The sequence below is a fragment of the Halobacillus dabanensis genome (genome assembly GCF_900114165.1).
GTDB classification, from domain to species: Bacteria; Bacillota; Bacilli; order Bacillales; family Halobacillaceae; genus Halobacillus; species Halobacillus dabanensis.
Window position 1 is genome coordinate 1 of sequence record NZ_FOSB01000015.1, and the last position, 57,671, is coordinate 57,671.

Sequence of the window (57,671 nt, forward strand, 5' to 3'; positions counted from 1 at the left end):
GAAGCCCCCCTTGAGATGAGATTTCCCTTTGCTTTAAGCAAATAAGATCCCTCAGAGACGATGAGGTTGATAGGTCCGAAGTGGAAGCGTGGTGACACGTGGAGCTGACGGATACTAATGGATCGATGACTTATCTATCCTATAGATAGCTTTCGTGAAAAGATAGTTACTTTTTCATCATAGAATGTTTCCTTATCCAGTTTTGAGGGTTCACCTCAAACTTTATAATGATGTGGTGGTGAAGGCGAAGAGGTCACACCTGTTCCCATGCCGAACACAGCAGTTAAGCTCTTCAGCGCCGATGGTAGTCGGGTTTACCCCCGTGAGAGTAGGACGCCGCCACATTGTTTAAAATTTTTCATAATGGGTAGAATAATAGTATCTATTTATATTATGGGAGCAAAATTACATTTTCCCACACTATCGCGGGGTAGAGCAGTCTGGTAGCTCGTCGGGCTCATAACCCGGAGGTCACAGGTTCAAATCCTGTCCCCGCAACCAATTATTATCTATAAACATCCATAATAAATCAAAACAGTAGTACTACTGAAATGGTCCGGTAGTTCAGTTGGTTAGAATGCCTGCCTGTCACGCAGGAGGTCGCGGGTTCGAGTCCCGTCCGGACCGCCATTACTTAAAATTATACTTACAGCCTTAGGATGCTTTCCTAAGGCTTTTATTATGGAATTTTTTATTCTCTCTCTAGATTGGTATAATAGAGATAAGAGCTTTATATAGAGAGGGATAACAAATGGATGAGTTTTCATTTATAAAATCGATCAAACCTGGTTTTTATAGACAGTCGTCATTAATCAAAGGGATCAATGATGATGCTGCAGTTATTCGGCCTACAGGCGAAGATATAGTTACCGCAGTCGATACGATGGTGGAGGGTGTTCATTTTTCTAAAGAAACGATGCAGCCTTATCATGTAGGTCATCGTGTGTTGGCAGCTAATATTAGTGATTTAGCTGCAATGGGCAGTACACCTGCTTTTTTTATGGTGAGCCTGACTATTCCTTCCTCATGGAATCAAGAGGAGTTAGAAGAGTTGTATGAAGGAATGAAACAGCTGGCTCATTTGTATAAAATGGATCTTATCGGAGGGGATACGGTTTCTGGAAGTGAGCTTTCCGTTACGGTTACCGTTATTGGTACTGTACCAAAAGGAAAGGCTAGATATCGTTCTGCTGCGAAGCCTGATGATGTTCTATTTGTGACTGGGACGTTAGGTGATGCCCGTGCCGGTCTTGAATGGTTATTAAATGGAGAGCCAAAAGTAGATGAAGATGTGGCATATCTTGTGAAGAGACACCGGACGCCTTCCCCTAGAGTGGAGTTCGCTCAAAGTCTTGTTTCTCTTTCTCGATTGACTCTTAATGATGTGAGCGATGGGATAGCTAATGAAGCGAATGAAATTGCGGAAGCATCTGACGTCGATTTACTAATAGATGCTGGTAAACTCCCTTTTTCAAAAGCGGTTTTTCGGAAGCATCCGGAAAGATTTGAGGAATGGATGTTTTCAGGAGGAGAAGATTTTGAACTGTTGGGGACTGTTTCTGAGGAAGATTGGCCCTTGGTTGAGAAAGCGGCTAGAAATATAGGTTTGCCTGTAACTAGGATTGGTGAAGTAGCAATAAAAAGGGAAGTATCTCCGAAAGTATGGATTCGTAGGGATGAACACATGGAAGTATTGGGTCCATCGGGTTATACGCACTTGAAGGAAAAGGGTGAGTGAATGGCTACATTTGAATGGAGAAGTTTTTCCACGGATGAAACGCAGGCGTTTGCTGAAAAACTTGGCCAACGTTTACAATCCGGCGATCTCCTGACATTGGAAGGGGACCTGGGGGCAGGAAAAACAACGTTCACGAAAGGGCTTGGGAAAGGTCTGGGAGTCAAACGGACGATTAACAGCCCGACATTTACAATTATGAAAGAATATAAGGGAAGGGTTCCTTTTTATCATATGGATGTTTATCGGCTCGAGGAAAGTGATGAAGATCTCGGGTTTGATGAATATTTTGAGGGCGATGGAGTAACAGTCGTGGAATGGGCGCAATTCATCGAAGATTTCTTACCAGAGGAGCGTCTGGAAATTACGATTCGCTACATCGATGACTCGACCCGCTTATTTGTGTTGGAGGCGACCTCTATATATTTTGAGGAGCTATGTAAGGAGATTTTAGGATGAATATACTGGCTATTGATACATCGAATTATGTGATGGGAGTGGCGGTTCTGAAAGAGGGAGCTGTCGCAGGGGAGTATGTGACGAATATTAAAAAAAATCATTCCATACGCTTGATGCCTGCGATTGATCAAGTGATGAAAGAAACAGGGACAAAACCTGAAGATTTAGATCGGATTGCAGTGGCCCACGGGCCTGGCTCCTATACAGGGGTACGAATCGGTTTGACCACAGCCAAGACGATGGCATGGTCGCTCGGAATTCCGGTTGTTGGGGTGTCAAGTCTGGAAGCTGTAGCGAGACAAGGTGCATTTTTCCCCGGGTATGTGTGTCCTTTTTTCGATGCGAGGCGAGGACTCGTCTATACTGGCCTCTACCGAGCAGATATGACGATCGAAAAAGCAGAGCAGAACATTTTGATGAAAGACTGGTTGAATCAATTAAAAGACCTTGGTGAACCAATTCTTTTTTTGAGTCAAGATCTTAAGGTGCATGAAGAACAAATCAAGGATATTCTCGGTGAGCAGGCTGTGTTACCAAATGCTCCATACCAATACGCGCGGCCGTCCATTATCGCTTCCTCAGCACAAGAACTCGAACCCGGTCCTCTTCATGAACTCGTACCAAACTACTTGCGCCTTCCTGAAGCAGAAGCCAAGTGGTTGGAGCAACAGGAGAAAAAGTAAGATGGCTACAATCAGAAGAATGACATCAGAGGACGTCCAGGCTGTGGTGGGCGTGGAAAAGGCCTCCTTTGCTGTTCCATGGACAGAGGAGACGTTCCAAAAGGAAATGGATGATAACCCTTATGCTTATTATTATGTTGTAGAAAAAGAAGGGGAAATCATCGGATATTGTGGTTTATGGTTGATTATTGATGAAGCGCATGTAACGAATATAGCGATTCATCCAAATCATCGTGGTAACAAGTATGGCGAAAGGTTGTTCCGCCATACATGCCAGGAAGCGATCGCCCATGGTGCAATTCAGCTATCGCTTGAAGTGAGAGTTTCAAATACAGCCGCGCAGCATATGTACCGGAAGTTCGGGCTGATACCTGGAGGCATTCGAAAAAGGTATTATACGGACAATGGTGAAGATGCGTTAGTGATGTGGGTGGGATTAAAATGAAGGAAAATCAGTATGTTTTGGCAATTGAAACGAGCTGTGATGAAACAGCTGTAGCGATCGTGAAAAATGAGACAGAGCTTGTGACAAATATCGTCGCATCACAAATAGAAAGCCATAAAAGATTCGGGGGTGTCGTCCCAGAGATTGCATCAAGACATCACATTGAACAAATGACGATTACTTTAGAAGAGGCTTTAAGTGATGCAGGTATGACGCTCGACGATATGGATGCGATCACTGTAACAGAAGGTCCAGGTCTTGTAGGTGCTTTGCTTGTCGGTGTGAACGCAGCAAAATCGATTGCATTTTCAAAGGATAAGCCACTCGTCGGTGTTCATCATATTGCAGGACACATTTATGCGAACCGACTAGAAAAGGAATTTGAATTTCCATTGCTTTCTCTTGTGGTATCTGGTGGGCATACAGAACTTGTCCTCATGCGGGAACACGGTTCTTTTGAAATAATCGGGGAAACGAGAGATGATGCAGCAGGGGAAGCTTATGATAAAGTAGCACGTACCTTGAAGCTTCCGTATCCAGGGGGCCCTCAAATCGACCGTTTAGCCCAAGAAGGAGAAGAGACGATTGATTTTCCTCGAGCTTGGTTGGAAGACGGTTCCTATGATTTCAGCTTCAGCGGGTTGAAATCAGCGGTCATTAACCGACTTCATAAAGCGAAACAAAGAGACGAATATTTGAAACCAGAAGATGTCGCTGCAAGTTTCCAGGCAAGTGTCGTGGATGTGTTATCGACAAAAGCCTATCGGGCTGCAGAAGAGTATGGAGTGAAGCAGATGATTGTCGCAGGAGGGGTAGCTGCGAATAAAGGTCTCAGAGCTGCTTTGAAGGAAAAATTTAAAGACAGTGAGACAGAACTGCTCATTCCTCCGCTACACCTGTGTACAGATAATGCAGCAATGATAGCAGCTGCAGGTGCAGTAGCTTTTAATCAAGGTCATCGAGCTGGTTGGGATTTGAATGCGAATCCAGGTTTGGATTTAGAGCTTTATGGCAGTAGAAAACATAATAGTAAATGAGCTCTCCTATAGGAAGGAGAGCTTTTTTCCTGTTGAAGAGCTTGTGTATAGAGAATAGGGAATATAGAGTGAGCAGTATTTATCCACATGTGTATAATCATACAGGGGATAAAAATTCCGTGGATAAGTAAAAATAGTAAAGAAAACGGTACCAAAAATGTGGATAAAATAGATTTTTAATGTGGATAATGTGTGTAACCCTGTTGAAAACTATAAATACGCGTGTGGAAGTGTTGAAAACTATGTGGATACTTAATTCCTGTTCATACACGTTTATACAACTGGAATAAAAAGGTGTACCAGGTCATCCAAAATATGGATGACCTGGTACACCTATTTTTGTCGGGTCTTTCAGGGCGCATGCGCTTTTACTTTATCCAGCTCCAGCGCCTACCCCCTCGAGGTCTTAAGTCAATCCTCTCTGTGACAAAGAACGTCACGGCGAGTTTTGTCTTAAGCTTGTCGGGGGTAAGCAAGGCGCTTGCGCTTTTACTTATTCATGCAGGGTTTCCCATTCTTCCATGAGGGTTTCCAGTTGCTTTTGTTTTTTCTTGTTGTCTTCTGTGAGTTCGAGAGACTTCTCATGATCCTGATAGATTTCAGGATTGCAGAGGAGCTCTTCATTTTCTTCTAGTTTTAATTCCAGGTTTTCGATTTCTTCTTCAATTTCAGCAATGCGGCGTTTTTTCTTCCTTTCTTCGCTCTTTGCTGCTTTATCTTCTTCAAAGCTATTCTTCTTGTGGGCTTCTTCTTCTTTCGGTTCGTTTTTCAAGCGTTCAGCTTCTTCGATTTGCTGTAATTCATATTCTTCCTGCTTTTTATCCACATAGTAGTCATAGTCACCGAGGAAGAGGCGTGTTTCTTCCGGATTCATCTCAACGACTTGTGTGGCAATTTTATTGATAAAATAACGGTCATGCGAAACGAAGAGTAATGTACCAGGGTAATCGACAAGTGCTGCTTCTAACACTTCTTTACTGTCTAAGTCGAGATGGTTCGTCGGTTCATCCAGGATTAAGAAATTCGCTTCTTGCATCATCAACTTCGCAAGGGATAGCCGTGCTTTTTCCCCGCCACTGAGGGCAGAGACAGGTTTTAATACGTCTTCTCCAGAAAAAAGGAAGTTGCCGAGGATGGTGCGGATATCTTTTTCATTTTTCATCGGATATTCGTCCCACAGCTCATTCAATACGTTTTTTTGGAATTCAGTTTGGTTTGCTCCTGGTCGTAGTAACCGATTTGCACATTGGTTCCAAGCATTTTATCTCCTTTAGATGCTTCCAGGTCTCCGATGATTGTTTTTAATAACGTGGTTTTTCCGACACCATTAGGTCCGACAAGAGCGACAGAATCGCCGCGGTTCAGATCGAGCGAAAGGTTGTCGAATAAGAATTCATTACTGTCATTATAGCGAAAAGCATAATTCCGCAATTTCAACACATCATTGCCACTTCGTTTCGCTATTTGAAAACTGAATTTTGCAGATTGATTATCATCTTTAGGCTTTTCGAGCTTGTCCATTTTCTCAAGTTGCTTTCGCCTGCTTTGTGCACGCTTACTTGTGGTCGCACGAACAATGTTCTTTTGAATGAAATCTTCCATTCGTTTGATTTCTTCCTGTTGTTTCTCAAAACGCTTTAACTCTTGTTCATAGTCCGCTTCTTTCTTTTTCAGATAATCGCTATAATTTCCGTGGTACTTCTTCGATGACTGGAAAGCAATCTCGTACACGGTGTTGACAATTTTGTCTAAGAAATAGCGGTCGTGAGAGACGATGACTACGGCACCCTGATAGCCTTGTAAATAGTTTTCCAACCAGCCTAGTGTATCAATGTCCAGATGGTTGGTAGGCTCATCGAGAATCAAGATATCAGGACTTGTTAAAAGGAGTTTTCCGAGAGCAAGGCGTGTCTTCTGTCCGCCACTCAAGGACGTAATAGGGGTATCCCAGCTGAAGTTCTTGAAGTTCAATCCGTTCAAAACGGCACGAATATCCGCTTCATATTGATAACCACCAGCCGTTTTGAAATACTCTTGTTTCCGATCATAGTCTGCAAGTAGCTGCTGGTAACGCTTTGGGTCCTCAAGTAAATCAGGATCTGCCATTTGCATTTCCATTGTACGCAACTCTTTTTCCAGCTCTTTCAAATGGGTGAAGACTTTCTCCATCTCGTTCCAAATCGTCTCCTCCGATTGCAGTCCTGTATTTTGAGCGAGATAACCCATCGTGGTTTCTTTCGGTTTGAAAATGTCACCAGAGTCGTGGCTCATTTCTCCGGCCATCATTTTGAGCAAGGTCGATTTTCCTGCTCCATTTCGACCGACGATGGCAATCCGGTCATTCATTTGTATTTCCAGTTTGATATTCGATAAAATCAACTCGGCGCCAAAACGCTTCGTCAATTGATTCAGTTGCATGAGAATCATGTCGTTTCACCTCGATAAAATCAGTGTATCTTATAGGCGCATCCACTAGCAACAGAAGGCACCTTAAGTATGTGAAAACTTTAACGACTTCTGTTTGATTTTTTGGTAGAATAGGAGTAGTGTTTCAATCAGTACAAGAACGACTTTTTCACAAAAGGTATAGACGACATACCTGTAAATATGAAGTGCAGGCTGGAAATGGAAGCGCTCGCGAGAGCATCCGCTCCAGCCTTGTCGATTTAAGATAAGTATAAAGCCGTAGATAAAAGCATGGTCATCGGTCCGACCAACCTGGTGGACAAGTTGGAAAATCGGGGACTATCGAGGAAAAGACCGGTAAAGGAGTCAGATGCTATGGATATGGAACAAGCGAAGATCCCACAGGCGACAGCCAAGCGTTTGCCGTTGTATTATCGCTTTTTGAATAACTTGCACAGCCAGGGGAAATTACGCGTCTCTTCCAAAGAATTGAGTGAGGCGGTCAAGGTCGATTCAGCTACCATCCGTCGGGATTTTTCTTATTTCGGGGCACTTGGAAAGAAAGGGTACGGGTACAATGTGGAGTATTTGTTATCTTTTTTCCGGAAAACGCTCGACCAGGATGAGACGACGCGTGTGGCTTTAATTGGTGTCGGTAATTTAGGTACAGCTTTTTTGAACTATAATTTTACGAAAAACAACAATACAAAAATAGAAATCGCCTTTGATGCTAACCAGGAGCGGGTGGGTACCGAGGTAGGGGGCGTCCGTGTGGAACACATCGACCAACTCGAGGAAAAAATCGGTGACCTTTCTGTCGCGATTCTTACTGTTCCTGCATCTGCTGCGCAAGGGATTACCGATCGACTGGTGGAGGCGGGAGTTTCAGGCATTTTGAACTTCACGCCGGCGAGAATCAATGTACCTTCTCATATCCGTGTCCACCACATTGATCTTGCGATTGAATTGCAGGCACTCGTTTATTTCTTAAAGCATTATCCGTTGAATGAACCAGAAACGGAAGAAGATCAATAAAAAGAGGATGTCACCGCGACATCCTCTTTTATGTGGAATCCCTTATGTTTCCCTGTTGTCTTTCCGGGACAATAATTTGCTGTGGAAAATCAACTATTTCATCTCCTGAGGAAAAATTTCAAATGGACGTTTTAATTTATAAGAAAGTCCTGCCAAGAGTGCGGAAAGGTAGGAAGATGATTAAGCAGCATTATAGGTGGTATAGTAAATAATAGTTCGTGTATCGAAGGAAATGGAGGTGTCCTGATGAGTAAACTACCCAATAAATGGCTGGTTGTCGTCTCCGTGTTGTTCGGAACGTTCACCGTCATTTTGAACAACAGTATGCTGAATCCAATATTGCCACGTTTTATCGAAATATTTGAATCCAATGCGGTGGCAGTCGGCTGGATACTGACGATTTTTATGGTCGCAATGGGAATGACAATGCCACTTACCGGTTATTTCGGTGATCGGTTTGGAAAAAAGAAAGTGTACCTCGTCGGCTTGTGCATTTTCCTCCTTGGTTCGGCGCTTGGTTTCTTCTCAAGTACCCTTGGAATGGTGATTTTATCAAGGGCAATTCAAGGGATGGCCGGCGGATTGATGATGCCGATTGCGATGGCACTTATTTTTAATTCGTTTCCCCGTCATGAAAGAGGACTTGCCGTAGGTGTTTATGGGGTAGCCGCCATGGTGGCACCTGCAATCGGCCCGACGATTGGAGGATTCCTGATTCAGTATGTGGACTGGCCCTGGCTATTTGCTTTCAACATCCCGTTCGGATTGACAGGTCTCCTTTTATCCTCCAAATTTTTAGAAAGAACAGAGACAGACCCAACGAAGCGGTTCGATCTGATCGGATTTCTTATCATTACATCAGGTATCGGCGCAGTACTTTTCGCATTGGGAAGAGGGAGGACATTAGAAACATTAGTCGACCCATTAAATATTACCCTGATAGTCGGAGGTTTGACTGCTGTCATCTTGTTTGTTTTTTATGAGAACAAACAGGAAGATCCACTGCTCAACTTATCGGTGTTCAAAGTGCCTACTTACTCGGTTTCTATTCTTGTCACATCAGCGGCATCGATCGGTTTGTTTTCAGGAATCTTCCTCTTGCCATTGCTGATTCAAAATGTATACGGACTGAATGAAGTGATGACAGGGCTATTATTCTTACCAGCAGCGGCTGCGAGTGGCATATTCATGTCTATCGGTGGAAGGCTTCTTGATAAGAAGGGGCCGAAATACGTGGTGCCACCCGGGCTTACGATCATGGCTTCAGCAACACTAGGACTCAGCTTTTTGCAGCTATCTACCCCTTACTGGCTGATTTTACTTTTGAATACAGTTAGAGGTCTCGGCATGGGGATGGGGAACATGCCTGCAACAACATCAGGGATGAACAGTATTCCCGAACATCTCGTCGCTCAAGGATCGGCGATGAACAATATTATCAGGCAAATCTCTTCATCTCTAGGTATTGTATTTTTCTCCATTTATTACGAAGTGAGAAGAGCACAAGTGTCAGCCAGCCCTGATATCGATATGCAGGCGGCCACATTGCAGACATTGAATGAAGCATTTCTCGTATCAGCTATTATCCTCCTCATCGCAATCCCTTTCTCCTTTATATTAAAAGGAGTACCAGATGATAAGGAAGAAGCGAAAAAGCAGACATAAAAAAGCGCAGATCCTGACGAAAGGATCTGCGTTTCAATTATGGTCTTAAGTAAGAAAGTCCTCAATAACAAAGCATGACCCGAGGAGTCTTGGCATAAGCTTGTCGGGATGACCAAACTGCCCCTGATCTATTCTTTGAATTTCACTTTTTCTTGGCATTCTTTATCTTGTTATGCAGGTTATAAAGCCGAATGGCAACGGCAATGTTGAATGTAGCAACGATGGCCAGGATAACCGTCATTGCATTCCAAACGGTTTCCTCAGCGGCTTGGGCTGCGATGTAGGTGAAAGCTATGCCCATCGCCAAATAAAGAAAGGCCATGAATAATGGTGATGTTTTCATAATTATAAAAAGCCTCCAATGAATATGGTCTCCAATTGTTCCTGCATTCGACGGATATCTTCTTCTGATAGAAAGTACTGGGTGGCGACAACAAACGAGTTCATCGCCATATGAGCCACGATTGGTGTAATAATTCGTTTTGTTTTGACATAAAGGAAGGCGAAAACGACTCCCATGGAGAAGTAGACTAACATGTGACTGAAATCAAAATGGAAGGCTCCGAATACGAGAGCAGAAACAAGCACCGCCAGCAAGAAGTTTGTCCGTTTGTAAATGGATCCGAAGATGATTTTACGGAAAATGATTTCCTCTGTAATCGGTGCAAAGATGACCGGTAGCAAAATGAACAATGGGGATTCACGCGCAATTTCCATCAGCCCCATCGTATTTTCAGATCCTGGTGGAATGCCGAAGACTTGATTTTCAATGGTAGCAGCAATCCCTTGAGCGAAAAGGGCTAAGAAAACACCGGCAATCGACCAGAGCACGACTTTTCCGGGACCTGCTTTGTCACTGCGGGCCATTTCATCTTTCATGTCCGGTTTCAACATATATAGAATAATGATGGTTGCGATTGTAAAACTGAACACAGACCAAACCGCAATAGCATCGAAGCGGGGCATACCCGCCGCCACCAATAAAGGGGTTGCAATCAAAGCGGAAAGTTGTGCGGCAATGTACGTCACGATGATATACCAATAATGCTTTGGCATAGAGGCACGACTCCTTTTTCTATACTTATTTAGTTTAGGTGTGGGTAGGCACCTTTATAAGCATCAATATACATACTTTATGTATTCTATCACAGTTTCAAAACCCGACGTAAGGAATAAGGGTCAGTGTACGAATTTTGTCGAAAAAGAAGTACAAAAATTCTATAGTTTCTACTTGAAAAACACTAGGGAATTGATTATTATAATAATTGTGTTAGCACTCACTAATGGCGAGTGCTAATAAACGACAAAATTTGAAACAACCATATCAAGGAGGGTGTCCTAATTGTTAAAGCCACTTGGTGATCGTATTGTAATCGAACTAGTTGAAGAAGAACAAACTACTGCGAGCGGAATCGTACTTCCAGACTCGGCGAAAGAAAAGCCTTTAGAAGGTAAAGTCGTTGCTGTCGGTACAGGCCGCATCACAGATAACGGTGAAAAAGTTGCACTGGAAGTCGCTCAAGGCGACCGCGTGATCTATTCGAAATTTGCCGGAACAGAAGTGAAGTATGAAGGTAACGAATATTTGATCCTTCGCGAATCTGATGTACTAGCTGTCATTCAGTAGTCATTGTCTCTACAAAAATACTTATATAGATACGATTTTAATGAGGAGGGCATTTTAAATGGCTAAAGAAATTAAATTTAGTGAAGACGCACGCCGCTCCATGCTGCGTGGTGTTGATACATTAGCAGATGCTGTAAAAGTAACACTAGGACCTAAAGGGCGTAACGTAGTTCTTGATAAGAAATTCGGTTCTCCACTAATCACAAATGATGGTGTGACAATCGCTAAAGAAATCGAACTGGAAGATCACTTCGAAAACATGGGTGCACAACTTGTTTCTGAAGTAGCTTCTAAAACAAACGATGTCGCTGGTGACGGTACGACTACGGCAACCGTTCTTGCCCAAGCGATGATCCGTGAAGGTCTTAAAAACGTAACATCTGGTGCAAACCCGGTTGGTATCCGTCGTGGTATTGAAAAAGCAACAGCTCTAGCAACAGAAGAGCTACGCAAAATCTCCAAGCCGATTGAAGGCCGTGAGTCCATTTCTCAGGTTGCTTCCATCTCTGCTTCTGACAATGAAGTAGGTCAGCTGATCGCTGAAGCTATGGAGCGCGTTGGTAACGACGGCGTTATTACAATCGAAGAATCTAAAGGTTTCAACACAGAACTAGAAGTGGTTGAAGGTATGCAGTTCGACCGCGGCTATGCTTCTCCTTACATGGTTACAGACCAGGATAAGATGGAAGCAGTTCTTGAAGATCCTTATATCTTGATCACAGATAAGAAAATCAACAACATCCAGGAAGTTCTTCCTGTCCTTGAGCAAGTGGTACAGCAATCCAAGCCACTTCTATTGATCTCTGAAGACGTTGAAGGCGAAGCGCTAGCAACACTTGTTGTGAACAAACTTCGTGGTACGTTCAACGCGGTAGCAGTCAAAGCACCAGGGTTCGGTGACCGTCGTAAAGCGATGCTAGAAGATATCGCAACAATGACAGGTGCTCAAGTAATTACAGAAGATCTTGGACTTGAGCTGAAGAATACAACAATCGACCAGCTTGGACGCGCGTCTAAAGCAGTCATCACAAAAGAAAACACGACAATCGTCGAAGGTGCCGGAAGCCCTGAGCAGATCTCTTCCCGTGTTGCTCAAATCCGTGCTCAATCAGAAGAAACTTCTTCTGAATTCGACAAAGAAAAACTACAAGAGCGCCTAGCGAAGCTTTCTGGCGGCGTTGCTGTCATCAAAGTCGGAGCAGCGACTGAAACAGAATTGAAAGAGCGTAAACTACGTATCGAAGACGCACTGAACTCTACACGAGCAGCAGTAGAAGAAGGCATCGTCGCTGGTGGTGGTACAGCTCTAGTCAATATTATCAACGCTGTTAAAGGTCTTGACCTGCAAGACGACGAAGCAACAGGTGCAAGCATCGTTCTTCGCGCACTAGAAGAGCCAGTTCGCCAGATCGTTCATAATGCAGGTCTAGAAGGATCCATCATCGTTGAGCGTCTGAAAGGCGAAGAAGTCGGTATTGGCTTCAACGCAGCGTCCGGCGAATGGGTGAACATGGTTGAACAAGGTATCGTTGACCCTACAAAAGTTACACGTTCTGCGCTTCAAAACGCAGCTTCCGTAGCCGCTATGTTCTTGACGACTGAAGCGGTAGTCGCTGATCTTCCTGAAGAAGATAACGCTGGCGGCGGCATGCCTGACATGGGTGGCATGGGCGGAATGGGCGGCATGATGTAATTATCAGCCCCAAAACCCTGATATAATGGGGTTTCTGGAGGGTGCTACCTCCACGGATTAGCAAAAACCTCACAGAAACCTCACATTTTAATTGAATTTGATATATCCGAGGGCGTTTTCGTACAGGTTCCTTACCTTGTCGGAAGCGTCCTCTTTCATTTTGTTTGTAACGTGTGTATAAATTTTCATCGTCGTCTTGATATCTTCATGACCAACTCGTTCCATAATGGTTGCTAAATCGATTCCGGCTTCCGTCATCATACTGATAGCCGTGTGTCTAAAAATGTGTGGAGTGGCATGCTTCTTAATATCTACATAGTTCATCAGACGCTCCATTCTACTTAATAGGTTCTTTTGCATGAAAGGATATCCATTCGCTCTACAGAAAACGAAATTTCCCTCATGAAAATCTCCCATCTGGATACGATATTCATTATGCATTTTCAATTGACGCTTTCGATGCGATTTTAATAAGTATAGAATTTCCTTCTCCACATTAATTGTACGTATGGACCCCTCTGTTTTAGGAGGAGTTATTTGATAATCTTTCATATTGTTGTTCTCATTATAGAGTGTCTTTGTGATTCGAACTGTTCCCTCAGAAAAATTGATATCTGGCCACTTCAGCGCACAAAGCTCTCCGGATCTCATGCCTGAGAAAGCAAGTAAGTAAAAACGTTCAAGGTCCAAGTCTAGCCCGTATTCTCTTACAGCAGTTAGAAATACTTCCAATTCAGACCTCTCCAGGTATTTCTCCTCAACCCTTTCATTCTCGATATCTTCAACAGTCCTTTGTTTCTTGGGAACCACCACACCGATCGAGGGGTCTTCCTTTATGAGTTTGTTTTTGATAGCATTTCTGAAAATCATCCCAGCAGTGGTGTTCACGCCCTGGATAGATGTTCTTGCATAATCCGGCGCCAGGTCGTTCAGTATTTTTTGATACATCCTGTGAGTCACCTGGGATATGGGTGTCTTGGCGATATACCTCAGTAGTATTTTGATTTCTTTTTCACGTATTCGAACAGTGCTGCGTTTAACCCCTGTCAAACTATACACCTCTAGCCAGTTCATAGCAGCAGTCTCGAATGTAGTATTATCACTTAATTTCTGATCAATGCCGTCTTCCAATAATGATCGAATGGCTTTTTCCACACGTTTTTTAGCTTCTCTTTTAGTAGGTCCTCTTCGGGTTATTTGCCTCCTTTTCCCTGTGGCAGGATCACGGGGGGCATCTTCAACACACTCCCAGCTTATTTTTCCTGACTTTAATTCTACTTTTTCACAATGCACAGCTCCCACCTCCTCATTAATACCATAAATTAAGAATCCGATCTCGTTCGGTACTTTTTCTTCTGATTTCCTCTAAAATAATCTCTTCCTGCCTCTTATTTTCCAGTTGCTTTAGACGTTTGATTGCAACTTCAGTTGTCACATTAAATATTTTTTGTACCAAACGAGTGGCCTTATATATGTCATGTGGGATATCTAAATCTTCCAACATGAATGTAGGTACACAAAAATGGAGAGCAAAAGAATCAGCTTTCCACTCTTGGTATTCTCTAAAAAGGTCCGGCATTCCATATTGCTGCCCGCAATCCATAAGAACGTGTGCTAATTCATGTCCAAACTCAAAGTTTTGCTCTTTTTTAGATAAACTCTGATTCAACAAAATAAGACCTTTATTTCCATTGATCACAGCTTCACTGGATCTGTTCCAGTATTCAAGTTCAATGTCTAGTTTTTTTGCAATCTCTTCAAAGGCCAAATGTTCAGGTTTTATTTTTTGAATAGAATGAAGCAGTTTGTAAACGTAACTTTCCAAGGATGTGTAATACATAAAATATGGTCCACCTTTCAAGAACGTATGTTCGGTAAGTGAGTAAAAAAGAAAAGCGTGATTAACACGCTCATTCAAATGAAACTGGCACCACAACGTCTTCTCCAATTGTTGTTGCATCTTTAGCAGTACCGTCGAAATGAAATTCAAGTTCTTTAATTTTTGATAAATCCTCATCTTCTAAGTTATAAGGGATTACAAACTCCTGTTTCACTTGTCCAATATGCTCGGAATCTCCTTTATTAAGCATTTCCTGAGCACCATATTGACCTTTGGTGTCAGTGGTTACTTTAGCTGAAAATGGATGGAAACTCACTGTGTCTTCTGACGTATTCTCAGAGTTAATAAGAGCAATTGCCAGATTGATCTCCTCTTGTTCAAAAAGGTCTTTACTTTCTTCATTAGGAATAAATGTAGCAAGAAGTACTTTGGGAACGCTGAACTTTATAGGCTCACTGGTGTATGAAGTTTCTTCAGGGGTAGATGTATTTAAGATTTTATATGTACCCCATTCCCCTTCCACAGACTCACCTGCTTCAGCTTCATTCATAGTAACCTTTTCTTCAGCTTGGTATTTTGGAATATCTCCGGTTCCAATAGTATTTAAGACTTCTTCATATTTCTCGAATTGTTCATCTTTTAGTTCACCGTTAACTTGTATTAAGATATTTTCGCGAGAAGCTGTATGAGAGAAAAACATTGCACTCTCTTTACCGAGATCATCGTAATAGGATTTCATCTCTTTTAAATCATCACTATTTTCGTAGCTGAAGATTCTCCCACCTGCATCCTGACCTAATGATGGTATCAGAAATCTTTTAGCAACATCTGCCTTCATAGGTGCCATTCCATAATCATCTTTTGTCATATCTGTCGGATTTTCAGCTTCTAAATTAGCTTGTTGAAATGCATCAATAACAGAATCCACTGTTAACTCCTTTGGTTCTTTATCAGAGTCGTTATTTGTTTCTCCTCCTGCTTGAGAGGATTCATTATCACCACATGCAGCCAGTAACGATATAATGAATCCTATTGTTAATATAAAAAAAATCTTTCTCATTAATAATTTTCCCCTTTAGTAAATAACTTTCCATATTATTAAGTGAAATGATATTAATTGTTTTTCTTATCTTTCTTCTTAATAATCTCCCACATAGCTCGAAGCTTTTCCAAATCTTCCTCATCCGACTGAGGGAGTTCACGGTAAAAGCGTTCAAGTTCTGGGTTGTTAGCGAATGATTTAAACTCCTCCTCTTCTGATAATTGAGGGGTATCGGATCTACCTAAAAGGTAATCAGCTGTCACATCATATCGATCAGCTAACCTCTTAATCATATCAATGGAGGGTTCATTTCTCCCTTGTTCATAATAGCCATAGCCACTTTCGGAAATACCTAAAAACTTCGCCACGTCTCTCTGGCTCATTTTATTTTCTTTTCTAAGCTTTTTTAGTCTCTCACTTACATCCGCCATATAAATCACCTTTCTTCCATACCCACATAATACAACATAGAGTTGGGTTTTTGTGAAAAAACAATAAAAAGTTGTTAGATATTATTGACAACAACAAAATGTTGGGTTATTCTTGATACAACAAAACGTTGGGAGGTGGAATTTTGAAACGAGAAAAGTTGATACAATACAGAAAAAACAAAAAATGGTCACAGAAACGTGTAGTTGAAGAACTTTCAACTAAACACGGTGTAAAAATAACTGATAGTTACTACGGTATGATAGAACAAGGGGTTAGAAATCCAAGTCTTAAGCTTGCTGTTTCTATAGCGAAAATTTTTAAAGTAAGACCAGAGAATATTTTTTTGGATAATAAAACAACAAAATGTTGTGTTGATGATTCTAAGGAGGTGATCTAATGCTAAAAGTCACGCTTGATGCTGACCAATTGCAACAACTCATCAATGATGCAGTGGACAAAGCGATAGAGCGCCACGCTCTAAAAGACCAGTTGGATCCGGTTCTTACAAGAAAACAGTTCATGGATCTTACGGGCGTTGGGGAAACCAAATGTGCCGAGTTGTTTAACCGAGAGGACTTCCCGGTTTGCCGTGAGTTCGGCTATCCACGAGTACGAACAGAAAAGCTATTTGAGTGGATGGACGAACACACGAATTGGGTGAAGGACAATATCGACAGAGAAGCAAAGTTGAGAGTCATTTGATTCACCTTAAATATAGCATCTTAAAAACCAAATTACGGTACCTTGTTAGGTACAAAAGGAGTGCTAACAAATGAAAAAAAGCAAAGCTGCTCGGATGATGAAAGAAACCAGGGTTCGAAGTGGTAAGACCCAGCAACAATTAGCTGTAGATATGTTCCAATCAAGAGAGTATATCTCTAAACAGGAATGTGGAAAACGGAAAATCCCTCAGGTATCCACTAAGTACTTTGTTGAGAAGTATAACAACCCTTGGTTAGCGCTTGAAGCCGTTAATGAATACGTTGGGTGGGGTATCTCTCGGTTAGATGGACCAGCAGCACAAAAGGATAATCTACACTTACAAATTCTTTTGGAGGATGGATTACAGAGAGCGATTAAAGTATTAGGTAACGTAAATTTAACCGCAAAATTAAACGATATGAACTCAATTAAAATTGATGACGTTCGAAAATCTGCTGAAATAATGACTAGTGTTATTCACTTCTCCACCTTGTATTTAGCAACTGTTTGTGAAGATTATGAAATCAATTGGCAAAAGCTTTGGAAGGATCATCACCAAACTCTATATTCTAAGAGATTATTAAATTAGGAGGTGAGGTTGTGCAGGGGTGGTTAAAGCTGCATCGTAAAATTCTTCATAGTGAAATTTTCGAAAATGAGAAGTTGTTAAAAGTGTTCATTTATTGTCTTACGAAGGCAAGCCATAAAAGTACAGAATCGAGAGTAGGGAGGCAAAAGGTTACTCTTAAACCTGGTCAATTTATATTTGGTCGAAAAAAAGCTGCTTTGGAATTAAGTATGAATGAATCCACCGTTCGTGACTATATAAAAATACTTCAGGAAGACAATGTTATTAGTATAAATACCACCAACAAATATAGTGTAATAACCGTTGAAAACTGGGGGATTTATCAATCTAACGATGAAGAATACGACAACAAAACAACAGCAGAAAAACAGCAAGATGACAACTCCTCGTCATCAGAGAGACAGCAGAAAGACACATACAAGAATGGCAGAGAACTTAAAGAAGTTAAGAATGTAAAAGAATTCATTACTACAACAACTTCTGAACGATTGGAATGTGACAGCATTCAATTTTACCAAAACAACTTTGGGGTTATACGTCCTCAAATCTCAGAAGAAATAGGGAAATGGGTTGAAGACCTTGGGGACCCATTAATTGTGGAGGCTATGAAGCGTTCCTTGGACCGAAATAAACCGACATGGGGCTACGTTAAGAGCATCCTTCAATCCTGGATAAATAAAGGGGTACGAACAGTAGAACAGGCGAATGCCGAAGAAGTTGAATATAAGAACAGGCAGTTTAATAAAGCTACGTATTCTAAACAATCACAAAGTCCGGAGGTATTACCGAAATGGTTTAAAAACCGCGAAGAACAAAAAAATCATCATATAAATAAAAAACCTAGCATCGAAGATACAGCTCGAACCATTGAGTTAGCGATAAAGCTAAAAAGACCGAGAGAGAACATTCTTGAATCGATTGATGATCGATATAACCTTTCTGAAGAAGATATAGCTTCTATTCGGGAAGGGAAACGCACAGCTATAGACGTTTTATTAGAACAATTGAAGTTTAGTATGGCGGGAGAACCATAAACTTGGGAGGTAAGATAAGGTGAAATCTAATAAAAAGCATTTTGCATATTATGACATTGCTTCACAAGCTGACAATGTAAAAACCTTTGAAGGAAAAAGATATGATGTGCGTGGCATTTGGGCGGTTGATCGTCATGGTACTACTGAAAAGCTGGCCAGTATCTATTATCGAATTCGAACCGTAAAAGATGGTCAATTTAGAACCATTGCTAAACGCAAAAACCCTTTGAGTGAGCTGAAACCTGTCAAGTAAATATAACGATTTTAACACGTGTTTAAATAGCACATATTGAACATTGAAAACTATATATCTATGTTAGGAAATTGAAAGGTCATAGAACTTTCCTAACAGTCGATGACCGTTTGGTGCGTGTTACGTGAAACGCATCTTGTGACCGGGTAAGCGTTGTATCTATTATGGTTTACTTATATAAAGTGAGGTATAAACTGATGAAGCTTTGTATAGTTTATCCTAGATACATAAAGTTCTTCGTATAGGCTAGAAACGTTGTGCATTGTAGAAAGGATAATCATTCTACATAGGGTTGATTGTATCTCGCCATAAACAATCATTTAATAATTATGATTAATCTTCCATAATGTGGATTTATATTTAAGTAGGTGTTAGAATCGTTATACAAATCACTTGAGGGGAGATTGATCTGATGGCAAAGCGTTGGATCGGTGGTTTGGCTGGATTTGTTATAGTTTTAATCCTAGTTGGTTGCGGATCTCAAGGAGCCACAGGTCAAGTCGAGTCATTATCACCAGGTGACATGAAAGAAGCTCTACAAAACAGTGACAAGGTTTACGTTTTAGTAACTGATGCGTCTGAGGAAGAAAAAAGAGATGAATATATCAAGGTTGTGGAAGAGAATATTGAAGAAATTAATGTGAAAGAAATTAATGCTCAGAATCAAAAAATCCTTGAGGGGGATATGGATTTGAATGAAATAGGTTTGGAAGGTAGTGAACTCTTCCAATCTCTGAGTTACTATGAGGATGGCCAATTGCAGAATCGTATCTCTTTAAAAACACAGAAATACCAAACCCTTGAAGGTAGGGAGCAAGCAATACAAAAATTCATCAACGAAACTTCATCCTAATGGAAGTGATCTTTAATAGATCACTTCTTTTTTTATGGATGAAAACCTTGAAAGGGGGTGATGTAAATGGGCGTTACCAATCGTGAACTAAAGCAATCAAAAGACTTGGTTCAGACGCTGCTAACCATCCAAGACATTTCTTACAATGAGTGGCTTCATGAAAAACATCAACAATACATTCAAGAAAACCAAGATGTCGTTATGAAGTCATTGCTCCATTACAAAGGGGTGGATGAAGAAAACAAGAACAAAAACATTTAAAAAGGGGAGAGTATAATGAAGTTCTTTGAAAATTATTCCATGCTTGCTGCCATTAGTAATTTACAATCCACAGGGGCCTCTATTTTAACGGCCATGCAGCTATTGGGTATTATTTCGGCTGCCATTGCTTTTGGTATAGGCGCCTACCATCTTATCTGGGGTGGAGTAAGAGGTCGTCAAAGCTCTATTGTGTGGTTTATTGGTGGTGCCGTTGGACTTGTCGTTCTAATGGGAGCTACCGCTATTGCTGAATACATTGACAGTCAGGTGATTTTTTAAAGGAGTGTAGGTTCATGAGGGTATTATTCACATCAAAAATGGATGGTGAAATTTCGAGCTTTCACCCTTATTCCTTCCAGGAAATTGTCGTTCTAACGGCAGAATTGGATGCTAAATTAAAGAAGAAAAATGCCAAGCCAATTCTGCTTGACTTTATGATATTTAATGAAGAAGGAGACAAGCTGTACAACGGCTCATATGAGATGGGAGCAGAAGGGACATCAAATATTTATGACCATGTGTGTCAAAAGCTTTTACAGCTACCTATGGAAAATAAAAATGAAGAAACAAAAAGGGATGTCTTCCTTCAACAATTAACTTCTAACACACCAGCATCTTATCAAATTGATATGACAGAAGTATTGAAAGAGAAGGAAGTACAAAAGTCGAATTGGAAGCAACTTGGTAAGCGTGGCAAAATTTTTGTGAGTGTGATTAGCACCACATTGATGGTGGCCATAGTTACATCCATTACTCTATTTATACTTCTAAGCAATCAAAGCAAAGATCTAAAAGCCATGACACAAGAGCTTGGAAAAATGGAGAATGTTAAAACGGCTTATGAAGGTTACTGGACAGGGGAGCAGAAAAAGGCTGTTGACCTGTTACAAGGAATGGAAAACTTAACGGAATCGGAGCGCCAAACATTGCTTCATTTTCTTGTGGAACTTAAAAAGTATGATCAAGCTTTGCAATATGTAGGAAAGGAAGATACTTCTTCACTGGCTGAGCAAGTCATGAAAGTTCATGGCCTGGAAGAATTGATTTCCTTTCAAGAATCTTACCCAAGTCCTTTGGGTGAATTTAAAATAGCCTTTCACCATGGGGAATATAAACAAGCGGTGGATATTCAAGATATGGCGATGTCTCCTAATCTGTATAAACAAAAGGGGATCGCTTATTTGAGGCTTGATCAATTGGAAGATGCCAAAAAGATGGCTAGTGAAGCGAAAAATGATGAACTGAACAAAAAGATTAATGAGTATCAAGAAATTGAGGAACAGTTGACTAAGATAAACAGCCAAATAGAAACAGAGAAAAAGTCAGAAGATCAAAATCAATCTAAAATCGATTCGCTTAAGGAACAGCAAGATGATCTGGAGAGTCTAAAGAACAATATATAAGAGGGTGATTTATTTGAAATCAGTCATTGCTAAAAAACAGGTGCTTATTCTACTAAGCATCTGTTTTTTTATATCCACGATGCTGGTCAGTACTTTCGTATGGAACCTGGGTTATGCCATGTGGTCAACCTTAAAGACTTTTCCAAAATTCAGTAAACCAATAGAAATTAAAGCTTCATTTTTGACGGATTTTCATATGCAAGAACAACCTCTCTACTATGGAATAGCTGCCTTGATCGGTCTTATCGGCATAGCCCACATGATTTACAAACTTAGAAGTAACTTTAAACCCGTAGGTAAGGACGAAAAAGGTTCTCAGAGATTTGCAACTAGAAAAGAAATTCAACAACAGTACAAAGCCATTCCTGATCGAAAGCAACCCTATAAAGGTCAAGGTGGTCCAGTATTATCGAGAAAGGGGGATAAGGCATTTATTGATCCATCCCCTGTCAATAATTTAATTATTGGGACCACAAGGAGTGGTAAGGGTCAAACGTATGTGATTCCAACCATAGATGCCTACTCTCGTGCTGAACATCAGCCCTCTTTAGTCATCAATGATCCTAAAGGGGAGTTATTTGCTTCTAGCCGGGAGACGTTGGAGAGAAGAGGATATGAGGTTGAGGTTTTAAACTTAATGAATCCAATGCAAAGCATGAGCTTTAATTTGCTGGAGTTGGTTAAACAATCTTATAAGGATGGGGATTATTCTACAGCTCAAACGCTTTGCGAAACCATTACTCATATGCTTTACCATAACCCGAATGCTAAAGAACCTATGTGGGATGATTCAGCTAAATCACTTGTGAATGCGATGATCCTTGCGGTTACAGAGAAAAGCATAACAGAAGGGATGGAAGAGAAAATTACGATGTACACGGTCGCTAGCATGCTCTCAGAGTTAGGGACTAGAAATGAGATGGATGAAGATGGTCAAGAATACAATGCATTGGATCAATTTTTCCAAGAACTACCCCAATCACATGTAGCGAAAGGTCAATATGCAACGAGTAATTTTTCCAAAGGGAATACTCGATCAAGCATTTTTACGACAGCGATGAATGGATTGACGAAGTTTACAATGAGTGAAACAGCTAAGATGACAGCAAAAAATTCTTTAGATTTAAAAAGAGTGGGCTTCGGTCAAAGTATTAAGGGGCGAGGTGATCCTTTTTCCAAAGTGATGGTTTCATTCCCGGATGGATCCACTGAAATCAATCAATCAGGAGAGAGTGGGACATGGACTATTAACTTTAAAACCTCATTAGAAGCTGGTGATCATTTAGTTATTTCTCAAGACTCGGCTCCTGGTAATTCAAAAGATAAAGAAGTTCAAAAGGATAGCTCGACGATTCGGATTGACAAAGTAGAGAAGGAAACGGGCAAGGTTTCCTTCTCTTATATTTCTGCTAGCGGCACTATGGAAGTAAAAGAAATTATTTACTCCAATAAGCCCATTGCAGTGTTTATGGTCACACCGGATTATGATACGTCTACTCATGCTATTCCGTCTATTTTCGTTAGCCAATTGTATTATGTATTATCCAAAAATGCAGCCATTGCCAAAGGACAAAAATGCTTGCGAGAAGTGGTCTTTATGTTAGATGAGTTTGGAAATATGCCTGCGATAGCAGATATGGATAATAAAATAACGGTATGTTTGGGAAGAAACATTCGCTTTCACTTAGTTGTTCAATCCTATGCTCAATTAAAAGATCTGTATGGAGAAGATGGGCAAGCCACCATACGTGGTAACTGTGGGAATGAAATTTATATATTGAGTGCTGACTATGATTCTGCTTCCTATTTTTCTTCCAAGTTAGGAAAGAAAACGTTAAATACTCAAACACGGTCTGGATCTACTTTTTCACTGGATAAGTCGAAAACGGAAAGTACGGAAGGAAGAGATCTTCTAACCGCCAATGAACTGCAGGAATTGGAGGAAGGAGATACGGTAGTGCGACGTGTACTATTACGTCGTGATAAGAAAGGAAGAAAGATTCGTGCCTTTCCTATTTATAATACAGGAAAATACAGTATGAAATATGCTCACACGTATCTTAGTTCAGAATTCCGTCCAGGGCGATCGATTACGGAAGAAGAGATTTCTACCCCACACCGCCATGTTCATCCAGCAGAATTAGTTATTGACTTCCAAACTGGCTATTCTAATAAAGCACAGATAGACGAGGCCGCAGAGGATTTGGGAAATCTTTCGCAAAATGGACCATTCAGCGATTCAGAACCATCTACGGAATGGTGGAGGAAGGAAAAAGTGGGAGAGTTCTTTGATAAAAGCACATTTTCACTGATCCATCAGGAAATTGCTCCTCATTTAGAACACAGTGAGGAGGAAATGAATGAGGAACCTATGGAAGCTTTTCTTTATAACTTAAAGCTTTTAGGCGATCATCAAGAAATTAACCGACAAGTGTATAGTCACATTCGCAAACAAATAGATAAGTTAATTGAAGAACAGGAAACACCAGGGGAGCAGGGATGAAAAATGGGAAAATAATAAAGGTGGTGATGGAGTGTCCGATGAAGAGCTGTTAGAGATATTGTTAAGGTTTTCCGAAGTCTTATCAACGAATAATATCTTTACATCTGGGTTAAGGATCGTAGGGTGGGGGACGATATTATTCTTGAAAATGATTGTTGATGGTTTGGAAGGAATGGTTGATCAGGTCTTAACCTTAACGGATTTCTTTTTGAGCGATCCCGTGACTAACTTTCTCGAAACCATCCAGCCTGCTCTCTATATTATGCTGGCCATCTCATTGGGAATGATCGGCTTTCGATTAATCTTTAATAAAGAAAAGAATCGATCTGACATTCCAATGAACCTATTTATATCTATCATGACGATTACTCTGTTGTCTTTTGGAATGGGGAAAGTGAATGACTTTACTGGAGATGCGATGGACGTAGCGAAAGTACAAACAGATTCTTTTACCACCTCCGATCGAGTAATGGAAGACCATATTACAGACATAGTCATTTATGAAGAAACAGACTGGACAGATCCAGATGTAGAAGAACAGCATCATATAAGCCCAGACTCAATTGATAAAATATCTATTAATGAAACTATTGACGATAGTTTTGAAAAATCTAATGGCGATAGCCTATCAAATAAAGGCCAAAAGATTGTAATGAACAAAGTAGGATTGGAATCAAATGGCGAAGAAGGGCTTGTTGAGTTAGGAAAAAGTGGTCTGTTTGATTTCCTTCCAGAAAATTATTACAGGTGGCATGTGGATTGGTTTACTGCCATCGTAACTCTTTCCGTTATGGCTTTTACCATGATATTAATATCGATTAAAGTAGCCAAGCTCTGTTTTGAGCTTGGCTTTAATCATATCGTGGCGCTAATTATGGCGTATTCGGATATATCCACGGGGCAGCGATTGAAAGCGATCATTAAGAATATTGGAAGCATCTTTGCTTCTCTTATCATGATTTTCTTAAGTTTACGTGTGTATATGTTTTACACAACCTTTATAGATAATAACCTTGAAGGACTTGGATATTTGATTGCTTTAATTGCAGGAAGTTTGGCCGTCATTGATGGTCCTAATATCGTACAGAAGCTCTTTGGAATTGATGCTGGATTGAAAAACGCCTGGCATGTTGCGATGGGTGGTTACCTTGCTTCTAAAACGCTTGGACCTCCCGTTAAGAAGGCTGCAGGAGCTATTACAAGTGGTGGAGCATCAGCCTTAATGAATACAGGTGCCGGGACAGCTGGTGCAGTCGCTGGTATCTATGGGCGCAAGGATGAGGGGAAATCTAAGACAAATGGAAAAAGTGTTTCATCATTAACTGAAGGAAACCGGAAAAAACAAGAGCCAAGTCCAATGACATCCAATCAGGAAGGACAAAAAGGTTCGTTGGGAGGAAAAGAAATTAGAAGTCCAGAGGCAGGAAGTCGTTCATCCAGCTATGCAACTCAGGGTCAGTCCCATCCTTCTTTTCAGAAAGGGTCTTCTATGAACACTACAAAAGAAGATCCCCCAGGAGGATTGGACGTACCGTCATCGAACCAAAGCAATGAGCAACCTATATATATTCAACCTAAGAAAGACAAAGAACAAGAGAAAGATATAGGTAGTAGTGAAACAGTAAGCACACGTTTAGATGCGAACGATAATGAATCTAAGACTGGGGCCAAAATAGCAGCAAACACTAAAGCAGAAACATCAGATATAAGAGCTCCAGAAAGTACAGATGATATCCCAATGCCGAATCAATACAGAACAGAGCAGCGAACGATAGGGAATTATATGAAAGACCGTATGGAGGAGAGATTCAATAATAACCCTAAGGTTCAAAGTGCAAAACGAACGTACAACTTATCTCGAAACACTACGGAGAACTGGATAAATAAAATTAAGAAACGCGGGCCTGAGTCTTAACTTGGTCCGCGTTTTGTTATGAAGGAGTGTTTTTATTGCAATACAAGATTCCATCCGAAATTGGAAGTGAGTTGAAGATTAACCGTCTATTTTACCTTACAGACTTACTTGTGGTTCTCATCCTGGGTGGCATAGGTTTTACATTCCGGTATGTCGTTCATTCTTCTTTCGTTTGGTACTATGCCATCTTTTGGATCTTATTGATGGTTGCTTGGTTGATTCGACCCAAAACGAACCCAAAGCTGCGTATGGTCAAAGCCTTGTTCTTAGCTGTCACAAGGGACCGAATTGCTTATTGTGCCATCGATAAAAAAGAAGGGGAGGATGGTAGGAATGGGGATCAAATATGAAGAGTTAAATGATGAAGAATATGTGTTTCAAAAGTTTAAGGCCCTTCTTGAAGAACAGCTTGGACGAGACTTAACACAAATAGAAGCACGGAAGATTCGGTGGTTGTCTGGATGGGAGCATGAGATGGTCGGCGTATTTTTTGACCTGATTCATGAAGTAGCAGGAAAGAAAAATGAGGGAGGCCTTTAAATGAAGAATAATAAGAAAGACCACCCTTTCTTTAAAGAAGACAGTTCCGAAAAAATGGCTCTTTTTGATGAACGAAAAACTACTGTGAAAAACAAGAAGCAGCAAAGGTCTAACGCTAAAAAGAAAAAAAGAGAGGTGGCGATTCCATCTATAGCTGAGATTCTTCCCATTCAGGACATGACCGAAGAAGGATCCTTTCAATTAAAAGGAGATGGGGGCTATATGGACGTGATGCAACTTCAGAGTAAGGATATTTATTCTCCATCTACCCAGGAAACCGAGTACGACATTATGAAAATGGCCAAGTTTTTTCAATCGTATGCGCCTGATATCAAGATCGTGTCTATGAATTTTCCGGTTAATATGAAAAAGCAACTGGATGCGATTAATTATAAGATTGCTCAAAACAAAGCGCCTCTCTATGAGCGCTTTTTAATTAGAAAAAGAGAGGAGCTGCACTTCTTAGAGGCCTACCGGACGAACAGAGAGTTTTATTTATATATTTACGCAACTAGCCTTAAACAGCTTGCTGAGTATAGAAACAATTGTCGGCGCTATCTTGGTCGAGTCTCTCCGGTCATTGAGTTAACCGATGAAAAGAAGCTTGATTTGCTCTATAAGCTATACAATCAAAATTCTAAATTAGAAAAGAGGGGATAAGGAATGTTGTCATTTCTAAAAAAGAAAAGTGATGCCGAAGAAACACAAGAAAAAGGATATAACCCTTTCTTATTGGCACATATCCAACCGCAAGGAGGAATTAAATTTCACGAAACCTTTACCCGGAAAGGAGACGGTTATGAAGTTTGTGTCCATGTCTATTCCTTCCCTAAAAATGTTTCAGACTTTTGGTTAGAGCCTATTTTCAATATGGAGAATGTCATTACTACAATGGATATTGTCTCTGACGATCGTTACAAGGTCCGAGATGGTTTAAACAAAGGGATGGCTGAACAGAGTTCCAGAATGATTAATGAAAAAGATAATGCAGGCATTATTGAAGCGCAAAATAACTACGATGATTTGCGGCAGCTATATAATCAGGTCTCTGAAGAAGGAGAAATCATAAAGCGTGTTCATCTTAGGCATTATGTAAGTGCACCAACAAGAGAAGAGCTGGAAGACAAAGTGAAAGTAGTCTTATCGACTTTACAGGACGAGAATTTTCGAGGATCCATCTTCTTAAACGAACAGGAATTTGAATGGAAATCACTACTCACGAATTATACAGAACAATCCACTTATCGAAACAAGAGGGAAGGTCATCCGATACCCGCACTAGGGTTAGCAGGTGGCTTTCCTTTTCATTTTACTAGCTTAAATGATCCTTACGGTACATTCTATGGAACGACACTCACCGGAGGAAACGTCGTCTTTGATCTTTTTCATAGAGATCAGCAGCGTAAGAGTTATAACGGAGTCATGGTCGGAGCGATGGGGGCAGGAAAATCTACGACGCTTAAGAAAATCATGCTGGATAATGCGATTAAAGGATATAAGGTCCGGACGTTTGATGTCACAGGAGAATTTGTGGAGTTAACGGAAGCTTTAGGCGGGAAGCAGATTGCTCTCGATGGTTCAGATGGGGTCATCAATCCTTTGCAGGTGTATCGAACGGCAGAGGACGAATATACGTCCTTTACTCAGCATTTATCCAAATTGACAACATTCTATAAATTCTTAGCACCTGAAGCGAATGATAGTGAATTGAAAGAATATGAAAATCTATTAAGAAAGCTCTATGAAAAGCTTGGCTTATGGAACGATGATTCAAAATCAAATATAACCGAACTTTCTGTCCATGAGTACCCTATCTTTACCGATTTTCTTGCCTTTATCGAGGAACAACTCTATGAAAATATCAAGGAAGGGAAGCAAAAGGAGAAGTTGAGTCAGGAAAGGAAACGACGCCTGGAAAGCATCGAATTAAACATACGTAACCTTGTAGAGACTTACGCGCATCTCTTCAATGGAGTATCAACCATCGAACACTTTGATGAGCAACAGGTCGTTACTTTTACCCTTAGGGGCCTATCGCAAATGAGGGCAGAGGTTTTCCAAGCGCAATTGTTTAATGTACTCAACCTCCTATGGGACTCCATGCTAACAAACGGATCTCCTCAGTTTGATGCTTATAATCGAGGAGAATTAGCTTTTGAAGACGCTGTACGCTATCTCATCTTGATGGATGAAGCTCACCACATCATTAATACAAAGAAGAAAAGTGAGAGTGCTCTAGATTTTCTTACAAAGTTTAGCCGAGAGGCCAGGAAGTATTTTGGTGCTCTCCTCTATGCCAGTCACACCATTCGTGATTTTGTTCCTGAGGGTTCGGATCAAAGTATGGTAGAGGAAATCAAGAAGCTTTTTGAACTGACACAATACAAGATTATTATGCAGCAGGATAGTAACAACTTAGAGATGATGCAGCAAATATTCATGGGGCAATTAAGCCAAAGTGAATTAAAAGATATTCCTTACCTACAAACAGGGGAGACGATGTTAAGCATCCGTGCGGTTGAAAACATTCGTTTCAAGGTGGAGGTATCGGACGAAGAATTAGCCTTGTTTGGAGGAGGTGCATAAGGATGCCTTGGTCCCTTCTCCTGGGGTTAGTCCCTCGGAAAGTATGGCTTTGGTTAATTGGTATTCTGGTAGCTCTTTTCCTTCTACAAATGCTTTTGTATGCTTCAGTCATTACAGGGTTGATCGGTTATCAAAAGTCTTCCTCTAGTGAGGATGTGAGGTCCGTTGATATGGTAAATGGAACAGCGCAAGTTTCAGCTGTACTAGAAGAGTACCGTCCTCTGTTTGAAGAATATGCTGAAAAGTATGGGGTGTCCAAGTATGTGGAGCTTCTCTTGGCCAAAACGATGCAGGAATCGGGTGGCCGTCTTGATGATGTGATGCAAGCAAGTGAGTCACTCGGTCTACCTCCAAACACGATAGAGGATCCCGAAAGAAGTATTAATGTTGGTATCCGATACTTCTCTGAGATGCTGGAGAAAGCAGAGGGAGATATTAAGCTAACACTCCAAGCTTATAACTTCGGTGGAGGGTTTATTGATTACGCAAACAAACACAACAATGGAGAGTACAGCAAAGAGTTAGCAATCGAATTTTCAAGGATGAAATACCAGGAATTGAAGCATACAGGCATTTATTCCTGCATTAGACCGGAGTCGGCAGAAACAGGAGCTTGTTATGGGGATATTGGTTATGTTGAGGCCGTTTTAAGTTATCTTAAAGGCGGAGTTATTGAAGCAGATTTACAACCAACGGGAGATTGGGTGATGCCCATTGAAGGAGCACTCACACAGACATCCGATTATGGCATGCGCCCAGATCCTTTTGATGGAAAACCGGATATGCATAGAGGTATAGACTTTGCTTGTACGAACGCCGTAACGCCTATTCAAAGCGTAGATAACGGTCAAGTGGTTGAGGTGGAAAGAAGTAACTCTGGTTATGGAAATAACGTTCTTGTGAAACATGAAGAGGGACTTTATAGTCACTATGCTCATTTGTATACGATAAGTGTACAAAACGGGGAGATGATTCAAAAAGGGTCAAAAGTAGGCAAGTGTGGTTCGACAGGAAACTCTACAGGTCCCCATCTACATTTCGAAGTTAGGACCAAAAACCAATACCGTTCGGACGTAGATCCTGCCCCTTATCTTGGGCTTTAAGAAAGGAGAACATAGATGAATAGACGCGTTCTTTTTGGGATGTTTGTCGCTCTATTAATCTTACTTACCTCGGTTAATATCTATGCTACACACACGGCATCGAATGACGATTTGCAGGAAGACATGCACGAGTTGGAAGTGAAATACGAAGAGATTATGGAAGAAAAAACTGAATTAAAAGAGACGTTACAAGCACAGGAACCTGCTGACATTCAAGCGAGATATGACGCTTTAGTGAAGCAGGTTTCTACGTTTGTAGAGGTTGCTTTTAAACAGGATAAAAGAACCTATCAAGAAAGGAAAAAAGAAGCACACAAGGTGATGAGCGAAGATTTAGCTGCAACCTTCTTTCCTGCAGAGACCTATAAAGGAGACAGGAAAACGGAGGTGGATGAAGTAGAAATATTCATCAAAACAGGTAATCTCACAAACAATCAAGCTAGCGTATTAGTTAAGTTTAAACACGCGCTCTATTCTTTGCAGAGCGATCAAAAACAGGTGTCTCCTGTGTTTCTCAGAATAAATGTTCATAGAGAAGAAGGGCACTGGATGATAACAGATTTTCAAGACGTAGAAGAGGAGGGATATACATGAAAAAACAAACGAAACACATTACGGAAGGGACCACGAATAAATATCTTATTGGATTAAGCGTCGTGGCAATGGCGCTTCTTTTTTTCTTATTTTCTGGTTTTATATTTGGTGATGAAGAGCAGAGTGAAGTTCAACAAACGCCTGTCAATGAACCTCTGAACTTACAAGGAGCAGGAGAACTGATCATTAAGGACTGGGTTTATAATCCAACGAAAAAGCTGATGGTTGTCACCATAAATATCAATAAATCAACAGTTTTATTAGATGAATCGTTGAGCTTTACGGCTCAGGAAAAAGAGCATCCAAAACGCAATCTTCCAACGCACGTAGAGTACAACGACGAAAACAGATATGTCATTAGTATCAAACAGGTAAGTCCTTCCTTTGATGCCATGGCCTTAGATGTTAACAAAGAAGAAACCACTAGGCTACTTACTGAAAAGAATGATCAAAATTCCCTGAAAGGGGGTGAGGAAAAGAAAGAGCTGGCACGTATTTATACAGATCAACGTAAAGTGAAAATGGACAAACAATTAATCATTTTAACGGAGCAGGAATATGAAGTAGCTGCTGTATCTGAAGAGATCGAAGAGGCGAAAGAAACAATGAAAGAGAAGAAGGAAAGTATTCAAACGATCAATGAACGAATCAAAGATATTGATCAAAAAATCGTTGAATTAGAATCAGAGCTTCTTTACGAAACGGAGGAAGAGAAAAAACAAACAGAGGCTAGAATTCAACACCTAGAAAATGAAAAAGATCAGATCAATCAAGAGGCGGCTGAACATGAACTAACTATCCAAACCATCGTTGAAAAAGTTGAGATGTTGGAAGAGAAACGGGAGATGATTTCGAACTAAAAAGGAGTGTAGGTTGTGAAAAAGGTCAACACGCGGACCACACATCTCCTGTGCAGGGGCCACACATCACGGTGAATACACGAATGAACGTTCCTATTTTAGCCGCACAGCGACCGCACATCTGGAGATTTTCTTGTTCCCTCGTTTTGCCCGGCTCTGCCGGGATTCACACGCCAAGTGGGAACAAAAACCCCTTATGCTCTTCTCTTTATTCACTAGTTTTAGGAACTTCATCAAAGGGAGTGATGGTAATGGAAGTGAGAATTCGCTATATGGATCCAAAAACTGTTCAACGAATTGACGAACTTGCGTATGAAAAAGGATTAAGTCGGCAAGAGTTTTTACATTCTCAGTTACATCAATTGGCTGTCTTTCGAGAAGAGAATAATCGTGAACAAAGGCTGCAGCAATTAGTCGATCGAAACATTCAAACGATGGCTCATTGTTATACAGCCATTAGAGAAATGAACGATCTCTTACAGATAGAAGAACCAGGTGAAGAAGCATGAGTGAAACCGTAACGCCTGGAGTAGTATTAAAAACAAAATTCGTGACAGCCAATAAGAAAGGGTTTCAAGATTATGTGCAATACGTGGACCGTGAAGAAGCGAAAGGAAAGGGGGATGCTCATCGGTCCATGTTTAGTTTATATAATCACTATATGGACGATCCGGATAAAACATCGGCTTTGTTTACTCAACAGTCAGATCACTTATCTATAGAAGGAAAACAGGGAATCAAATCATTATTCGAACAAGCTCAAAAGAAGAACAGTATCATGTGGCAAGATGTCATTACTTTTGATAATGATTGGCTCCAAAAACGAGGTGTTTACGATTCAAAGACACACACCATAGATGAAGATGCTTTGAAGCAAGTGACACGGAAATCGATGCAGTCGATGATGAAAAAAGAGAGATTACAAGAGAGTGCTGTTTGGTCGGCGGCCATTCACTATAACACGGATAACATTCACATTCATGTGGCCACAGTCGAACCCAACCCGACTCGTGATCGTGGAAAACGAAAGCCGAAAACGTTAGACGCGATGAAAAGTGAAGTGGTGAATGGATTGTTAGATCGAACCCAAGAACGAAATCAAATTAACTCGTTGATCCGTGATCATATGGTAAATACAAAGAAAGAGAATAGCAGTATGAAATGGAGCAATAGAGAGATGAAACCTTTTTTACTCGACGTGTATAATCACTTGCCAGAGGATAAGCGACAGTGGCAGTATGGCTATCAAACGCTGAATCCTCTTCGACCAAAAATTGATGAATTAACCACAAAGTATTTAGATAAGTATCATGGCAAAGATATGAAGCAGCTGCATGAAAAATTGGATCAAGAAGTGAATGAATTAAAGCGTGCCTATGGGGATGGACCGAAGGATAAAAAGCGATATCAACATTACAAACAAAACAAGTTGGATGATCTATATAAACGAATGGGCAATGCTTTCTTACAGGAAATGAAACGGTACGATCACCAGCAGTATCCTAGACAAACGACCCACACCAATGCCCCTTATAAGTCCATGCCTTCAGGGATTCAATTGCAACGTTCCTTGAGAAGCATTCAACGTTCGTTGGGGCAAACGTATGACCAGTTTATCAATGACTTGGATCATCAAAAGTTAGAACGAGAAATCGAAACAGAAAGGTAGGGGTACTTGAATGAGAAAACGTCAAAATGTCACGTTGCATGAAGAGACAATTGCGTTAATTAAAGAGTATCAGGAACAGCACCATATACGTTATCCAGGTGAAGCTTTGGATCGTATGATTGAGGAATGGGAAGCACAGAATGCGAAGGAACAATCACAAGAATATCTCATGAGTTTGATGGCTCAACGTTTTCAAGACGTGTTTTCTGAAGAGATGAAACGGTTGCGGTTAGCAGCCAATCGAAACGATAAAAATACACAGGTCCTTCTTGAATTAATGAATGGTTTTGCGATGGATCAGAACTTAGAAAGTTGTGTTACGACACCAATTTTTGAGAGCCCAGCGATGAAGGATGCAAAACAAGCGGTGGAAGAAAGGATCAGTCATCAGCGTCAAAAGAGAATAAGTGCCGGAGAGACTCAACCAGCTTCAAGCTAATGGTATGAATTAGTAATTATCCAACAAAGGAGTGGAAGGAATGCTTATGTTTAATAGCGATTATGAAGTTGGTGTGTTTAAGCGTTTAAGTGAAAATAATGAGCTGGTGATGGAGGTGGGCCAGGAGAAATATACCTTAACGTTGAGTGATCAGGAAATGGTTGATCTTGAACAGCATTTAGTGAATCAAGAGAACTTACTCATTCCTTTTCATAAGAAAACAAAGGAACTGATATTAAATACAGAATCTAATTACGATGAGGAAGAAATGGAAGAACTCATGAACATTAGTGAGGGAGCTGAGGATCATGGCGAAGACTAAACGATCCTATAAACAGAAATCACCGGAAAAGGTTAAAGAGGAGATTAATCGACTGACGGAGGGGATGGAAAAAAGTATTTCTAACCACTTTCATTCACCCGAACAAATGAAAGAGTATCTAGACTTTATGGGAAAATTCCATCGGTATTCTCCACGTAATACAGCACTCATTGATTCACAGTTTCCGGGAGCTGAAGCTGTAGGTTCCTACGCCTTCTGGAAAGACAAAGGGTTTTCCGTAAACAAAGGAGAGAAAAGTCTAAAGGTTCTCGTGCCTAATCGTTTAGGTCAGCAGTTTCAAGATGAAGAAGGCGAATGGAAACCTTTGAAATATGCCACAAAAAAAGAAAAGCAACAAGTCAAAGACGGTCAACTCGATAAAAGAGATGGCCGTCTTGTTTATTCTACTGGAAGTGTGTTCGATGTTTCGCAGACAACGGCCACTCAAAAAGATCTGCCTCAAATCTTTCCTAACAAATGGATCGATGGGGAGGTTCAAAATTACAATCAGCTTCGACAAGGGATGGAGGCTATTGCAGAGCGAAATAACATTCACATTGTAGAGCCTTATGAAGAGTTAGGGGTAGCTAAAGGTGTAAGTTACACCGGGCGAGATGAAGTCGCTCTTAATCCGCGTAACTCCGAGCGACAAGATACAAAGACTCTGTTACATGAACTAACTCATGCCAAGCTTCATACAAAAGAAAAAATGAATGACTACACCAAACCGGAGAAGGAATTTCAGGCGGAAATGACAGCTTACACGGTTGCTTCTTATTTCAATATTGATACCAGTGACTACTCATTAGATTATCTGCATCACTGGACCAAGGATCACGAATTTAAAGACCATGAGAGCCTATTACAGGAAGTTCAGTTAACAGCTAAAGAATTTATTACAACCATTGAAGAATCTATGGGCCAAGAAAAGGAAGGGGAGAAAACAATGAGTGTTAAAGAACCAAAACATGAAATAGAAGAGGAGAAACAAGAAAGAGAGACTTTGCCTTCAGAAAAGCTTCGGGAAATGTACCGAAGCCAAGTAAGCAAGGCTGAAAAGGATAGCGGGCCATTTGGTAAGGAAGAAAAGGTCGAAGAGGAATATTCTCATCAAGACTTCAAAGATGCTTATAAAAAAGAGCTCATGAACTTTATTGAACCAACAGTTGGAAAAGAACTGGACAAAGAAGAAAGTAACGACCGACAAGAACGTTTAAATCAGATGCGTGCTTATCAAGAGACTCACAGTAAGGAAGAGGTGTACCAGCTTAAGAAAGAATCTCTTCAAGAATTAAAAGAACTGCCTTTAACGGATCGTGGAGAGCAGCGACTATCTCAAATCGAAAGTAAGTTGGACCGAGAGTTCTATGAAGAAAAAGAAAGCATCACTTCGGAAAAAAAGAATGGAAAGGGGAATAAGGAGGATTTTCAGCAGAAGGAAAAGCCAAAAGAAAAAGTAGAGGTTGAACGATAGGCAGGGAGTTTTCTCCCTGTCTTTTTTTATATCTAATTTTAGAGAGGAGGAAGTGCTGCATGGCTAAACATGTAAGCGCGGACCAAGTGGAGGTTGCACGTAATGTGGATCTAATAGACTATCTTGAGCGTAAAGGGGAGCCATTAAAGAAAGAGGGAAGATACTACCGGCATCAAGTGCATGATAGCTTAGTTATTAAAGACCAATTGTATGCCTGGAACTCTAGAGACGAAAAAGGGGCTGGAGTCATTAACTTTGCGAAAATGTTTTATGGCATGAGCTTTCCGGAAGCTGTTCTGGATCTGAATGCGCAAGGTTATAAAGTGAAAGACAATGTCCAAGAGCAAAAACCTAAGGCGCCTTATCAATATCCCTCTCATTATGAAGTGAACGATAAGACAAAAGCTAAAGATTATCTTACGAAAGAACGGAAGATTCATCCTAGGATTGTTGATTGGCTTGATAATAAAGATTTAATCGCCCAGGACAAGCTCGGGAATGTAGTGTTTAAGTGGAAGCAGCAAGGAGAGATCGTTGGTGCAGATAGACAAGGTACTTCTCCAATGAAAGATGGGAGAATATTCAAAGGGATTGATAGGGACAGCCATGGTTCAGCTGGGTTCTCAGTTGATATAGGTAAACCTAATTCTATTTATCTTTTTGAAAGCCCGATTGATGCGTTATCCTATTGGAGTATAAAGAGAGAAAAGCTGCAGAACACTCGGTTAGTTTCCATGTCTGGGCTTAAGCGCCAGACGATGATAAATGAGATTAAACGAATGGGGAAGGAAGGTCATAAGGTGAATCACATAACTTTTTGTACAGATAATGATAAGGCAGGGACGGAATTTGCTAATAAATATCAGAATTTATTAGCAAACAGTTTATCCCATATAGATATTTCTAAAAAGAAAGATTGGAATGAGGATTTAAAGAATAGGTTAGAACAATTCAAGCATGTTAAACATCCCTACTTCTCAAGAGGGAGTTGAGTTGAAAATAGTTACAATATGTACTTGTTTAACAGAGAGCAACCGTCACATGGTAAGTTACTTTTGAAGGATAAAAAGGTATTTCATGGTCGGTTGTTTAAACTTTCTTTTATAGTTGAAAAAACAACCATTCTAGCCAGCCACCAGGTGGGCATAGAATGGTTGTTAATTAATAAAAATATTGAGTTTCACCTTTGTTTGCATGGAGTGTATAACTATTTATATACTCATACAGGGAGTTCAGGAGTATAAGGTTTAATCGCTTCGGAGATTTTTTTCTTATCTTCTTGATTTGAGGGCCTCTTTAATAAATTTATTATTAACTTTCTATACTCTCCTTTTTGTAAGCCAAATTTGGGAGATATTTTGTCGGATAATTCCTTAAAATTAAATCTTTTCAATATATCTTCATATTCACTAACACCTAAAAATAAATCTTCTTTTTCCTTGAAGATTGAATCTATATTCTCTTTTGAAAACTTGTTTTCGATCTTAAGTTTCACACCATCACTATCAATTCCGTCTTCTACATTTAGCGTTTTTAATTGGTGATTTATTTCACCTGAGAAAGCTGACAATACCTGTCTTTGTTTAACTCCACTATATATTTGTTTAACAAATTCTTTTATTTCATTAACTACCTTATCATCTTTCCCAAGCTTTTCTTTAACATACTCAAGCATACTTGGCACGATAAATAAATTTTCTACCTCTGCAACATCAAGAGAAAAAATTCCTTCTTTCCTTAAAGAGTCAAGTTGACTCTCAGGTCTAAAATCCCTATCAATAATACCGTACACTTCAAGATAATCAAGTTTTGAGTAACCTTTTTTTGCTTTGACATTGTTAATAACTTGTGCACAACCACCACATGGGATTATGTGGTAATTGGAGTCTTTATAGAGTTCTTGAAATAAGAGATAATCAAGACTATCTTTATTTCCCTCAACAAATACTATTTTTTTCTGGGTACCTATCATTTCAAATAATAGCCCTTCTGGTAACTCAGAATAGTCTGTCAAAGGTAAGAATTCATAATCCCAATTTTCATTACCATTATAAGATTTAACCCAAAGAACTTCGTTTACACCCCTTGAGACAGCAAAGTCTAAATCATGAGTAATATACATAAAAACACAGTCTTGACGTACTTCCTCAAGCTTATCCCATAGTTTATTTAAAATTGCTTTGTGTATATGAAGTTCAGGCTCATCAATAATTAACAATGAATCTTGTTTTACAGATAAAGCTTGTACTATCATATATAAAATAACTCGCTCACCATCACTCATTTCCTTACCATGGTAACGTTCGTCGTTAAACAATACATGAATTTCATTTCCGGAAAGGTCTAGTTTTCTTTTTGGAAGCAGATAATTCCATATTTCTTGAGCACTTTCTTTTAACGAGGTAATTGGTGGAGGTAATTCTTCATTATTAGCTTGAGCGATTCTACATTCCTCATGATATTCCTCCACTAATTTGTTATTTCTAGCAAAAAATAGTGAAAGAACTTTATCATAGTCATTCAATAATAAAGTTGCCGGGTTTCTTCCATATTTATGTCCAAATTTACTTGAGTGGGGCGCAACAGAACCAACCGTTGCTTCTTGCTCTGCTGAATCCAATCCTTTAATAACTATATTCTCATTTAGAGAAAGTGACTTTTGAGCAGTAATTCGTTGGACTAATAAAGATTCTGAGATACTACTGTTATTAAAAGTTGGATCATTTAATTCTTCAATTTTTACACTTAATCTAGTTTTTCCTGCACCGTTGGCTCCAAGTAATACAATTGGTTTTCCTTGTTCGAATTGTCTTGTCTCGTTATTCGGCAAATTAACGTTAATACACATAATTATCCCCTTAGTCAATATCATTATACCAAGCCTGTTATGCTTCCTTCTTATATCCACTACATAATATTGTAACAAAAATACTCGTAAAATTAGCATAACTACTTTACTTACTTTGGGGTTATATTTGTTCATTGTTTGAACTCCAAAACTAGTAAATTAAAACTTTGTACATTAAAGGCGTAAATGTTTATTTAGGGTTGTTCAATCGTTAAGTAAATATTTTAATTTATTTTGAATCTATTCTATTTTAAATTGTAGTGATAAAAAATGGGATGTATCTCTTAAGAAAATGATAATGAATTCGTGTAAACAGTTTATATTGAATTCTGTTATAATAGTCCTAACAATGTGTTATTTATTAGGGGGATTCCATGGATTATTTTAACTTAAGCTCTAGAGTTGTAATGTTCTCTATTTGCACGTCTCTAGAATATGACTTAAAAAGTTTTATATTAGAAACTGGTGATATTTATTTTACAGAAACTATGGTGAAAAAATCTAAAGATAGGAATAAAAAACTTAATCAAAATGAACCAGAAGAAATTCTAAACGAGTTAGATTTAGGAGATTTTATAGAAATAATCTACCGTAATCCATTTAAGCATAAAATTAATAATGAAAATGCAAATATATTAAGAGAATACTTTTCAAAGATAATCCCTATTAGAAATAGAGTTATGCATACTCGACCTCTCGAATTAGGAGATAGAGCTATTCTGTATGAAGTTTTAGAGGAGATTGAACAAAAACTCCCACTCTTAAGTTGGAATGCAACACTTCGGACAAGGGCACTCCTAAAAACAGACCCCACTAAATTAGTAAATCAGAAATATATGCGTGTTAAAGAATTTGAATCCAACGTTTATCACAATTTACCTGAACCCGAGTTTGATGACACTGGTTATATCGGAAGAAAGAACGAAATTAAAGAGATTAAAAGGCTACTAAAAGATGACAAAAATCATGTAATAACAATAATGGGTAATGGTGGAATAGGAAAAACAGCAATTGCTGTTAAATCATTGTATGATTTGGTAGATGACCCTGAAAATGAATACGATGCTATTTTATGGATATCTTTAAAAACAAGAACTTTGGCCAGAGGTGAATTTACAAAGATTGAGAATTCGATTCAAAGTGTAACTGATTTCTTTTCAAGCGGAGAGAAACTTATAATAAAAGATGAAAACCAAACCCCTGAACAAAATATCGTTAATTTTATGCGAGAGTTCAAAGTTTTACTAGTCCTAGACAACCTTGAAACTATTAATAGTAATCATATTGTACAATTTCTTAAAGAAGTACCCGGCTCATCTAAAGTTCTAATTACTTCGCGGCATGGAATTGGAGAGTTAGAAAATCGCTACAATTTACAAGGTCTAAATCAAAAAGATGCAATAGTTTATTTTAGAGAGCTCGCAAAATTTTATGGAGTTTCCGTTTATAAGAAGCCAGAATCTGAAGTTAAAAAACTAGTTACAGATCACCTTTATTCTAACCCTCTATCTATAAAATGGTTTATTACAGGTATCCATAATGGAATTACAGAGAATGTCTTAATTTCTAATAAAGAGTCCCTTATAGAGTTTTGTATGTCAAATGTTTACGAAAAGCTGTCCGACGATTCTAAAAAAATATTACAGCTATTTTTAGTTGAGAATACTGAATTAAGTTCTGGAGAAATAGATTACTTTATGGGAATAGATAATGTGAAATTAAGAGAATCCATTAACAACCTTCTTACGACAAACATGATTACGATAACATCAGAGAATTTTAAATTAAACGATATGGCCAAAGACTATTTAGCTTTATACCATAGTCCAACAAATGATTTCTTTATGAACACATTAAAAAAGCGTAAACATTTAAATAATATGATACAACAAATAAAAGTTCAGAATGAAATGGATCCATTTAACCCTAAATCCTTATATAAAAACTCCGAAGATAGAAACCATAAACTTTCTTCTTATTATTTGTCAAAGGCCTTAGAAAGTAGTTCAAAGCAAGAGTGGGAAGATGCTTTTGCTCTCATTCATAAAGCTGAAAATATTACACCGGACTATTTTGAAGTGTACAAAATAAAAGCATTTATTCAGGCTGAAAAAAGAGATCTCTTTAATGCATTAACAAGCTATGAGATTGCGCTAGACAAATGTGAAAATGACTTTGAAAAATCAACAGTTTTATACTTATATAGTGTTTTTAATACCATAAAATTATCTGATTTAGAGAAAGCATTTTCCTTAATAGAGGAAGCAGAAAGTTATTATCCAGATAATTTAAAGATATTATTAGAAAAGTCACGAGTACTGATGTACCAAGGACTCTTTCATGAATCGGAGGACATTCTTAAAAATGTTGATTCGAGAAAAGATGAGTTGGATCTCCAATCAGAAAATATATTTGTTTCAAGGTATGCAGACCTTCAAAGACGTAAGGCTGAACATATTAAAACGAGAGATGTTGAGAAAAAATTAGACTTATTAAAAAAAGGGATTAATATAATTGAAACAGTAGACCGTATTGATACCAAATCTTATGTCACAATGGCAAAAATCTTAAAAGAATTATCATTCCTTTACTTTGATAAGAATTCTATGGAGTTTCTTTTTGCTACTTTAGAAAAACACTTTAGTTCATTGAAATCTAATAAATCACATGACTTAAAGAAGATGAAAGAAATACTTATTTCCCACAGGCATGAAATTCCAAACAATTTATATCTTTCTCTAAAGAAATATGTTTATGACTACACTGTCGATGCTAAAGAGATTTACAATAAGAACGAAGGTATTGTAGTTTTTATAAAAGAACATTTTGGATTTATCGCAAATGCTCACAATAGAAGTATTTATTTTAATGTTAATAACATTGAAGAAGGCACATCAGTGGGAGATAAGGTTAAGTTTTCCACATATAGGAATCCAAAAGGTATAGCTGCCAAAAATATTAAATTAATTAGATAAGCACTTAGAGGGTTTAATGAAAAGTTCCGACAAGTATAAATCTCTTAAAATATTTCACTTATTCTAATAAAAGGGCGATTCCTAGAGACCAAAACCTAATAATGATGTGTTTTATAGAAATGTTTATCAGTTGTAATCGAACTTAACAAAATAGACATTTTGTTAGATTCGGTTTATCGAAGGTGATTCTTAGAGTACCAAGGGGTCACCTTCTTTTTTGGTACAATGTTCACAAAGCAATTTAACATTTTGATTGGTTTTGTTATATTTAATTGTACATATTGGTTATAAAGGAGGGTGTTCATGACCCATGTATCAGAAGGAGCCAATACGGTGGATCCGATTCGGGACAAAGCTGATATTCAACAAATGAAAGAAGTGTTGTTGCATCAATCGTATCGAAATTACTTTTTATTTGTGTTTGGCATCAATTCTGGTTTACGCATTAGTGATATGATCGAATTGAAAGTCCTAGATGTTCGGGATAGTGATTATCTCAAGGTCCGGGAACGTAAAACAAACAATATTCGGCGCATAAAAATGACCAGGGCTTTAAAAAATGAGATTGATAAATACATAAGTTCAAGGGCGGATTCCGATTATTTGTTTCCCTCCCGAAAAGGGCAACGACCGATTAGCAGGGTACAGGCGTGGAAGATCATTCATGATGCAGCTAAACAAGTTGGAATTAACGATGCGATCGGAACCCATACGTTACGGAAAACCTTTGGTTATCACTTTTATCAAAAAAATAAGGACGTGGCCATGTTGCAGCAAATATTCGGCCATTCATCACCTTCCATCACCTTGCGTTATATTGGCATTAGTGATGATATGATCGATCAGGCATTAGATGATTTTTCACTTTAACTAAGGAAGAAAAGAGAATTTGAAGAAGAAAGGGGAATTGGAATGTTAAGAAATGAATCATTTGATACTAAAGACGAGATTATACAGAATTTGAAAAACGTAGCTCCGTCGATATTTTCAGAAGGTAAAGTAGATATGGAAAAGCTTAAAGCATTGTTAGGAGAAGAAGTGGAAAGCGGGAAAGAGAAGTTTAGGCTTTCATGGATGGGGAAATCAGAAGCTATTAAATCTATAAATATCCCTAGTAAAGGAACCTTGAGACCTAATACAAAAAAATCACTTACTAATGGAGTGGAAAAAGAAAATTCAATTATAGAGGGTGACAACCTAGAGGTATTAAAGCTTCTACAAAAATCGTACTACGGAAAAGTAAAAATGATATACATAGATCCGCCATATAATCGTGAAGAAGATTTTATATATAATGATGATTTTTCGCAGACTTTAGATGCGTATCTTAAATACACTGACCAAGTAGATAATGAAGGCCAAGCAGTTTCTAGTGAGCAAGAAAAAGAAGGACGCAAACATTCCAATTGGTTAAGTTTAATGTATCCCAGATTATTTTTAGCTAGGAACCTTTTAAAGAAAGACGGAGTAATTTTTATATCAATTGATGATAAAGAAAGGAAAAACCTTGAATTCATAATGGACGAAATATTTGGAGAGGAAAATAAATTAGGAGTTATAGTATGGAAGAAAAAAACAAATGGAAACAACATGGGATATATACCACCTGTACATGATTACATATTATGTTATGCAAAAAATGCATCAGAGGACTGTTTGCTAGGGTTTCCCTTGTCTAAAGAGTATGTAAATAAAAATTACGCTAATCCTGATAATGATCCGCAGGGAGAGTGGAAAACATCTGATTTGTCAGCAAATCATGAAGGTCCGTACTTCCCCATAACTAATCCTAATAATGGAGAGGTTCATTATCCTCCTAGGGGAAGATACTGGGTATTTAACGAAGAAGAAGTTAAAAAAAGGATTAAAGACGGAAGAATTATATTTGGAAAATCAGGAAAAGCAAGTCCGGTACAAAAAGTTTATCTTAAGGACCGAAAGAGTTTAAGGAAAAAAGCAGAATCTTGGTGGGATAAACATGGAATGAATGAAGATGGAACAGCTGAGTTAAGTGAATTAATTGGTACGAAAGTATTTGACCATCCCAAACCAACAACTTTAATTAAGCATTTATGTGAAATTGCTACTAAAGAAAACGATTTGATTTTAGACTTTTTTGCTGGATCTGGAACTACGGCCCATTCTGTATTAGATTTAAATAAAAAGGATAATGGAAAACGTAAGTTTATTTTAGTTCAGCTCCCTGAACCTATTGCACATGATAAATTTCAAAACATTGCCGAGCTCACAAGAGAACGTATTATACAAGCTGCTAAACAGATTGACGTTAACCCTAATTTTAAATATTTTAATTTAGACAGTAGCAACTTCAGAGATTGGAACTATGATCTGCAATCAGAAGAAGATGTGAGGCGACAAATGGAGCTATGGAAAGATCCTTTTAAAGAAGGGCGAACTGAGGAAGATTTGCTTTATGAAGTGTTATTGAAAGCCGGGTTTACGTTAACAGCTGATATAAAGAAACATGAGGTAAGAAAAAGCTTTTTTTATGAGGTTATAGAGAATGATCAGCATATTCTCATTTATTTAGGTGAAGAACTGTCGGAGAGTCTAATTAATGTTATGAGAGAAATTTATGCGAATCAGGTGTTCTTCCTCGATGAAGCCTTTGATTCGGATGATCAAAAAAAGAACATACAACTTCAATGGGAGGAAGAAGGCGTGGCCTTCCGTTCTATTTAGGGGGGTGACTGTGTTGAAAATACAATTTGATCCAAGTCAACAATACCAACGAGATGCGATTGATGCTGTCATTGAATTATTTAAGGGGCAACCCCATTCACAAGAGATGATTGATATATCAACTAAAGGACAACAATCTCTTGAGGGATCGACAGGTACAGCTAACCAACTACTATTAAGTGATGAAGCGATCTTAGAGAATCTACATTATATTCAAAAGAAAAATAAATTATCTACCACGGCGGAAGAAATATCCGAGTTAACTGGTTTCGATTTCTCCATTGAGATGGAAACTGGGACAGGTAAAACCTATGTGTACCTACGTACAATCCTTGAACTATATCTAAACTATGGCTTTAGCAAGTTTATAATTGTAGTGCCATCGGTTGCGATTCGTGAAGGTGTATTAAAGTCTATTGATCTTATGAGGGAACACTTTAAAACGCTATATGACAATTTACCTTTTGAATCTTATATTTATGATTCAAAGAAACTAACTCGCTTACGTCAATTTGCTCGGTCCAATGAGCTTCAAATCATGGTGATGAACATAGATGCTTTTAATAAAACATCGAACGTTATCAATCGCCCAAATGAAGATATGGGGGGAGAAGAGCCCATTACTTTCATTAGGAAAACCCATCCAATTTTAATTTTAGATGAACCACAGAATATGGAGAACGAGAAGAGTAAAGTAGCTTTAGCCAATTTAAATCCATTATTAAAGCTTCGTTACTCTGCTACCCATCGTAATCCATATCATTTACTTTATAATCTTAATCCAGCGAAGGCATATCAGCTAAAGCTAGTTAAGCGTATTGGGGTTACTTCCATCGTAACGGAAGATGATTTTAACCAGCCCTATATTGAATTTCATGATACAAAAGCAACAAAAAGAACGGTATCCGCACAACTGACGATTGATGAATTACAATCTGATGGATCTGTTAAGCGTAAGAAAAAATGGTTGCGTTCCGGTGATGATCTTTATGATAAGAGTAACGGTCGTCACCTTTATCAAGGATACATTATTGATCAAATCCATCATGGCGAGAAGTGGATACGGTTTTCAAATAATGTTAACTTAGAAAAAGGATTCAGTCATGGTGTGGATCGTGATCTTATGATGCGTGTACAGTTAGAGGAAATGATTCGAGCGCATTTTGAAAAGGAATTAGAAGTAAAACGGATGCCTATAGGGAAGCGATTGAAAGTATTATCCCTTATATTTATTGATAAAGTCGCAAACTATGCTGACGAAGATGGAAAGATTCATTTGTGGTTTAATGAACTGTACGAATCAATAAGGAAAGAGGAACGGTATCAATCTCTATCATTACCTTCTGTAGAGGGAGTTCAAGGAAGTTATTTTTCTCAGGATAATAAGAATAAACCAAAGGATACTTCTGGGAAGACGAAACAAGATGATGAATCTTATAACAAAATTATGCGTGATAAAGAGCAATTACTTTCTTTAGAGGAACCAATACGTTTTATATTCAGCCACTCAGCATTACGTGAAGGATGGGATAATCCCAATGTATTTCAAATTTGTACGCTAAACGAAACATTCTCTGAAGTAAAAAAACGTCAGGAGATTGGCCGTGGCTTACGATTACCTGTAGATGAATCAGGAGAGCGTTGCACAGATATGAAGGTAAATCGTTTAACGGTTGTAGCCAATGAACATTATGATGACTTTGCTGAAGCCTTACAAACTGAAATGACAGAAGATGGGTATGAGTTCTCAAAATCACAGATTGATAATAATAGGGAACGAAAACCTATCAAACTTCTATCTAAGTGGAGGGAGAATACTGATTTCATTGAACTTTGGGATCGGATCAAACATCAAACCAAATACTCAGTTTCATTCGATACGAACAAACTTATTAGACAATCTGTTCAACGGCTACAACAAATTCGCTTACAGCCCCCAAAAATTAAGGTGAGAAATGTAGATATAAATGTATCTAAGGAAGGTATAAGTGGGGAAGCTTTGCTTGAATCTACTCGATCATCAAAACCATTATCACTTTCAATTCCAAACATAGTTGAAGCCATTCAGCGTACTACACAACTAAAAAGGAGTACTGTTATAGATATTTTGCAGCAAGCTGATAATTATGATCAACTTCTTTTAAATCCACAAAGGTATATAGAAGAAGCTAGTAACCATATTCAATCAGAAATGACTCAAATGATGGTGGATGGGATCAAGTATGAAAAAATAGCAGATGGCTATTATGAAATGCATCGATTTGAAATGGACGAACTTAACAGCTATGTTTCACGAATGGTCAGTTCATCTAAGTCCATTTATACAGCAACCGAAGTGGATTCAACGGTGGAACGTTCATTTGCAGAACAATTAGAACGAATGGATGATATAAACTTTTATTTGAAGCTTCCGTCCTGGTTTACTATTAAAACACCTTTAGGCAAATATAACCCTGATTGGGCTATTGTTAAAGAAGAGCAGGGTCAATCTAAACTTTATTTCGTTGCAGAAACGAAAGGTTCAACAGATGAAGAAGATTTAAGAGGTAAAGAGATACAAAAAATTGAGTGTGGTAAAGCTCATTTTGAAACTTTGAGTGACGTTTCCTATAAAATAGTAACAGATGCCGAAGCGTTGTATCTGTGATTAAAAAATCACCCCACTTTTTTCTAATGTAAAAAAAGTGGGGTGTTTAAAATTATTGTTTTAAGTACTCCTCTAGAGCATCTAATGTTCAACCTCTGCATCCGCGTACCCATCTTCCTGTATTTCTTTGACTGCTATAGATTCTTGTTTAAAGTCATTTTTTAGTACCTTAAGGAGGTGCATAGAAAAGTTAAGCTTACAATCCTGTTTTTATATGGTTATTTTTCCTTTTGCACTCCAATCCGTCTAACTTTTCAGCATCTAGGACACCCGAACCTTTCCTGTTATCAAAATGGTTATCGATGAATATAAAAGATACTTTGTTTTTGATACGTCTTTTGAAACTGGCACTATGGTAGCAGTGAGTAAAAAATATGTCGTCGAGTGGTCATTATCAAAAACGAACACTTATGACAGTAGTAATGGCGTCTGATATATTTGAGATATAAAAACAGATGCTAAATAGGTTAGCTAAATGACCATCTTCCGTTATAGGGCGCTTTAATGTAATAAGAGAAGGGACTTCCAAATTTATGGAGTCTCTATTTTTTATATAAAATATCAATAACAAGTTTTAAGTCTTTACAATTAATTTGTTTCAGAAATTCGTTTCATGAGCTATACTAATTTTAAAGGAAATTTTTGGATCAAAATTCTATATTATTGGATTATTAAGTTGATATAGCTAATTAAAATTTATTGAGGTGAATCGAATATGGGAAAATTAAGGAACCTGACAATTTTTTTAGTATTTATTGGTGCAGTTGCTCTATTAATTAATAGTGTGCAAACACCAAGTGAAGCTAACGCTGCCAAAGGTAACCTGAATATGAAGAAGGTTGACGTCGATGAGTTTTTTGCGGACCATGATGGAACGTTCGTATTGCGCGATATGAAAAAAGAACGAGCATTTGTCTATAACAGCGAACGCGCTAATCAAAGATTTGCGCCGCAATCGACATTTAAAGTTCCTAATGCTCTCATTGGATTACAGGTAGGGGCTGTAGAAGATGAATATGATATTAAATATTGGGATGGTGTTGAACGGGAAATAGAGATCTGGAACCAGGATCATACGCTTGGGTCTGGTATGAGGTATTCTGTAGTTTGGTATTATCAAGCTATGGCTCGTGATATTGGAGAGAAGCGAATGGAGGAATGGGTCCAAAAGATTTCTTATGGTAATCAAGATATTAGTGGAGGAATTGATCAGTTTTGGTTAAGTAGTTCACTCAAAATTTCTCCAATAGAACAAGCAGATTTTATGGGAACATTATATAAAGAAAACCTTCCCTTTGATAAGGACGTAATGAATACCGTAAAACGGATGATGATCCAGACGGAAGGGGATAACTATACCCTTTACGGAAAAACGGGGCAAGGGACTGGCATAGGCTGGTATGCTGGTTTTATCGAAACAAAGGATCGCAATTATGTTTTTGTAACAAACATTGCTGGGACCAGTACGGAAGCTAAAAATATTACAATAGACATTTTAAAAAAGTATCATCTTATGACAAGGTAAGAGATTGGAATTCAATTATAGTCAAGATGGTGAAATTATAAATTTAAGAATATCAGCTAATATAAGCAAGTCAATCTTCCGTTATAGGACGCGATTGCAGAAGAAGATTGCTTACTCTTTTTCTCGAGATACCATATGTTGAACTCCAATTCATAAAAAAACCTTTTAAAACCATACGAAAAATTCGTATGGTTTTTTATATAGCAACCAAATTCGTCAAGGGATCAGCTTCTTACGACAAATAGCTCTCAAATTAATGCGACATTTACTACTGAAATTCACAGATAATTTCTTTTTTTTAGGATGTATTGTTATCAAAAACGAACGTTATTGATATGAACCTGGTTTAAAAGGGATCTTCCGCAAACAGTCCATATAATTGAATAACTCTTAGTTAGTAACCTTTAATCTTATGTTAAAATATGGTGGTAATTAAGAAAACTAGAAGTAACCATAGCATGGATGAAGTATAGTTTCATGGACATATTTTAGCAGATGGTGAGTTTATTAGGATTTAGAATAATTTATAATCTAAATATAAGTAATAGAAATTAAACAATATTATAGTTTACTGTTTTGGGGAGGTAAAGAAATTGGCTACGACAATTGAAGTTAATAAACAAAGTGTTAAACAATTATTAGAAACTGGAAAAATACATAGGTTTGTCATTCCAGAATATCAAAGATCCTATGCATGGAACGATGAACAAATTCAAACGCTGTTTGATGATTTAGCGGAATATACTGCCAATGAGAATGAGTCGTCTTATTTCCTTGGGAGTATTGTTTCTTATGAAAACAAAGATGGGGAGCAAGAAATCATTGATGGCCAACAACGTATTACAACATTATTTTTACTGTTGAGAGCCATTTACACAAAATTACAACAGAGTCAATCAAAAAAAGAAGTAGAGAATTTTAAAGACAAAATCGAACCTGCCATTTGGAAGGAGGACAAATTAACCGGAGACGTCAATTACTCAGAAATTTTAATCGTATCACGTGTTATTAATCATGAAGGAAACCTAGTATTTGCAAAGATATTAGAAACAGGTGTTGCTGATGATCAAGCACAGGATAATTATTCGAAAAACTATTTTCAATTACAGAACTTGATTGATGATTACGCCCAAAATGATCCTTTATCATTTTACAATTTTATTTATAATCTATTGAATCAAGTTATCTTATTACCCATAAAAGCAGACTCACAGGATACAGCTTTAACCATTTTTTCAACGCTTAATGATCGTGGACTCCCCCTATCTGATGCAGATATTTTCAAGGCAAAAATATACAATTATTTAGATGATGAAGAGAAAAAAGTGTTTATAAAAAACTGGCAAGAATTACATGAGCGTGCAAAAGATGCTGATGAGAGTATTCAACGGTTATTTTATTATTATATGTTTTATTTAAGAGCCTTAGATGAAGACCGTAAATCGACTACTCCTGGTCTGAGAAAGTATTATTCTAAAAACAATTTTGATCGGCTATATGATAAAGACATCCTGAGTGAATTAAGTAAGCTTTTAAATCTATGGGCTGTCATTAATAATCGGGAAGGAATTGAAGGGGAAAAATGGAGTGACAATTTAAAAATTAAAGCTATTTTGGATTCACTTTCTTCTTACCCCAATGAATTCTGGAAATATCCGGTCTCCATATACTATTTATCACACAGCGATAATGAAGAATTTGAAGAAAGTTTCCTAAAGTTTTTACGTAGATTATTTGTTACATTGGCATCTAAATATGTATTAACGCCGACAATCAATGCTGTCAAAACCGATATTATGAATTTAAATGTAGAAATTATAAAATCTATGGAACCACAGTTTGAATTACATCAAATTGATGAAGGAGTTTTGAAAGAAAAACTTAAAAACCCACATAGGAATACTGTAAGAATGTTATTGAAAATCCTTGCTTATCAAGAACAAGAAGAATTATTGCCAACCAAATGGGAAATCGAGCATATATTACCTAAAAGATGGCAACCTAGTTATTTTCCCAAAACAAGTGAAGAGGAAGTAAAAGAAACGATCGAGCATATAGGCAATAAAGTACCGTTTGAAAGAAAATTGAATATAGTTGCGGGCAATGGCTATTTTGCAAAGAAAAAACAACAATATTCTAAGTCTAATATCGTTATCACGAGAGATCTTAATGATGTTCCTACTGATAATTGGGGACTAGAAAATATTCGTGAGAAAGATATCCGCATTTCAGACAGGTTATTAGAACTCTTTAAGGAGTGGGGTCTAAACAATGTATTTTCAAAGGAAGGAAAGAATAATAGCCCCACTGAAGAAGAAGCAAATCAAATCGAGTATTTTAAGAAACAAGGTTGGATGTAGTTCGCTCATTTATTTAACTTTTATAGGGTGTTATACCGCAAACGAAGTTTCAGAAAGTTGGAGATCCTCACCAAATTATTACAAAGGTTACATGCTCATTTTGTTGACACTAATGATAGAGAAGAATATCCTCTTTTTTCATTGCTCAAATTGTTCGGATATGTGTCAAGTAAGGTTGTTTTTGGAAGATGAAGGTTATAGTAGGTTATGTTTCTCTTGTGGTGGAATATGGGAGGAGGGTCAAATGGATTTTTGCGAAACCTGTGATCATAATTTATGAAACCAGTCCATATGAGGATGTAGCGATGTGTTGCAACTGTATAGAATACAGAGTAAATCTTTGACCTATTGAAGCTATAAAATACAAATCCATCAGATTATTCAACCGGTCGTAAAAGGTATACTATATTATGGATCGTTATAAATTTTTTAATGACATACTTTTTGGCATACTATTACTCATTTAGATTCATTACCTAATAGTTATTGAATTTACATTGAGCCTAAGCAAAGTTGTCATTGGCGACTAACTTAGACCTTATATTCTTCTATTAACATAGGTGAATCCATGGGCGGCATGATGTGATAGCGCCCAAAACTCTTTCAACATAGGGTTAAAGAATAATTTGACTGGATATTGACTAGTTTTTAGATTGTATACTAAATCTACTAGGTCTCTTAAGAGTTTATAAACTCTTAAGAGGCCTTTCTTTTAATAGGTGACCGGTCATCTCCTTTGGAAGATAATTAAGCTAAGCTAGAAGTGAAAAAAATCAATTAGGATGGGGGGGGGCAGTAGCCGGCACAAAGATCCCTTTCTTTAGATATAAGTTTTTGTTATATCTATTTTCTCAATGTGCACTCTTCCGTTAACCTTGGTAAGTTTTAATGTAAGAGGATTATGAGAGGTGAAAGCTTCTTTTAATCTCTCCAGAAAATTTTTCTTCTGTTCCTCAAAATACGTGAAATTAATAGCCGATAAAATAGATTCAACTTCATAGCTTGCAAACGGGTTGTGCTTATCGATTCCTTCCTCCACCTCTGGCCATAATTCATGACCATTCTTTCCTAGGATACAGATTGGATATATTTTTTTATATTGAGAGGACTCACTTTCTGCTACTAAATAATTTCCTTTTCTAATAGCTTGATTATCTTTTAAATATAAGTAAACAGCGTCAATTTCTTCTAACATGCTACGGGAATAAAAAGCAGTGAAATCTTCAAGCTGTTCAAGTGTACTATCAGAACTATCCATTATTTTAGGAATAGCCACAATGTTTTTGTTCGGATTACAATAATAGTCAACAGCAGGCAAGTCATTATATTTGTTCTGCTCAATAACTTCAAATTTCGTACCACTTACCTTTAGTTCATCATTGGCCACATTGTAATAAATTTGGCTATTCTGCTTTATAGTTCCTTCTAAATAAACCCCCACAGACTTCAACAGTCTTACCGTAGCACTTGCACCATGTCCTCCATACCCAGAATTATGGTGATCACTCCAAAACTCATTACCATCTTCATTCTTTACTACTAGTCTTGGTACGATAGTAATCTTTTCAAGCGTATGATTATTAGGAACATCTTCTGTTTCATAATACCCTTTTAGCATAGCATCTCTACGATCAAAACAAGCGAATACTTCCTTAACGGAATAAAATTCATCACGTACCTTTTCCCAATCTTCATTAAAATACTTCGCCAATCCAGTCACTCTCCCTATAAAAAAGTTATTTGATAAATTTGACGTGTTTCTCTGAAGCTTGAAGCCCAGTGTTGAATTGAAAAAACTTTAAGGACATCCCCCAAACTGAGCTTAAGAAATTGCTTTGTCTTTAATCAATTGATTGTGTAAATACGCATTATGCTACCTGAAAAAACAGCTATTAAATCAGAGAAAAGTAACGTCTTTTATTCGCTCAAATAAGGCGAAAATACTTCAAATGAAGGACTATAGAAATAAGGAAAGCCATAATAGCAAAGATCACCGCAAATAAAACGGATTGCAAAAATCCCATACCGATCACAACACCGATCATTCCCAAAATAAACTAAAAAGAATACTTAAGACAATAGCAATCGGGGGGATCCAACAAAAGATAAATAGACCAATAAACCTACCTTCCAAGAATGAAAACGAAAGCCAATCATCAAAGCGACAAACAGCGATTCAAAAAACATCAATGAACCAGCTGTATTTTCACGATGATAACGATGCCTGGCATCAACATATTGAGTTTCATTAGACATACTTACTATCCCCCTTTTCTTAAGCAACCTCACAAAGATTAAGCTTTGTTATTTTTAACACATGATCATACGTTTTTTTCAGATTTTGAACCTTAAATCTTACATAACCAAAGCCCATCTATACAAAAAGAGACTTCCGAATTCGGAAGTCTCTTTTTTAACTAGTAACGATTATTTTTGAACGTTAGCAGCTTGCGGTCCACGGTTACCTTCAACAATTTCAAAGGAAACTGCCTCGTTTTCTTCTAATGTTTTGAAACCTTCGCCTTGAATAGCAGAGAAATGAACGAATACATCGTCTTGCTCTTCTACTTCAATAAAACCAAAACCTTTACTTTCGTTAAACCATTTAACATTACCTTGTAACATAAATTGTTACCTCCTGCGTGGAACTGATCCACAATGTATTACTATTATTGCTCTGCATATTCATTCCAGACGAAAGTGACTTACTAGTTACTTTTGCTTTCAATCGTAAACGAACAAGAATAATTAATTTTAATTATACCAATATATGTTAATCTCGTCAACGGGATAAGCAAAAACAAAAATAGCCTACTGAATATCTGTAAACGGGGATGAAGAAGCTAAGAGTAAAAAAGGTGCCGTTTACAATGATAGGCTTACTGATTCGATTATTCTTTTTTATTGGTTAGTCTTTGCAACCAATAAACCACTATACTCTTTGGTGGACCATAGTGATCACCAAATATGGTTTGTGCTTTTAACCCATGTGGATGAAAATATTGAACTATCGAAGCAGTAATTTGAAATAAGAACGACATTTGCTTAATGCGTAGTAGATTGACTGATCCTGTGCAATAAACGTTTTTGATTTCAAGTGAATTTGTGAAAAAGTGACAGGACAGGGATGTCATTTTGAAGGGAAAGCTGATCTAAGAAAACTAGTAGTGGATATGCGGAGAAACCATCCTTCCTTTTATTGATGATCGGACACGATCCAATTGTTTTGCTTTTTCTAATTTCAAAGAAAAATTAGTTGACGGTGTAGTTTAAAATATGATATCATTGAAAATTTGATAAAAAACATTATATATGTTAAGCTTAATAAGGTTAACATATATGGAGGTGGATTTTTTGTATCAAATTGGCGATAACATTGTGTATCCAATGCACGGAGTAGGTATAATTAAAGCCATAGAAGAAAAGGAAATCTCAGGAAAAAAACAACAGTATTATGTCATAAAAATGTTAATCAGTAATATGCAAGTCATGATTCCAACGGGTAAAATATTGAGTTCAAGTATACGCCCAGTTACTGACATAATTGCATTAAAACACATCATACACATTTTTCAGCATGGAGGATCAGATAAATTACTTCCGTGGAAACAAAGGTATAAAGTAAACACTGACAAAATAAAAACAGGTAAAATACAAGAAGGTGCGGAAGTTGTACGTGATTTAATGCGTATCAAGAAAGAGAAAGAGCTTAATACAAGCGAAAAAAAATGTTTGATAACGCACATGAATTTTTGATTAGTGAACTGAGATTAATTAAAGGGATCACTGAAAATCAAATAAAAATTTTCTGTTAAGGTATTGTATTACACCTACCGGAAATATTCTTGGATTTATTGGGGATATGATTATTATTAAAATTAAATTTCCTTTCCTGATCAGTGTGAAATAACTTCAGAGGATGAAGGTTATATGGATAGAGAAAGCGCGCTGAACTAGTGTTGCTTCAATGTGAGGATCAGCACTGTAGCCTATAATTTCGTTATATAAGTTACTAAGAGGGAAGCAAGGGAGCAGACGATCCGTCCCAGCTCTTCCAAAATCGCATGTAACGAGAATAAGGATAGCTGAGAGAGTAGCTCTTAGCTATTTTTAATTCGTACGATTATGAAGAATTTTTATATCCATAGGTGTCCCTCCCTTCTTGGAACCATCCAAAGAAGGTCAATCGATGCTCCAAGGAATTGACTTCATGGGTCGTAATCTTGTCCGGAGAGGCTCTATGTAAAGGGCCTTATATAAGTTCTAATTTCCAGTGAAGTGTTCAACGTTATCTGACCGGTTACATATATGCATTGTTACGAGGAAAATAACTTTTTAAGAACGCTTTAATGCCTTTTTGTTGTCTTTAAGACGATTTACGTTGTTTACATGTCTTCAATTTATTACCTCTTACTAAATTTGGATTTTTACTCTTTTGTATAGATAACCGCATAATGTTGGCGAGACCTCAAATCAAGCTTACATTAGCTCATCTTCTTCCAATAAAAACTGTTGACGGCTACAAGTTTAATTTCTTATAGTAAGCGTAAGAACCTATAATTTCATACCAAAGGGGAGTAGCTGTCCAGCAACTGTTGTCATTACAGGGCAAATATCCTCGACATTGTTGACACCATAACTTTTGTTAGCGAGACCTTGCCATGCATTATGCGGGCGAAGGTCTTTTTTATTTCTTTATCGGAGCATGCTGGCTGGTTGAAGTCTCTTTTCTTTTGGAAAACAAGGGAGTGTACTCATATCAAAACTATTAAAGAACAAGTCTGTGAAGAAAGATTTGCGCGAAGCTAAGAAGCATGTGTGGCCAGTCATTCAAAAAGAAATTGCAAAGCAAAAGGGTCAGAGTGGAAAGGAATGAAGGAAATAGCTTCTGTGTTTTCAACTCATCTTTTAAAAACACCTCTGTTTTATTCGCTAATGGATGGTTAGGACTTGTTACTAGCTTGATTTCCTCTTTCAGTAACTCCTCAATGGTTAACGCCTCTCCTGGTCTTGGAACATCATAATAAAGGCTACATCAACTATCCCTTTCATTATCGCTTTCCAAGCCGTTCAAACAGCGGTTTTCCCAAGCTTTCTTCTAAGTAATGTAGTGCCCTTTCATACCCTCACTCTCCTTCAAAGAAGTCTAGAAGCACCCATGCACTAACAACGAAATATAAACTGGAGGACTTCAGTCATCCCTCCACCTCGCTTATTTCGACTTCTATCCTTGGCTGTTCTTGGTTCGAAGCAAGGAAGGTGTTCTTTGAGTTTAGAGACAAATAAAAAAGCCAAGTCTCTAGTAAAGTTTGACTCTTATCGGGGAATTAAGTTCTTCACATCCAAGTAAAATAATCCTTTCATAAGGGAAATATTTGACAAGTATAGGGGGAATATCTAAGTACTCAAATAATTCATTATCTGAGGAAACTTCATTCAGTAGTAGACGGACCCTTTTCCCATTACTAAAGGAGAATTTGGCGGAAATATATTTTTCATCTTTCAAAAATTGATGTAATTCCAATCAAGATCCTCCCTATAAAGTGGTGGGTGAAATGTAACATAACTTAAATAATTCTGTACAGCAAAAAAGCCAGAGCATAAGCCCCGGCTGAGATTAGGAGGCTATGCCACCCAATCACTGTTCAGTCTATTTAGCAAGTCATCAAGTTCTTGAGATAGTTTAACAACGTAATTGTAATTAGATCCGTTTAGATATGCGTCATACATCTTTTGTCTTTTATCTTCTATTTGTTTCTTTAAGACATCAGGGTTACTCATAACTATCCTCCTAAACAGATTTTAAACGATTATAACAAATGTGGACTAGAGAGTGAGCATTTAAATATGAAAGTTCGAATAACTGTCACAAAATTAATTCATTTGGTATGAGCATAGGGCAAATGAAAAAGCCAGAGCATAAGCCCCAGCTCCTACATTCCTTAATGTTTTTTATGCATAGGTGGTAAAACTAACCAACCTTTTTCTTTGTTCAGCCTTAGCGCTTTTGCACCTGCTTGTGCTTTATTCATATGGAAATTGCCGAACAACATAGCGATGTCTTCTCTTGTGGATTGGCCTATGATTTGACTACAAGTTACTAATCCTTGAGAGATATTCATGGAAATTCCGGCGCTGATCTCTGGATCGTTTACTCTTGCACCAACTGGGATGTCCTCAAGGTTTGCTACTGCGCGTTCAGGTGGGGATGGTGGTAATACAACACCGTTAACTTTCAGAATTTCTTCAATTTCCTGAGTCTCTTGTTTTATACCTTGAGCTAATTCCTCCAGGAATCGCTTTAAATCCTGGTCTCCAGCATGGTTATACATTGTTTGGTAATTAGCTAAGTTACCTTTTGCCACGGATAAGTAGCTCCATAGGCTAAATACTTCACCATAGTGCAAAGGTTCTTTTTGCTGATTTCCAGATAAAATACCCATTATGGGATCACTCTCCTTTGTTTTAGTTAAACAAAGGTATTATTAGTCAGACGTACCTTTAATATTCATAAATCCCAAAAATAGGGAAAATGGAAAGTGTCCGAACGGACAGATGAAGAAATAATCTACACAACAAAGCCAGAGCAAAGCTCCGGCTGTTGTCAGAGGGGGACTCATCCATTTTGAGTGTTTATCTGAAGGAGTTGTAGTGGATGAGTCACTTTAAAGATTATGTGCATTAGAGGAAAACTTATACACAAAAAGCCCAGAACATTAAGGTATGTCCTGGCGTTTACCCTACTAGGGATTTATAGACCTTCAGGTTTAAGTTCATTATCGTTCGTCCCACATTCGGGGCACTGTATCCAAACAATGTATGCATTTTTTTCATTGAGGTCCTTCTCAGTAACTTTAAGAATCTTCATTTCGTCATGAAAACATTCCATGCACCTCTTTTTGATGAGTTGACCTGCTTGGTAGTTGCTCATGAGGAAACCTCCTTGGTCTAAATAGTAAGTAATGTTTTTCATAATAATATTACTATTTTTTTACCGGAATGCAATGGTAAAAGAAGCCACTTGAGGAAGATGAAGAAGAATAGAGCAAGTAAAAAAGCCAGAGCATAAGCCCTAGCTTGAATCTGACAATTCAATTATAACACGGGGGTCAGCTCTATGCGATTAAACCAAGTACAAACTGACACTCTTCATCAAGAATCCGCCTAATCAAGGGGGAAGACAATGGCGGAACAAAGCCGGGAATTGAGAGACTCTAAGGCACTGAACTCAGATTTGCTACTAAAGTTGGCGCGCAACGGAATTAATTAAGGAGGGGGGGAGATGTCTTTCAACGTAATTAAGAATTACTACCAGATGGGGTTGTACGACAATTCGGATGTAGGAGATTTTGTTAAATATGACTGGTACAAAGGAGCTATATCAAGAAATTACTGGAGAAGAATACGCAACCTC

The 57,671-nt window shown here is 38.2% G+C and carries 52 protein-coding genes, 2 tRNA genes, 2 rRNA genes and 3 pseudogenes; 44 read left to right on the forward strand and 15 right to left on the reverse strand.

The genetic code is table 11. From position 1 onward, the window contains the following. From BMZ58_RS18775 to tsaD, 9 genes are all read left to right on the forward strand, one after another. A 23S ribosomal RNA gene (locus BMZ58_RS18775) occupies positions 1-138 on the forward strand; the annotation flags it as partial. A 93-nt stretch (positions 139-231) separates the two neighbouring features. Continuing rightward, a 5S ribosomal RNA gene (gene rrf / locus BMZ58_RS18780) occupies positions 232-345 on the forward strand. Positions 346-424: 79 nt separating this feature from the next. Continuing rightward, positions 425-501, forward strand: a tRNA-Met gene (locus BMZ58_RS18785). A gap of 52 nt (positions 502-553) precedes the next feature. After that, positions 554-630: transfer RNA gene (locus BMZ58_RS18790), tRNA-Asp, on the forward strand. Positions 631-751: 121 nt separating this feature from the next. Beyond that, positions 752-1,738, forward strand: coding sequence for a thiamine-phosphate kinase (thiL, locus tag BMZ58_RS18795; protein ID WP_075038077.1), 987 nt, complete (start codon positions 752-754; stop codon positions 1,736-1,738). Then, positions 1,739-2,194 (forward strand): tRNA (adenosine(37)-N6)-threonylcarbamoyltransferase complex ATPase subunit type 1 TsaE, encoded by a 456-nt coding sequence (tsaE, locus tag BMZ58_RS18800; RefSeq protein WP_075038078.1) that lies wholly within the window; start codon positions 1,739-1,741, stop codon positions 2,192-2,194. Continuing rightward, on the forward strand, positions 2,191-2,877 hold the full coding sequence (gene tsaB / locus BMZ58_RS18805) for a tRNA (adenosine(37)-N6)-threonylcarbamoyltransferase complex dimerization subunit type 1 TsaB (protein WP_075038079.1): 687 nt from the start codon (positions 2,191-2,193) through the stop codon (positions 2,875-2,877). Before tsaE ends, tsaB begins: the two co-directional genes overlap by 4 nt. 1 nt (position 2,878) lies before the next feature. After that, positions 2,879-3,322, forward strand: coding sequence for a ribosomal protein S18-alanine N-acetyltransferase (rimI, locus tag BMZ58_RS18810; RefSeq protein WP_075038080.1), 444 nt, complete (start codon positions 2,879-2,881; stop codon positions 3,320-3,322). Then, a complete protein-coding gene (gene tsaD, locus BMZ58_RS18815) occupies positions 3,319-4,359 on the forward strand; it encodes a tRNA (adenosine(37)-N6)-threonylcarbamoyltransferase complex transferase subunit TsaD (RefSeq protein WP_075038081.1) in 1,041 nt (346 codons plus the stop codon). Before rimI ends, tsaD begins: the two co-directional genes overlap by 4 nt. A 493-nt stretch (positions 4,360-4,852) precedes the next feature. Here the strand turns inward: tsaD and BMZ58_RS21670 are convergent. Next, positions 4,853-6,786, reverse strand: a pseudogene (locus tag BMZ58_RS21670) (ABC-F family ATP-binding cassette domain-containing protein). 354 nt (positions 6,787-7,140) lie between these two features. Here BMZ58_RS21670 and BMZ58_RS18825 point away from each other — a divergent pair. Beyond that, entirely contained in the window at positions 7,141-7,800 is a 660-nt protein-coding gene (locus tag BMZ58_RS18825; protein ID WP_075038082.1) for a redox-sensing transcriptional repressor Rex, read from the forward strand. 246 nt (positions 7,801-8,046) lie between these two features. Next, positions 8,047-9,465 (forward strand): MDR family MFS transporter, encoded by a 1,419-nt coding sequence (locus BMZ58_RS18830; RefSeq protein ID WP_075038083.1) that lies wholly within the window; start codon positions 8,047-8,049, stop codon positions 9,463-9,465. Positions 9,466-9,607: 142 nt separating this feature from the next. Here the strand turns inward: BMZ58_RS18830 and BMZ58_RS18835 are convergent, their stop codons facing one another. Both BMZ58_RS18835 and BMZ58_RS18840 read right to left on the reverse strand, forming a co-directional pair. Continuing rightward, a complete protein-coding gene (locus tag BMZ58_RS18835) occupies positions 9,608-9,808 on the reverse strand; it encodes a YdiK family protein (RefSeq protein ID WP_075038084.1) in 201 nt (66 codons plus the stop codon). Between the two features lie 2 nt (positions 9,809-9,810). Then, positions 9,811-10,521, reverse strand: a complete 711-nt coding sequence (locus tag BMZ58_RS18840; protein WP_075038085.1) for a CPBP family intramembrane glutamic endopeptidase — start codon at positions 10,519-10,521, stop codon at positions 9,811-9,813. Between the two features lie 286 nt (positions 10,522-10,807). Between BMZ58_RS18840 and groES the strand changes: the two genes are divergently transcribed. Both groES and groL read left to right on the forward strand, forming a co-directional pair. After that, positions 10,808-11,092, forward strand: coding sequence for a co-chaperone GroES (gene groES, locus BMZ58_RS18845; protein WP_075038086.1), 285 nt, complete (start codon positions 10,808-10,810; stop codon positions 11,090-11,092). A 58-nt stretch (positions 11,093-11,150) separates the two neighbouring features. Further along, the gene (gene groL / locus BMZ58_RS18850; RefSeq protein ID WP_075038087.1) at positions 11,151-12,785 is read left to right on the forward strand and encodes a chaperonin GroEL; all 1,635 of its coding nucleotides are present in this window, start codon (positions 11,151-11,153) and stop codon (positions 12,783-12,785) included. A gap of 87 nt (positions 12,786-12,872) precedes the next feature. Here groL and BMZ58_RS18855 read toward each other — a convergent pair whose 3' ends face one another. From BMZ58_RS18855 to BMZ58_RS18870, 4 genes are read right to left on the reverse strand one after another with little or no spacing between them, the layout of a single operon-like run. Then, positions 12,873-14,078, reverse strand: coding sequence for a tyrosine-type recombinase/integrase (locus tag BMZ58_RS18855; RefSeq protein ID WP_075038088.1), 1,206 nt, complete (start codon positions 14,076-14,078; stop codon positions 12,873-12,875). Between the two features lie 16 nt (positions 14,079-14,094). Continuing rightward, positions 14,095-14,703, reverse strand: coding sequence for an ImmA/IrrE family metallo-endopeptidase (locus BMZ58_RS18860; RefSeq protein ID WP_167360121.1), 609 nt, complete (start codon positions 14,701-14,703; stop codon positions 14,095-14,097). Beyond that, positions 14,696-15,685, reverse strand: a complete 990-nt coding sequence (locus BMZ58_RS20880; protein ID WP_075038090.1) for a hypothetical protein — start codon at positions 15,683-15,685, stop codon at positions 14,696-14,698. The genes BMZ58_RS18860 and BMZ58_RS20880 overlap by 8 nt, the downstream gene beginning before the upstream one ends. 53 nt (positions 15,686-15,738) lie before the next feature. Then, positions 15,739-16,098, reverse strand: a complete 360-nt coding sequence (locus tag BMZ58_RS18870; RefSeq protein ID WP_075038091.1) for a helix-turn-helix domain-containing protein — start codon at positions 16,096-16,098, stop codon at positions 15,739-15,741. Between the two features lie 143 nt (positions 16,099-16,241). Between BMZ58_RS18870 and BMZ58_RS18875 the strand changes: the two genes are divergently transcribed. The 24 genes from BMZ58_RS18875 (at position 16,242) to BMZ58_RS18990 (ending at position 36,191) form a co-directional block, all read left to right on the forward strand. Beyond that, positions 16,242-16,496 carry a helix-turn-helix transcriptional regulator gene (locus BMZ58_RS18875; protein WP_075038092.1) on the forward strand — a complete coding sequence of 85 codons (255 nt, stop codon included), beginning with the start codon at positions 16,242-16,244 and terminating at the stop codon, positions 16,494-16,496. After that, positions 16,496-16,801 carry a hypothetical protein gene (locus BMZ58_RS18880; RefSeq protein WP_075038093.1) on the forward strand — a complete coding sequence of 102 codons (306 nt, stop codon included), beginning with the start codon at positions 16,496-16,498 and terminating at the stop codon, positions 16,799-16,801. The genes BMZ58_RS18875 and BMZ58_RS18880 overlap by 1 nt, the downstream gene beginning before the upstream one ends. Positions 16,802-16,871: 70 nt before the next feature. Then, on the forward strand, positions 16,872-17,390 hold the full coding sequence (locus BMZ58_RS18885; protein WP_167360122.1) for a helix-turn-helix domain-containing protein: 519 nt from the start codon (positions 16,872-16,874) through the stop codon (positions 17,388-17,390). A gap of 11 nt (positions 17,391-17,401) precedes the next feature. Beyond that, positions 17,402-18,424 carry a DnaD domain-containing protein gene (locus BMZ58_RS18890; RefSeq protein ID WP_075038094.1) on the forward strand — a complete coding sequence of 341 codons (1,023 nt, stop codon included), beginning with the start codon at positions 17,402-17,404 and terminating at the stop codon, positions 18,422-18,424. Positions 18,425-18,443: 19 nt separating this feature from the next. Continuing rightward, a complete protein-coding gene (locus tag BMZ58_RS18895; protein WP_075038095.1) occupies positions 18,444-18,677 on the forward strand; it encodes a hypothetical protein in 234 nt (77 codons plus the stop codon). Between the two features lie 412 nt (positions 18,678-19,089). After that, positions 19,090-19,530 carry a hypothetical protein gene (locus BMZ58_RS18900; protein ID WP_075038096.1) on the forward strand — a complete coding sequence of 147 codons (441 nt, stop codon included), beginning with the start codon at positions 19,090-19,092 and terminating at the stop codon, positions 19,528-19,530. 66 nt (positions 19,531-19,596) lie between these two features. Further along, positions 19,597-19,791, forward strand: coding sequence for a hypothetical protein (locus BMZ58_RS18905; RefSeq protein WP_075038097.1), 195 nt, complete (start codon positions 19,597-19,599; stop codon positions 19,789-19,791). Positions 19,792-19,806: 15 nt separating this feature from the next. Next, the gene (locus BMZ58_RS18910) at positions 19,807-20,070 is read left to right on the forward strand and encodes a hypothetical protein (RefSeq protein ID WP_075038098.1); all 264 of its coding nucleotides are present in this window, start codon (positions 19,807-19,809) and stop codon (positions 20,068-20,070) included. 14 nt (positions 20,071-20,084) lie between these two features. Next, the gene (locus BMZ58_RS18915; protein ID WP_075038099.1) at positions 20,085-21,194 is read left to right on the forward strand and encodes a hypothetical protein; all 1,110 of its coding nucleotides are present in this window, start codon (positions 20,085-20,087) and stop codon (positions 21,192-21,194) included. A 13-nt stretch (positions 21,195-21,207) separates the two neighbouring features. Continuing rightward, positions 21,208-23,697, forward strand: a complete 2,490-nt coding sequence (locus tag BMZ58_RS18920; protein WP_075038100.1) for a VirD4-like conjugal transfer protein, CD1115 family — start codon at positions 21,208-21,210, stop codon at positions 23,695-23,697. A 31-nt stretch (positions 23,698-23,728) separates the two neighbouring features. Further along, positions 23,729-25,612 (forward strand): pLS20_p028 family conjugation system transmembrane protein, encoded by a 1,884-nt coding sequence (locus BMZ58_RS18925; RefSeq protein WP_075038101.1) that lies wholly within the window; start codon positions 23,729-23,731, stop codon positions 25,610-25,612. A 26-nt stretch (positions 25,613-25,638) separates the two neighbouring features. Next, the gene (locus tag BMZ58_RS18930) at positions 25,639-25,962 is read left to right on the forward strand and encodes a DUF5592 family protein (RefSeq protein WP_244151668.1); all 324 of its coding nucleotides are present in this window, start codon (positions 25,639-25,641) and stop codon (positions 25,960-25,962) included. Then, positions 25,946-26,152 (forward strand): hypothetical protein, encoded by a 207-nt coding sequence (locus BMZ58_RS18935; RefSeq protein ID WP_075038103.1) that lies wholly within the window; start codon positions 25,946-25,948, stop codon positions 26,150-26,152. Before BMZ58_RS18930 ends, BMZ58_RS18935 begins: the two co-directional genes overlap by 17 nt. Further along, positions 26,153-26,812 carry a hypothetical protein gene (locus BMZ58_RS18940; RefSeq protein WP_075038104.1) on the forward strand — a complete coding sequence of 220 codons (660 nt, stop codon included), beginning with the start codon at positions 26,153-26,155 and terminating at the stop codon, positions 26,810-26,812. 3 nt (positions 26,813-26,815) lie between these two features. Then, a complete protein-coding gene (locus BMZ58_RS18945; protein WP_075038105.1) occupies positions 26,816-28,738 on the forward strand; it encodes a VirB4 family type IV secretion system protein in 1,923 nt (640 codons plus the stop codon). A gap of 2 nt (positions 28,739-28,740) precedes the next feature. Continuing rightward, positions 28,741-29,841, forward strand: coding sequence for a lysozyme family protein (locus BMZ58_RS18950; RefSeq protein ID WP_075038106.1), 1,101 nt, complete (start codon positions 28,741-28,743; stop codon positions 29,839-29,841). A 15-nt stretch (positions 29,842-29,856) separates the two neighbouring features. Then, on the forward strand, positions 29,857-30,435 hold the full coding sequence (locus tag BMZ58_RS18955; protein WP_075038107.1) for a hypothetical protein: 579 nt from the start codon (positions 29,857-29,859) through the stop codon (positions 30,433-30,435). After that, a complete protein-coding gene (locus BMZ58_RS18960) occupies positions 30,432-31,295 on the forward strand; it encodes a hypothetical protein (RefSeq protein WP_075038108.1) in 864 nt (287 codons plus the stop codon). The genes BMZ58_RS18955 and BMZ58_RS18960 overlap by 4 nt, the downstream gene beginning before the upstream one ends. Before the next feature lie 251 nt (positions 31,296-31,546). Then, positions 31,547-31,804, forward strand: a complete 258-nt coding sequence (locus BMZ58_RS18965) for a hypothetical protein (RefSeq protein ID WP_075038109.1) — start codon at positions 31,547-31,549, stop codon at positions 31,802-31,804. Continuing rightward, positions 31,801-32,964, forward strand: coding sequence for a MobP2 family relaxase (mobP2, locus tag BMZ58_RS18970; protein WP_075038110.1), 1,164 nt, complete (start codon positions 31,801-31,803; stop codon positions 32,962-32,964). The genes BMZ58_RS18965 and mobP2 overlap by 4 nt, the downstream gene beginning before the upstream one ends. A 10-nt stretch (positions 32,965-32,974) precedes the next feature. Further along, on the forward strand, positions 32,975-33,403 hold the full coding sequence (locus tag BMZ58_RS18975; RefSeq protein ID WP_075038111.1) for a hypothetical protein: 429 nt from the start codon (positions 32,975-32,977) through the stop codon (positions 33,401-33,403). 40 nt (positions 33,404-33,443) lie between these two features. Further along, positions 33,444-33,725 carry a hypothetical protein gene (locus tag BMZ58_RS18980; protein WP_075038112.1) on the forward strand — a complete coding sequence of 94 codons (282 nt, stop codon included), beginning with the start codon at positions 33,444-33,446 and terminating at the stop codon, positions 33,723-33,725. Continuing rightward, positions 33,712-35,199 (forward strand): ImmA/IrrE family metallo-endopeptidase, encoded by a 1,488-nt coding sequence (locus BMZ58_RS18985; protein WP_075038113.1) that lies wholly within the window; start codon positions 33,712-33,714, stop codon positions 35,197-35,199. The genes BMZ58_RS18980 and BMZ58_RS18985 overlap by 14 nt, the downstream gene beginning before the upstream one ends. A 59-nt stretch (positions 35,200-35,258) precedes the next feature. Continuing rightward, entirely contained in the window at positions 35,259-36,191 is a 933-nt protein-coding gene (locus tag BMZ58_RS18990; RefSeq protein WP_075038114.1) for a toprim domain-containing protein, read from the forward strand. Positions 36,192-36,418: 227 nt separating this feature from the next. On the opposite strand, the gene BMZ58_RS18995 is transcribed toward BMZ58_RS18990, so the two are convergent. After that, entirely contained in the window at positions 36,419-38,182 is a 1,764-nt protein-coding gene (locus BMZ58_RS18995; protein WP_075038115.1) for a DUF4435 domain-containing protein, read from the reverse strand. A 239-nt stretch (positions 38,183-38,421) separates the two neighbouring features. Between BMZ58_RS18995 and BMZ58_RS19000 the strand changes: the two genes are divergently transcribed. The 6 genes from BMZ58_RS19000 (at position 38,422) to BMZ58_RS19025 (ending at position 50,257) form a co-directional block, all read left to right on the forward strand. Then, positions 38,422-41,022, forward strand: coding sequence for an NB-ARC domain-containing protein (locus tag BMZ58_RS19000; protein ID WP_075038116.1), 2,601 nt, complete (start codon positions 38,422-38,424; stop codon positions 41,020-41,022). A 303-nt stretch (positions 41,023-41,325) separates the two neighbouring features. Further along, the gene (locus BMZ58_RS19005) at positions 41,326-41,892 is read left to right on the forward strand and encodes a site-specific integrase (protein WP_075038117.1); all 567 of its coding nucleotides are present in this window, start codon (positions 41,326-41,328) and stop codon (positions 41,890-41,892) included. A 42-nt stretch (positions 41,893-41,934) separates the two neighbouring features. After that, a complete protein-coding gene (locus BMZ58_RS19010) occupies positions 41,935-43,725 on the forward strand; it encodes a site-specific DNA-methyltransferase (protein ID WP_075038118.1) in 1,791 nt (596 codons plus the stop codon). Positions 43,726-43,735: 10 nt separating this feature from the next. Then, a complete protein-coding gene (locus BMZ58_RS19015; protein ID WP_208601442.1) occupies positions 43,736-46,372 on the forward strand; it encodes a restriction endonuclease in 2,637 nt (878 codons plus the stop codon). Between the two features lie 715 nt (positions 46,373-47,087). Beyond that, positions 47,088-47,897, forward strand: coding sequence for a class D beta-lactamase (gene blaOXA / locus BMZ58_RS19020; protein ID WP_075038119.1), 810 nt, complete (start codon positions 47,088-47,090; stop codon positions 47,895-47,897). Between the two features lie 593 nt (positions 47,898-48,490). Beyond that, complete coding sequence (locus BMZ58_RS19025; RefSeq protein ID WP_075038120.1) at positions 48,491-50,257, forward strand: DUF262 domain-containing protein; 1,767 nt, start codon at positions 48,491-48,493, stop codon at positions 50,255-50,257. Between the two features lie 820 nt (positions 50,258-51,077). Here BMZ58_RS19025 and BMZ58_RS19030 read toward each other — a convergent pair. The 3 genes from BMZ58_RS19030 to BMZ58_RS19040 all read right to left on the reverse strand — a co-directional run bounded on the left by BMZ58_RS19030 (position 51,078) and on the right by BMZ58_RS19040 (position 52,882). Continuing rightward, positions 51,078-51,968, reverse strand: coding sequence for a hypothetical protein (locus tag BMZ58_RS19030; RefSeq protein WP_075038121.1), 891 nt, complete (start codon positions 51,966-51,968; stop codon positions 51,078-51,080). A gap of 359 nt (positions 51,969-52,327) precedes the next feature. Next, positions 52,328-52,513: a hypothetical protein gene (locus BMZ58_RS19035; RefSeq protein ID WP_075038122.1), complete on the reverse strand. Its 186-nt coding sequence runs from the start codon at positions 52,511-52,513 to the stop codon at positions 52,328-52,330. A gap of 171 nt (positions 52,514-52,684) precedes the next feature. Continuing rightward, positions 52,685-52,882, reverse strand: a complete 198-nt coding sequence (locus BMZ58_RS19040) for a cold-shock protein (RefSeq protein WP_075038123.1) — start codon at positions 52,880-52,882, stop codon at positions 52,685-52,687. A gap of 714 nt (positions 52,883-53,596) precedes the next feature. Between BMZ58_RS19040 and BMZ58_RS19045 the strand changes: the two are divergent. After that, positions 53,597-54,072: pseudogene (locus tag BMZ58_RS19045) on the forward strand (CarD family transcriptional regulator). 65 nt (positions 54,073-54,137) lie between these two features. On the opposite strand, the pseudogene BMZ58_RS21510 reads toward BMZ58_RS19045, so the two are convergent. The 4 genes and pseudogenes from BMZ58_RS21510 to BMZ58_RS19065 form a co-directional block, all read right to left on the reverse strand. Next, positions 54,138-54,274, reverse strand: a pseudogene (locus BMZ58_RS21510) (IS3-like element IS655 family transposase); the annotation flags it as partial. Between the two features lie 1,608 nt (positions 54,275-55,882). Next, positions 55,883-56,038, reverse strand: coding sequence for an aspartyl-phosphate phosphatase Spo0E family protein (locus tag BMZ58_RS19055; protein ID WP_075038125.1), 156 nt, complete (start codon positions 56,036-56,038; stop codon positions 55,883-55,885). A gap of 161 nt (positions 56,039-56,199) precedes the next feature. Then, positions 56,200-56,700: a DUF3231 family protein gene (locus BMZ58_RS19060; RefSeq protein ID WP_075038126.1), complete on the reverse strand. Its 501-nt coding sequence runs from the start codon at positions 56,698-56,700 to the stop codon at positions 56,200-56,202. Positions 56,701-57,008: 308 nt separating this feature from the next. Next, the gene (locus BMZ58_RS19065; protein WP_075038127.1) at positions 57,009-57,188 is read right to left on the reverse strand and encodes a hypothetical protein; all 180 of its coding nucleotides are present in this window, start codon (positions 57,186-57,188) and stop codon (positions 57,009-57,011) included. Positions 57,189-57,671: the final 483 nt, after the last annotated feature.

Bases quoted from the DNA above. Each gene is read 5' to 3' on its own strand.
- thiL (WP_075038077.1), top strand. From the start codon at position 752: ATGGATGAGTTTTCATTTATAAAATCGATCAAACCTGGTTTTTATAGA.
- tsaE (WP_075038078.1), top strand. From the start codon at position 1,739: ATGGCTACATTTGAATGGAGAAGTTTTTCCACGGATGAAACGCAGGCG.
- tsaB (WP_075038079.1), top strand. From the start codon at position 2,191: ATGAATATACTGGCTATTGATACATCGAATTATGTGATGGGAGTGGCG.
- rimI (WP_075038080.1), top strand. From the start codon at position 2,879: ATGGCTACAATCAGAAGAATGACATCAGAGGACGTCCAGGCTGTGGTG.
- tsaD (WP_075038081.1), top strand. From the start codon at position 3,319: ATGAAGGAAAATCAGTATGTTTTGGCAATTGAAACGAGCTGTGATGAA.
- BMZ58_RS18825 (WP_075038082.1), top strand. From the start codon at position 7,141: ATGGATATGGAACAAGCGAAGATCCCACAGGCGACAGCCAAGCGTTTG.
- BMZ58_RS18830 (WP_075038083.1), top strand. From the start codon at position 8,047: ATGAGTAAACTACCCAATAAATGGCTGGTTGTCGTCTCCGTGTTGTTC.
- BMZ58_RS18835 (WP_075038084.1), bottom strand. From the start codon at position 9,808: ATGAAAACATCACCATTATTCATGGCCTTTCTTTATTTGGCGATGGGC.
- BMZ58_RS18840 (WP_075038085.1), bottom strand. From the start codon at position 10,521: ATGCCAAAGCATTATTGGTATATCATCGTGACGTACATTGCCGCACAA.
- groL (WP_075038087.1), top strand. From the start codon at position 11,151: ATGGCTAAAGAAATTAAATTTAGTGAAGACGCACGCCGCTCCATGCTG.
- BMZ58_RS20880 (WP_075038090.1), bottom strand. From the start codon at position 15,685: ATGAGAAAGATTTTTTTTATATTAACAATAGGATTCATTATATCGTTA.
- BMZ58_RS18870 (WP_075038091.1), bottom strand. From the start codon at position 16,098: ATGGCGGATGTAAGTGAGAGACTAAAAAAGCTTAGAAAAGAAAATAAA.
- BMZ58_RS18880 (WP_075038093.1), top strand. From the start codon at position 16,496: ATGCTAAAAGTCACGCTTGATGCTGACCAATTGCAACAACTCATCAAT.
- BMZ58_RS18885 (WP_167360122.1), top strand. From the start codon at position 16,872: ATGAAAAAAAGCAAAGCTGCTCGGATGATGAAAGAAACCAGGGTTCGA.
- BMZ58_RS18900 (WP_075038096.1), top strand. From the start codon at position 19,090: ATGGCAAAGCGTTGGATCGGTGGTTTGGCTGGATTTGTTATAGTTTTA.
- BMZ58_RS18905 (WP_075038097.1), top strand. From the start codon at position 19,597: ATGGGCGTTACCAATCGTGAACTAAAGCAATCAAAAGACTTGGTTCAG.
- BMZ58_RS18910 (WP_075038098.1), top strand. From the start codon at position 19,807: ATGAAGTTCTTTGAAAATTATTCCATGCTTGCTGCCATTAGTAATTTA.
- BMZ58_RS18915 (WP_075038099.1), top strand. From the start codon at position 20,085: ATGAGGGTATTATTCACATCAAAAATGGATGGTGAAATTTCGAGCTTT.
- BMZ58_RS18935 (WP_075038103.1), top strand. From the start codon at position 25,946: ATGGGGATCAAATATGAAGAGTTAAATGATGAAGAATATGTGTTTCAA.
- BMZ58_RS18940 (WP_075038104.1), top strand. From the start codon at position 26,153: ATGAAGAATAATAAGAAAGACCACCCTTTCTTTAAAGAAGACAGTTCC.
- BMZ58_RS18945 (WP_075038105.1), top strand. From the start codon at position 26,816: ATGTTGTCATTTCTAAAAAAGAAAAGTGATGCCGAAGAAACACAAGAA.
- BMZ58_RS18950 (WP_075038106.1), top strand. From the start codon at position 28,741: ATGCCTTGGTCCCTTCTCCTGGGGTTAGTCCCTCGGAAAGTATGGCTT.
- BMZ58_RS18955 (WP_075038107.1), top strand. From the start codon at position 29,857: ATGAATAGACGCGTTCTTTTTGGGATGTTTGTCGCTCTATTAATCTTA.
- BMZ58_RS18960 (WP_075038108.1), top strand. From the start codon at position 30,432: ATGAAAAAACAAACGAAACACATTACGGAAGGGACCACGAATAAATAT.
- BMZ58_RS18965 (WP_075038109.1), top strand. From the start codon at position 31,547: ATGGAAGTGAGAATTCGCTATATGGATCCAAAAACTGTTCAACGAATT.
- mobP2 (WP_075038110.1), top strand. From the start codon at position 31,801: ATGAGTGAAACCGTAACGCCTGGAGTAGTATTAAAAACAAAATTCGTG.
- BMZ58_RS18975 (WP_075038111.1), top strand. From the start codon at position 32,975: ATGAGAAAACGTCAAAATGTCACGTTGCATGAAGAGACAATTGCGTTA.
- BMZ58_RS18980 (WP_075038112.1), top strand. From the start codon at position 33,444: ATGCTTATGTTTAATAGCGATTATGAAGTTGGTGTGTTTAAGCGTTTA.
- BMZ58_RS18985 (WP_075038113.1), top strand. From the start codon at position 33,712: ATGGCGAAGACTAAACGATCCTATAAACAGAAATCACCGGAAAAGGTT.
- BMZ58_RS18990 (WP_075038114.1), top strand. From the start codon at position 35,259: ATGGCTAAACATGTAAGCGCGGACCAAGTGGAGGTTGCACGTAATGTG.
- BMZ58_RS18995 (WP_075038115.1), bottom strand. From the start codon at position 38,182: ATGAACAAATATAACCCCAAAGTAAGTAAAGTAGTTATGCTAATTTTA.
- BMZ58_RS19000 (WP_075038116.1), top strand. From the start codon at position 38,422: ATGGATTATTTTAACTTAAGCTCTAGAGTTGTAATGTTCTCTATTTGC.
- BMZ58_RS19005 (WP_075038117.1), top strand. From the start codon at position 41,326: ATGACCCATGTATCAGAAGGAGCCAATACGGTGGATCCGATTCGGGAC.
- BMZ58_RS19010 (WP_075038118.1), top strand. From the start codon at position 41,935: ATGTTAAGAAATGAATCATTTGATACTAAAGACGAGATTATACAGAAT.
- blaOXA (WP_075038119.1), top strand. From the start codon at position 47,088: ATGGGAAAATTAAGGAACCTGACAATTTTTTTAGTATTTATTGGTGCA.
- BMZ58_RS19035 (WP_075038122.1), bottom strand. From the start codon at position 52,513: ATGTCTAATGAAACTCAATATGTTGATGCCAGGCATCGTTATCATCGT.
- BMZ58_RS19040 (WP_075038123.1), bottom strand. From the start codon at position 52,882: ATGTTACAAGGTAATGTTAAATGGTTTAACGAAAGTAAAGGTTTTGGT.
- BMZ58_RS19055 (WP_075038125.1), bottom strand. From the start codon at position 56,038: ATGAGTAACCCTGATGTCTTAAAGAAACAAATAGAAGATAAAAGACAA.
- BMZ58_RS19060 (WP_075038126.1), bottom strand. From the start codon at position 56,700: ATGGGTATTTTATCTGGAAATCAGCAAAAAGAACCTTTGCACTATGGT.
- BMZ58_RS19065 (WP_075038127.1), bottom strand. From the start codon at position 57,188: ATGAGCAACTACCAAGCAGGTCAACTCATCAAAAAGAGGTGCATGGAA.